Below are 57,671 nucleotides of genomic sequence, written 5' to 3'. Positions count from 1 at the left end.
CGAAATCGCGCTGCGTTTGCAGCTGGAAGACGCGCGCCAGTTCGTCTCGTCCTTCGACCGCCCGAACATCCGCTACCAGATCGTGGAAAAGGCGAATGGCCGCAAGCAGCTGCTCGACTTCATCAACACGGAACACGCGGGCGACTGCGGCATCGTCTACTGCCTGTCGCGTAAAAAAGTCGAGGAGACGGCGGAATTTCTGAACCAGAGCGGCATCCGCGCCCTGCCCTATCACGCCGGCATGGAGTACGCGAAGCGCAGCGCCAACCAGGCGCGCTTCCTGCGCGAAGAAAACATCGTCATGGTCGCCACCATCGCCTTCGGCATGGGCATCGACAAGCCCGACGTGCGTTTCGTCGCCCACCTGGATCTACCGAAAAGCATCGAGGGCTATTACCAGGAAACGGGGCGCGCGGGCCGCGACGGCATGGCCGCCAACGCGTGGATGGCGTACGGCTTGCAGGACGTGGTGCTGCAGCGGCGCATGATCGACGAATCGGAGGCGGACGACACCTTCAAGCGCGTGCTGGGCGTCAAACTCGACGCCATGCTGGGCCTGTGCGAAACGCTCAGCTGCCGCCGCATGCGATTGCTCGAATACTTCGGCGAACCGGCTTCGCCGTGCGGCAATTGCGACACCTGCCTGGTGCCGCCAATCTCGTTCGACGGCACCGTGCCCGTGCAAAAACTGCTGTCGGCCATCTACCGCGTCGACCAGCGCTTCGCCGGCGGCCACGTGATCGACGTGCTGCGCGGCGTGGAATCGGAGCGCATCAAGACCTGGCACCACGACTCGCTGTCCGTCTTCGGCATCGGCTCGGACCTGGGCGAAGCGGAATGGAAATCGATTCTGCGCCAGGCCATCGCGCTGGGCCTCGTCTCGGTCGACCATGAACAATACAGCTCGCTGAAACTGACGGATGCCTCGCGCCCCGTGCTCAAGGGCGGCCAGAAGGTGCAGCTGCGCCAGTACCAGAAACCGGTGAAAACCAGCAAACGCAGCACCAGTGTGGCGAAGGGTTATGTCGAGACGGATCTGTCCACCAGCGAGCAGGCGATTTTCGACAAGCTGCGCTGGTGGCGCGTGGAGACGGCGCGCACGCACAACGTGCCGGCCTACGTCATTTTTGTCGATGCCACCCTGCGCGAAATCGCCAAGGCCAAACCCACCTCGCTCGAGCAGATGCGCGGCGTGAGCGGCGTCGGCGAGAAAAAACTGGCCTCGTACGGCGACGAAATCGTCGCCATGATACTGGAGATGATTTGATGGAAGATTTGATGGAAGCACTCTCGTCCGACCTGATCTATCAGGCCGTGAAAATTCTCGGCGCCCAGCCCGACGCCGAAGACGAGGTGGAAGCGCAAGTACGGTTACTGGTGCAGGACGATCTCACCGTGCGCCGCCTGGCCGACGTGGTGCCGGAAGCCTTCGGCCTGGTGCTGGCGTCGCACCTTCCCGGCGCCGAAAACATGACCCTGCCCCATACGTTCTGCGCCCAGGACGAGGACGGCGAATGGGTGGAGTTTCCCATGCGCCGCGAGCCGATCTTTGTCGTCGCCGCGGATATCGCCCAGCACACCTTCCACAACGGCCCGCGCGCGCTGATACAAAACCTGGCCAACCGCAGCTCCTTGCTGTCGGCCATCAACAAGGGCTTGAATGCGGGCGGCTCGCTCGACGGCACGACCCTGGGTCCGCCATCCTTCTTCGGCCTGCCGGCATCGCTGTACCAGCCGGCGGCATCACCCGCTACGCCCTGAGCACTTCACTTTGCCCTTGTCCTTGATAAGAGAACGCTGCCGCGATGGAAACCAAATGGCTGGAAGACTTCATTTCGCTCGCTGAAACGCATAACTTCAGCCGTTCCGCGGCCCTGCGCCACGTCACTCAGCCGGCCTTCTCGCGGCGCATCCAGTCGCTGGAAAACTGGCTCGGCATCGACCTGGTCGACCGCACCTCCTACCCCACGCGCCTGACGCCGGCCGGCGCCGTGTTCTACGAGCAGGCACTGGAAATGCTGGGGCAGATCAACGGCGTGCGCGCGCTGTTGCGCGGCAAGCGGGCCGCCACGCAGACGAGCGTCGATTTCGCCGTGCCCCACACCCTCTCACTGACCTTCATGCCGAAGTGGCTGACGGCCCTGGAAGAAGGTTTTGCGCCGATCAACAGCCGCCTGATGGCCCTGAACGTGCACGACGCCGTGCTGCAGCTGGTCGACGGCGGCTGTGACCTGCTGCTGTGCTATCACCATCCGCGCCAGCCGGTGCAGCTGGACCCGGGCCGCTACGACATGCTGGTGATGGGCCGCGAAACCCTGCGCGCCTATGCGCGCTGCGGCCAGGACAAGGTGCCGGACTTCGTCCTGCCCGGCAGCGCCAAGGAGCCGCTGCCCTTCCTCTCCTACACCAGCAACGCCTACCTGGGACGCATGGTGGAATTGCTGGTGGCCGACGCCAAGGCACCGCTGTTCCTGGAAACCTGCTACGAAACGGACATGGCCGAAGGCTTGAAGATGATGACGCTGGAAGGCCGCGGCATCGCCTTCCTGCCCGAATCGGCCGTCATGCGCGACGTCAAGTACAAACACCTGGCGCGCGCCGACGGCGGCGCGCCAGGCTGGGAAATCGAGCTGGAAATCCGTTTGTACCGGGAACGCCCATCGAGCCTGCGTCCCGGCAAGCAGATCGTCGAAAGCCTGTGGCAATACCTGGTGCAGTCGCAGGATGGCAAGGCGCGCATGGGCAAGCGCCGCAAACGCGCCACCGAGGCCACCCAGTCCTGACTGGCAATCCTGGCAACACAACTATGCAATAAATGCATAACCGGATGCGCACAAAGCATTGGCCGGGGCATGAGGCTATCGCCTACGATGCGGTTCCGCTGCGCGCAGCTGCATATCGGCTGTGCCTCTAACGTATTCGTATTGTCCAGGAGCTTATCAAGCATGACCAGCAAGCACGCACTTCCTTCCTACCTGAATCCTGAAGACCTTGGCCCATGGGGCGTCTACCTCGAGCAGATCGACCGCGTTACGCCGTACCTGGGCAACCTGTCGCGCTGGGTGGAAACGCTGAAGCGTCCAAAGCGCATCCTGACGGTCGACGTGCCTATCGAGCGCGATGACGGCACCATTGCCCACTACGAAGGCTACCGCGTGCAGCACAACCTGTCGCGCGGCCCGGGCAAGGGCGGCGTGCGCTTCCACCAGGACGTGACGTTGTCGGAAGTGATGGCCCTGTCGGCCTGGATGACGGTCAAGAATGCCGCCGTCAACGTGCCATACGGCGGCGCCAAGGGCGGTATCCGTGTCGATCCGAAGACCCTGTCACGCAACGAACTGCAACGCCTGACCCGCCGCTACACGAGCGAGATCAGCATGATCATCGGACCGAACAAGGATATCCCGGCGCCGGACGTCAACACGAATGAACAAGTCATGGCGTGGATGATGGACAGCTACGCCATGATCGGCGGCAATATGTCGACCGGCGTGGTGACGGGCAAGCCAATCTCGCTGGGCGGCAGCCTGGGCCGCCGCGATGCGACGGGCCGCGGCGTGTTCGTCGTCGGTTGCGATGCGGCCGCCAAGGTCGGCATGTCGCTCGAAGGCGCGAAAGTCATCGTGCAAGGTTTCGGCAACGTGGGCGGCGTCGCTGCACGCATGTTCGCTGAAGCCGGCTCGAAAGTGGTGGCGGTACAAGACCACAAGACCACCGTCGTGCACGCTGGCGGCTTGAACATCCCGCAACTGCTGGCACACGTGGCCGAAGTGGGCAGCGTCGAAGGCTTCCCGGGCGCCGAGGCATTCGTGCCGCGCGAAGATTTCTGGGGCATCGATTGCGACATCCTGATCCCGGCCGCGCTGGAACAGCAAATCACGGCCGAACGCGCACAAGTCATCCGCGCCAAGATCATCCTGGAAGGCGCCAATGGCCCGACCCTGCCGGCAGCGGACGACATCCTGACCGACCGTGGCGTGCTGATCGTGCCGGACGTGCTGGCCAACGCCGGCGGCGTGACCGTCAGCTACTTCGAGTGGGCGCAGAACTTCTCGAGCTTCTTCTGGACGGAAGAAGAAATCAACAGCCGCCTGACCCGCATCATGCGCGAAGCGTTCGACGCAGTATGGCAAGTGTCGCAAGAGAAGAAAGTGTCGATGCGTACCGCGACCTTCATCCTGGCATGCACCCGCGTCCTGCAAGCTCGCGAAGTGCGCGGCCTGTATCCATAATGGCTGCCTGAGAAAATGCCTGGGGCGTTGTTGCTTCGCCTCGCCGTACTTGCGTACTGTCTTCGGCTTTGCGCCTAGCCCCAGACATTTTTCAGGCGCCATTGGGTTGATGGCGCTCTAAAAAAATCCCGCCACACTGACGTGTGAGCGGGATTTTTTGTATCTGGCGGATTTTTTTACGCCGCGTAGCCTTGCGGGTTCTGGTGCTGCCAGCGCCAGTGGTCGCGGCACATGTCGTCGATATTTTTCTGCGCCTGCCAGCCCAGCAATTCTTTCGCCTTGTCGGCCGAGGCGTAGCAGCTGGCGATGTCGCCGGGGCGGCGCGGCACGATGTCGTACGGGACCTTGCGACCGCTGGCCGCCTCGAAGGCGCGCACGGTGTCGAGCACGCTGTAGCCGTGGCCCGTGCCCAGGTTGACGGTAAAGCCGCCCTCGGTGGAAAACAGGCGGTTCAATGCGGCCACATGGCCCAGCGCCAGGTCGACCACGTGGATATAGTCGCGCACACCCGTGCCATCCGGCGTATCGTAGTCGTTACCGAACACGGCCAGGCGCTCCCGGCGGCCCACGGCCACCTGGGCGATGAAGGGCATCAGGTTGTTCGGAATGCCGGCTGGATCTTCGCCGATCAAGCCGCTGGCATGCGCGCCGACCGGATTAAAGTAACGCAGCACGCCGACTTGCCATTGTGCATCGGCATGCACGAGATCGGCCAGGATCTGCTCGACCATCAGCTTCGAGCGGCCGTAGGGGTTGGTGACGGACAGGCGCGACGCTTCCAGGATCGGCAAGGCTTCCGGGTCGCCATACACGGTGGCCGACGAGCTGAATACAAAACGCTTCACATTCGCCGCCGCCAGCACTTCCAGCAAGGCCACGGTGCCCGTTACATTGTTGTCCATATACATCAGCGGCTGCGCCACGGATTCGCCCACCGCCTTCAAGCCTGCGAAATGGATCACGGCATCGATGGCGTGCTCGCGCAGGACGGCGGCCATGGCCGCGCGGTCGCGCACGTCTGCTGCATAGAAGGGCACGCTTTTGCCGGAGATGCGCTCCACGCGCGCCATCGCTTCGCGCGCGCTATTGCACAAATTATCCACTGCAACGACATCAAAGCCGGCAGCCAGCAATTCGACACAGGTATGCGAACCGATGAAACCGGATGCGCCGGTCACGAGTATTTTCTTGGACATAATATCAATCAATGCAAAAAAGATAAGACTACCGTAATTCGCCCACCTTGCCTAGCCAGCGCACGATAGCGCGCGCATTAAAAAAAGCCTGCGGCGTCGCTGCGGCAGGCTTGTTCTCGTGCAAACGGCACAGGTGGGCAAACCGCCAGGTTATTTCTTGATGAACACCAGATCCCACACGCCATGGCCCAGCTTCAAGCCACGGTTTTCAAACTTGGTCAGGGGACGATACGCCGGTTGCGGCGCATAGCCGTCGGCGCTATTGTGCAACTGCGGCTCGGCGCCCAGCACTTCCAGCATTTGCACTGCGTAATCTTCCCAATCGGTGGCGCAATGCAGATAGCCGCCCGGCGCCAGGCGATCGGTCAATTGCTTGACGAATGGAGACTGGATCAGGCGGCGCTTGTTGTGGCGCGCCTTGTGCCATGGATCAGGGAAAAAGACGTGGATACCGGCCAGCGAATTGGCCGGAATCATGTGCGTCAGCACTTCCACCGCATCGTGCTGCAGCAGGCGCAGATTCGTCAGCGATTCTTCGCCGATCAGCTTCAACAGGCTGCCGACACCGGGCGTATGCACTTCAACACCAATGAAATCCTTCTCCGGCATGGCTTTGGCGATATGCGCAGTCGTCGCGCCCATGCCAAAACCGATTTCCAGGATCACGGGCGCCTTACGGCCAAACACCTGCTCGAAATCCATCGGTTCTTTGGCGAAAGGCAACAGAAACTGCGGGCCCAGTGTCTCGAGCGCGCGCGCCTGCGCCACGGAAAGCCGTCCCGCGCGGGTCACGAAACTGCGGATGCGGTGTTCGGTCGGATCGTACATCATAGGCCGCGCCGGGCCGTTTGCTGGGGTATCAGAAGACATGGGAATGGAGAAATAAGTGGCTGCGCCGCATCAAGCCAGGCGCCAGCGAAAAATGGAGCGGGTGAAGGGAATCGAACCCTCGTCGTAAGCTTGGGAAGCTTCTGCTCTACCATTGAGCTACACCCGCGAAGCCTGCATTTTACGCGGGATGACGAGGACTTGGCAAACTTGTGCGGCGCTTTCGGATTCCCCGGGAATTCTCGCCATGCTTTATAAAAAAACATGTGAAGATGCATCGGCATGGCATCATTTTTGTTGATGGAGAACAACAACGCGAACAGCCAGACGCGGTGAATGATCTGCTATGCGGCTAAAATACACCAAATTATTGTCGCCGTAGCCTGTACGGCGCAGACTAGCAAGAGAAATGTTGCTACAATCATGTGACAGTTTAGCATTCCCGCTGTTCAACCTAAAAGGATATCCCATGAAGAAAATTCTGATCGCTTCGGCAATCCTGTGCTTCGCTTCCGCACAAGCCATGGCTCAATCGGCTCCAGCTCCTGTACCAGTCGCAGCGGCACCAGCTGGTGGTGCTGCTGCTGGCGCCGCTGCCGGCGCCACTGTTGCCGGCCTGAGCACGAGCGCCCTGATCGCAATCGGCGCCGCAGTTGCCGTTGTGGCCGGTGCAGCTAGCTCGGACTCGACCACCGCGCACACGACCCCAAGCCACGCCAAATAATCTGTCGACGCCTTTGGCTGAAACAGACAAGACCAAGCCCGCGACCTGACGTCAAATCGCGAGACGCTGGCCTGGTCTCACGAGAAGCTGGCTTTGTCATACGCAGCGCCACTTCCTCGATAAAAGCCCTTTTTCATTTCTTGAAAACGGGCTTTTTATTTTTCTTCAATAATGCCCGCGCCAAGAGCCGCAGCCGTCAGGAACATGAAACGCCCTGACCAATCATGCATAGTTAATGAAAAACCAGCCTCTCCATAAACGCATGGAATTTGCCCTTCAAGGCTTGGGTGCCGCCTTCCGCATGGAATCGAGCTTTCGGCTGCAATGCCTTGCCGCCCTCTTGGTATTGCTTGTACTTGCCTGGTACCGGCCAGCGATGATCTGGTGGGCTTTGTTATTGCTCAACTGTGGCATGGTCCTCGCGGCGGAGCTCTTCAACACCGCTCTCGAAAATCTGATTGATCACATTCATCCGGCCCTCCATCCCAGCATCAAGATCGTCAAGGACTGCGCCGCAGGAGCCGTGCTCATTCTCAGTATCAGTGCCCTATGCGTGTTTGTTGCTTTTTTGCTTGAAAACGTTGCGTGCTAAGCAGAAATACCGGGGCAGCAAACTACAATACAGGACGCGCCAAAGTGCGTGTCTCTCAGGCTCCATGGAGTCCGGAGAAAATACAAAGATTCCTGTAATTTATTAAAAATATTGCTCTCATTGGCAATAATTACATTTACATTGAAGCATAAATGACTATTCCCCTCGTACCGGTAATTCTTTGTGGTGGTTCCGGCACACGTTTATGGCCGCTTTCGCGCGAGGTATTCCCGAAACAGTTTCTGCGCTTGTCCACTCAGGGCAGCATGCTGCAACAAACGCTGCAGCGCCTGGCAGGCATAGACACCGTGTCGCCAGCACTGCTGGTATGCAACGAATCCTCGCGTTTTGTTGTCGCAGAGCAAGTGCGTGAGATCGGTCTGGAAAATAGCCGCATGCTGCTTGAACCCATGCGCCGCAATACGGCTCCAGCAATCGCCTCGGCAGCCTTGCATGCGATGGACAGTGGTGAGGATCCGCTCCTGCTGGTGCTGCCTTCGGACCACGTCATTCTGGACGCCCCGGCCTTCCATCGCGCCGTCGCGCTGGCGCGTACTGCAGCAGAGGCAGGTCAGTTGCTGACGTTCGGCATCACGCCAACGGGACCAGAGACAGGATACGGCTATATTCGCGTCGAGGGCGCTGCAAGCGGGCAAGTCCAACGCGTGCTTGAATTCGTGGAAAAGCCGGCCCTGACGCTCGCGGAACAATATGTCGCCAGCGGCGACTACTTCTGGAACAGCGGTATGTTCCTGTTCCGCGCCAGCCGCTACCTGGAAGAGTTGGCGTGCTTCCAACCCGCTGTTCTGGCAGCTTGCCGCGCTGCCATCAGCGCCGCGAAAAGCGACCTCGACTTCATTCGCCTGGACAAGGATGCCTACGCCGCCAGTCCCGATATCGCCGTGGACTACGCCGTCATGGAGCGCACCAGCCATGCTTCGACCGTCGCCCTCGATGCAGGCTGGAATGATATCGGTTCCTGGAAAGCCGTACTCGGCGTGGCGGAAAAGGATGCCAGCCAGAATAGCACCCAGGGCGATGTACTGATCCAGGATTGCAACGATTGCCTGGTACACAGCACTAGCCGCCTGGTCACCGCCATTGGCATGCGCAATACCGTCATCGTGGAAACCGCCGATGCCGTGCTGGTCATGGATGCGGATCAGGCACAACAAACGAAAACCATGGTCGCGCAATTGGTCGACAGGCAGCGCCCCGAGGCCACCATGCACCGTGAAGTCTTCCGTCCGTGGGGTTCCTATGATTCCATCGGCAATGGCGAGCGCTTCCAGGTCAAGCGGATCACCGTCAAGCCTGGCGCCAAGCTGTCATTGCAAATGCATCACCACCGCGCCGAGCACTGGATCGTGGTCTCCGGCACTGCCCAGATCACGAATGGCGACAAGGAATATTTGCTGACCGAAAACCAGTCTACCTATATTCCCCTCGGCGTCGTCCACTCGCTGGCCAACCCGGGCAAGCTGCCGCTGGAATTGATTGAAATTCAATCGGGTAGCTACCTTGGGGAAGACGACATTGTCCGCTTTGAAGACCGCTACGGCCGCACTTGACCGAGCAGATACGTAAGCACCATGCATACGGCACCACAAGAATTTACACCGAAGTTTATAAGGTTTAGCAAGTCATCATGAAACCAATCGAAGGCATCTTTGTACAAGAAATAAAATGGTATTGCAGCAGCAGGGTAGAAAAATATTTCCTCACCTTTGCCGATGCGTTAGCCATGTTCACGGCATTCTGGCTCGCCGGCACATGGACCCTCGATGGCGGCGATTTGAACAACTGGGGCTTGGATAGCTCACGCCTGCTCAGTTACAGCCTGCTATCCGTGGTCACTGTGGCGATCTTCAAGCTGAAGGGCCATCATGCCAAACGCCGCCCGTACTCGAATGAAATCAAGGAACTGCTGAAGATCGCCATGGTCATGGGCCTGATCGACGCGGCCCTGGTCTTCCTCGACAAGCGCGACTCTTCGCGCGAGGCACTGTTGGCCACCTGGCTGCTGGTGCCATGCTGTGTCCTGCTGCTGCGCGGCATGGTCAAATACCTGCTGATGAAAGCTGGCGGCTGGATACGCCCCATGGTCATCATCGGATGGGGTGACAATGCCTTGCAAACAGCGCGGGCCTTCGATGAGGAAGCATTAATGGGCTATCGCCTGATTGCCTTCCTGATCCCCGAAGGCCAAGGCCGCCTGGAGCAACACTACGTGAACCGCAGCAAACAGGCGGTGCCGTGCATTCCGCTTGGTGTCAATCCTGAAGAAACGCTCAAGCTGCTGGGTGATCCGCATGCAGTTGTCGCTCTGGAGCAAGGCGGCATCGATGCCTATCAGGGCATGATCCAGCAAGTCAGCCGTTGCGTTGCCAATATGCAAGTGGTACCTGCCGTACGCGGCCTGCCCCTGTATGGCATGGAGGTCAACCATTTCTTTACACATGAGGTGCTGCTGCTGACCATGCGCAACAACCTGGCACGGCCAGGTTTACAAATGATCAAGCGCTGCTTTGATCTGACGACGGCGATCGCCGTGATGGTCGTCGGGGCGCCCATCCTGCTGTGGATCGCCGCCAAGGTCATGGCCTCTGGCCGCCCCATCTTCTACGGCCACAAACGTGTGGGGCAGAATGGCAAGCATTTTCTCTGCTACAAATTCCGTACCATGGCCGTCAATGCAGACGTCTTGCTGAAAGAATTGCTGGAGCGCGACCCTGAAGCCCGTGCCGAGTGGGACCGTGATTTCAAACTGAAGAACGACCCTCGCATCACCTCGATCGGCCACTTCCTGCGCCGGACCAGTCTTGATGAATTGCCGCAGCTATGGAACGTACTGAAAGGCGAAATGAGCCTGGTCGGGCCGCGCCCGGTTGTTGATGCGGAACTGGAGCGTTATGGCCCCCAAGTAGACTATTACCTGGAAGCGAAACCCGGCGTCACGGGTCTATGGCAAGTCAGCGGCAGGAACGACGTCAGCTATGATACGCGCGTTTATCTGGATGCATGGTATGTCAAGAACTGGTCTTTATTCAATGACATTGTTATTCTACTGAAAACGGTTAAAGTCATTTTCAAGAAAGATGGCGCGTATTAACTACATGATCAAATAAAATTTCAAATAATTTCATTTCGGAAATAGAAGAGTGAAGCATCGTGACGATGTTCAAGTAAAAAAGGATAACAACATGATTTTAGTGACTGGCGGCGCCGGCTTCATCGGCTCCAACTTTGTACGCGACTGGCTGGCGCTCAACGATGAGCCCGTGATCAATTTTGACAAACTGACCTATGCTGGCAATCTCAGCAATCTGGCCAGCCTGGAGCAAGACCCGCGGCATATCTTTGTGCGTGGCGATATTTGCGATACCGCTCACATCTCGCGCCTGCTGGCAGAACACCAGCCACGCGCCATCGTGCATTTTGCCGCAGAGAGCCATGTCGATCGCTCGATCCATAGCCCCGGCGAATTCATTTCGACCAACGTCAACGGTACCTTCAGCCTGCTGGAAGCGGCACGCGCCTATTGGAGCGGCTTGACGGGCGAAGCCAAGGACGGATTCCGCTTCCTGCACGTCTCGACCGACGAAGTGTATGGCACCCTGGGACCGAATGATCCGCCATTCACGGAAACGACGCCGTATGCGCCAAACAGCCCCTACTCGGCATCGAAAGCGGCGTCCGATCATCTGGTGCGTGCGTATTTCCATACGTATGGCATGCCCGTGCTGACGACCAACTGTTCGAACAACTATGGCTCCTTCCATTTCCCGGAAAAACTGATTCCGCTCATCATCAGCAACGCCCGCGCCGGCAAGGCCTTGCCTATCTATGGCGATGGCATGCAAGTGCGCGACTGGCTGTACGTGGGCGACCACTGCTCGGCGATTCGCCGCGTCCTGGAAGCAGGTCGTCTGGGCGAGGTGTACAACGTGGGCGGCTGGAATGAAATGGCCAATCTGGAAGTCGTGCATACCTTGTGCGACATCCTCGATACGCTCGATCCCAAGGCGTCCGGCAGCTATCGCGAACAAATCACCTATGTACAGGATCGCCCTGGGCACGACCGTCGCTATGCCATCGACGCACGCAAGATCGAGCGCGAACTGGGCTGGAAGCCAGCCGAAACCTTCGCCACCGGCATCCGCAAGACCGTTCAATGGTACCTGGACAACCAGGCCTGGGTACGCGATGTCCAGTCGGGTGACTACCTCAAGTGGGTAGAGAAAAACTACGCGGCACGCGACACGGCCAAGGAGCAGCAATAATGGCAACCCCCATCGAACGCAAGGGCATCATCCTGGCTGGCGGTTCCGGCACGCGCCTGTACCCTGTCACCATGGCCGTCTCGAAGCAACTGCTGCCCGTATACGACAAGCCGATGATCTACTATCCGCTGACCACCCTGATGCTGGCCGGCATACGCGATATCCTGATCATTTCCACGCCACAAGATACGCCGCGCTTCCAGGAGTTGCTGGGCGATGGCAGCCAGTGGGGTATCAGCCTGACCTATGCCGTGCAGCCCAGCCCGGATGGCCTGGCACAGGCGTTCATCATCGGCAAAGAGTTTGTCGGCGATGCACCATCGGCGCTGATTCTGGGTGACAACATCTATTACGGTCACGACTTTGAATCGCAGTTGCGCGAGGCCTCGGCGCGCACCAGCGGCTCGACCGTGTTTGCCTATCATGTCACCGATCCGGAACGCTATGGCGTCGTCGATTTCGATGCACAACGCCGGGCCATCAGCATTGAAGAAAAGCCGCTCAAGCCAAAATCGAACTACGCCGTCACCGGCCTGTATTTCTACGACAGCCAGGTGTGCGATATCGCCGCCGGCATCGCCCCGTCACCACGTGGCGAGTTGGAAATCACGGATGTCAACCGTACTTATCTGGAGCGCGGGCAGTTGAACGTAGAACTGATGGGCCGCGGCATGGCCTGGCTCGACACCGGCACGCATGAATCCCTGCTCGAAGCGGGCCAATTCATCGCCACCATCGAGAACCGTCAGGGCTTGAAAGTTGCTTGCCCTGAAGAAATCGCCTACCGCCGTGGCTACATCGATGCAGCCACGCTCGAAGCATTGGCACAACCCTTGAAAAAGAACGCTTACGGTCAATACCTGCTGCGCTTGCTCGAAGAAAAAATATACTAAAGCCTGAACGGCTCATTTCACACCATGCAAATTCAAACCACCGCCATACCGGACGTCCTGATCCTTGAACCCACCGTGTTCGGCGATGACCGGGGCTTTTTCTACGAAAGCTTCAATCAGAAGCGCTTTGCCGAACTGACCGGCGTCACGCGCGATTTCGTGCAGGACAATCATTCCAAGTCGGCCAAGGGCGTGTTGCGCGGCCTGCACTACCAGATCCAGCAACCGCAAGGCAAGCTGGTGCGTGTGACCGCTGGCGAAGTCTTCGACGTCGCCGTCGACCTGCGCAAAAGCTCGCCGACGTTTGGCCACTGGATAGGCGTGACCTTATCAGCGGCCAATAAACGCCAGTTGTGGATACCAGAAGGCTTTGCCCACGGTTTTGTGGTCACCAGCGACAGCGCCGAGTTCCTGTACAAGACGACCGACTACTGGGCACCGGAGTTCGAACGCAGCCTCCTGTGGAACGATCCAGCCATCGGTATCGACTGGCCGCTCGATGGCGAACCACTGCTGTCTGGCAAAGATAAAGTCGGTACCTTGCTGGCCAATGCCGACGTTTTTGCCTGACCGTTACCGACCAATCTGACACACTGGAACAAAACTATTTCATGAGCCGTATTTTAATCACAGGAAAAACCGGCCAGGTCGGTTACGAACTAGAACGCAGCCTGCAGGGCCTGGGCGAGATCATCGCGGTGGACCGCAGCCAGATGGACCTGGCTGACCTGGACCAGGTGCGCGACGTCATCCGCCGCATCAAGCCGACGCTGATCGTCAACCCGGCAGCCTATACGGCGGTCGACAAGGCTGAAAGTGAACCGGAACTGGCGCTGCGAATCAATGGCGAAGCGCCGGGTGTCATGGCGGAAGAAGCAAAGAAACTGGGCGCTGCGATGATCCATTACAGCACCGATTACGTCTTTGACGGGTCGAAAGACGGTGCCTACGTCGAAACCGATCCGACCTGCCCCGTGAATGTGTATGGCAGCAGCAAGCTGGCCGGCGAAAAGGCGATCCAGGCGACCGGCATCCCGCATCTGATCCTGCGCACCAGCTGGGTTTACAGTACGCACGGCAAGAACTTTCTGCTGACCATGCTCCGTCTGGCCCAGGAACGTGACGAACTGAGTATCGTTTCCGACCAGTTCGGCGCGCCGACATGGAGCCGCACCATTGCCGATACCACGGCGCATATCGTGGCGCAAAGCCTGGCCACGGCTGACCGACAAGGATGGTGGGAAGAACGTTCGGGCCTGTACCATTTGACGGCCCAAGGAAAGACAAGCTGGTTTGGCTTTACCGAAGCGATCATGGCACATACGTCGGTTCAGAAAAAACCCCGCGTGAAACCGATTCTGGCGCGCGACTATCCGGTACCGGCAAAGCGGCCGAACAATTCAGTACTATCGTCGCAGCGTCTTATCAATACCTTCTGTAGTTTGCCGCAGTGGCAAGATGCGCTGAAACTGTGCCAGGATTGAGCTCGAGCCAACTCCGTTTTGCATACTCAGTGCAAAGTCCGCGCGGCCCACGGAGGTAGCTCAAGCAGCGACGACATCTCGGAGCCACGTGCTCGGGATGTGTCTTAACACACGCTGACAGCAATCTTTTCACATTGAGCAATGCTAACGAGCACTACGGCGTAGTGCATGACTCAAATGAGTTTGCGCCAGAACGCGCGTCGGCAGCAACGATCTGGCGATACATGGGCGTAATCGCCAGGTCAGCCAATACAGAGGACCGTGAAGTTGCTATCTCCCCCGTATTGGCCCATTCATTTTTTTATCATCTCCCTCTCGTGATTTTTCCGTCTCAAAAATTAATAATTAACTTCATTTTCCATGATAAAAAAATCCCTAAGCAATGAACAATCTTTGAGACTACAACTATTGCGTTTCCCTTTGATTGTCGGCGTCGTTTTCATTCATGTGTATGGCGCCACATTGATGTTTTCCGGGATCGCCACTGGAGCAAGTGAGAAGAATCATATTAGCGATTTCATTCAATCTCTTATTTCACAGGAAATTGCACGTTGCGCCGTCCCCCTTTTTTTTCTCGTCTCAGGCTATTTATTCTTTCATGACACACAATGGTCAACCGAAAGCTACGTCAAGAAAATCATCTCCCGCACCCGTACACTATTGTTTCCATTTCTTTTCTGGAACATTTTGACGTTACTGATTTTTTTTCTCGCACAGTCAGTTCCGGCAACACTGTCATACTTCTCCGGCAATAAAATATTAATTGCCAATTATAGTTTCTTCGACTACCTCAATGCAATCTTCGGGCTTACCAGATATCCTATTTCCTATCAATTTTGGTTCATCCGAGATCTGATGATATTGGCTCTATTGACACCATTGATACATTTCTCCCTCAAATGGCTGCCAAAAACTGTGCTTGGAGCACTATTTGTTCTGTGGTTTTTGAATATTGGAGAAAACAGTTCTGAATCAGCATTCTTTTTCGTACTTGGCTGTTATTTCGGCATCTATTCACAAAGCATCTTCTTGCTTGACCAGCCAATCTCAAAATTTCTAACGCCAACGCTAATAATTTATACTCTTCTGATCATCGCCAATGCATTATTCCCGGAAGCACCAAGTTATCAATACATGCACAAGACCGGCATTATTCTCGGGATACCGATCATCTTGTATTTGACGCAACCGGCGTTGGCCCTTCCCCGTCTGAAAAAAATGCTTATTGCTCTTGGATCCACCAGTTTCTTTTTATATGCCATGCATGAACCGACACTTACTGTATTCAAAAAAATATCGTACAAACTAATCCAGCCAGAACATAACTCATCAATTATTTTTATCTATTTTTTCTCGGCAATCATTACCATCATCACATCCATAGCTCTACATAAAATACTAATAAAAACATTCCCAAAATTTACTGCCGCAATTACTGGCGGCAGGTAATTAATCATCATTCAAAAACAAACGACACAAACAGCACCGCAACAATGTAATTCTTCATTTTCCTATATTCATTGCAACAGCCCCTCACTCTTTTAATCTTACGTTTACTATATTGAATTCTCATGGAACGCGGAAATACAAAACTGAAATTTTTTGACAAATATCTCGGGCCTGTCCTATTACTCGCTCTGACCCCCTTGCGTTTATTTCGCACCAGGCAAGTGCCAAAGTTAATCAATTCGGTTGCATTGCTGAAAACAGCAGCCATTGGCGATACCGTGTTGCTATCCGCAGCCATCACCGATCTACGTGTCGCCAATCCAGATATGAAAATTGTTCTGTTCACCGGCGCCTCAAATTTTGAGTTTGCCAAGCTGTTATCGGGCGCCGACCAGATCGTCAAGCTACCGCTGACCAATCCTTTCGCCTGCGTCAAAATCATACGCTCCCATCAAATCGACATTTTTATTGACTTCGACTCGTGGCCACGTATCAGTGCTCTACTCGCAGCACTGTCGCGTGCAAAAATACGGATTGGCTTCAACACATCGCAGCAATATCGCCACTTCATGCAAGACATCCCCGTACTTCACCGTAATGACCAGCATGAACTGGAGAACTATCGCGACCTGCTTGGAGTGATTGGCCTGAATGCTGCAAATTTGCCGCAGCAATTACAGCACTCTTGGAAAGAAGGTGGAAACACCATCGTCTTCCATATGTGGCCAAGTGGCACCCAGAGTCATCTGAAAGAATGGCCGGCCGAAAAATGGCACACTCTTGCGAACGAATTGCTATTACTGGGAAATTACTCGTTCGTCTTGACTGGGGGACGAGAAGACATTTCCGGCTGCGAAGCTTTTCTAGCAACCCTGCCGGCGTCACTGCGCCCGCGATTTATCAGTCACGCGGGGACATCTTTCAGCAACACACTATCGTTGTTACAGCAAGCTGCGCTGTTGGTCAGCGTCAATACAGGCATCATGCATGTGGGGGCGGCAATGGGAGTGCCAACTGTTGGCCTGCACGGCCCGACGGACCCTAGACGTTGGGGGCCTGTCGGACCACGTACTCGCTCAGTCGTCAGCAAAAGCAAAGGTGCAGGGACCTTGAATCTGGGCTTTGAATACACTCTTGAAACCGATTACATGAGCGGCATCGACGACAGTGACGTCATAAATGCCAGCCGTGAACTGCTTTGCTGGACAGCAAGCAACTGATCAGGTCAACCATGTGCATGCCAGCGATGTGATGTGATGTGAAGTGAAGTGAAGTGAAGTGAAGTGAAGTGAAGTGAAGTGAAGTGAAGCACAGGTAGCAACACTTCACTTCCTGTCTTGAACACATAGGTCAGGCTTGCTGCCGTAAGAATAGCAGCCAGTAGCGCTGCAGCCGGCCCCTAGAATGCAAGGAAGGTGCGTCAATAGCGGAGAGTTACCAGACTCACGTCAATTTGGAACGGTCAAGTATCTTTGTCGTCGAATATCCATTATGGAATTCCAGCGCGATAACTTTGCCACCTGCATTTTTAACCGTATCATAGCCAACGATTTTTTCAGGAACATAATCACCGCCCTTGAGCAAGATGTCGGGCACCAACAGATTGATCAAACGCTCGGGTGTACTCTCCGAAAATTGGGCCACCCAGTCGACGCTTTTCAACCCCGCCAAGACTTGCATCCGGTCAGAGCAATGATTAACAGGGCGTGCGTCACCCTTCAGCGTTTAACCGATGCATCGTCATTGACAGCCACTACTAACAAGTCGCCCAACAACTTTGCAGCGGCCAGATAGCGGACATGCCCAACATGCAGAATATCGAAGCAGCCATTGGTAAATACAATGCGTTTTCCCGCCGCCTTTGCTTCGAGTACCCGTTGTAATAAGTCCCCTTCCCGCAACACCAACGAGGGCTCACCACCAGATAGATGCATGACACGCTCAAGTTCCAGTGACGTCACAGTCGCGGTACCGAACTTCCCTCACTGCAACATTGGCTGCACCGCCCGGACGCAAGTCGTCCTTGGCAATATTAACCAGTGGCACTGGCGCCTCTGATGATATGCGGCCCGTACTGCCAAACCAGTAACGATCCAGCATTAAATCGCCCCTTTACCAGCACCCGCGCACCATTCAATTGCAAACAAGCATTCCCATCATTCGACATAAATTCCCTAACAATCAGGACAAACCCAGCTTTTCCTCAATAAGTTCAATAATGATATGTAACATTTTAATATGCAGTTCTTGAACACGATCTGCAAACTGGCCGGCCTTCGTGCAAATACTGACGTCTGCCATGACGTCAAGAGCGCTACCAGCACGCCCTGTCAGGCCAACCACGATCATGCCCTTGTCTTGGGCGGCTTTGACCGCGTTCAAAATGCTCGGGCTGGTACCGCTGGTACTGATTGCCAACACGACGTCTCCTTTACGACCATGACCTTCGATAAAACGCGAGAACACGTAGTCATAGCCATAATCATTCGCCACACAAGTAATGTGGGCTGGATCACTGATGGACATAGCCGCCAGCGCCTTGCGGTTTTTCCTGTAGCGGCCGGATAGTTCTTCAGCAAAATGAATTGCATCGCACATCGATCCACCGTTACCACAGGAAAGCACCTTACCGTCATTGCGCAACGATTCAACGATCAGATTCGCCGCCCGGTCTACATTTGCAAGCACCACTTCATTGTTGAGCAAGTCACTGAGAGCTGACTGTGCTTCCAGCAAGGAATTTCTGATCAGGGCAATACTCATTAAACACCTTTAAATAAAGAAATTTCAAATAAGCCATTAACTTGCTCTAATTATTGACATGCAATCATTAACAGCCAAAGTTTTTCATACGCTAGCCAAGGCTGCCTGTACCTTGCGGATTGTTTCGTCCCAAGAAAATTTTCTGGCCTGGAGCAAGCCCTTGGTGCACAGGGCTCCACGCATGTCGGTATCATTACACAAGGTATAAATACCTTTGGCGATAGAATCGACCGAATCCGGATCTACCAGCAATGCGGCATCGCCCGCTACCTCCGGCAATGAAGTGGTATTCGACGTCAAAACCGGAATACCACATGACATGGCCTCAATCACAGGTAAACCAAATCCTTCGTAGAGAGACGGGAAAACCAGTCCTAGCGCTCCGCGATAAAGTCCAGGCAATTCGCTTTCCTCAATCCGTCCGGCAAATACCAGTCGTTCAGAAATTCCCAGCGTCTTCGCCTGAAGCAGTAATTCCTCAGTCGGCTTCCCCGTAAATACCAGGCGAATTGCTGGATCAATATTGGACAATGCAAATGCCTGCAATATGCGTGGCTCATTCTTATGTGGTTTTCGATTGCTTACACTCAACAGATAAGAAAAGCCAGGACTATACGGTGCAACATTAACGTTGTATGATGGATCGACTCCATTGCCGACATTAATTACCCGGGAAGGGTTAATGCCTGACCAATCGATAATTCGTTGCCGGGAAAAATCAGAGACGGTTAATACTGCCGAAGCATTATGGCAAGCGCGACGCATAATTATGGTGTAATACAATGTCTTCAGCCAACTGCTATTTTCTGTGCGATCAATATGATTTAGGTCATGAATCGTGAACACAAAGCGGCGCGAAAAAAACAGCGGTGCGTTATAACCTGGACTGAATAAACCGCTCCCTTTTGGAATACGCTTCAATGTTGCCAACCACAAACGCAACGCGTCAAACGGTGCTGAGGGCGAGCCCTCCACCTCCAGATGGGGAAATTTCAGCGCATTGTCCAATACGCGAGCAACCCGGCCAATGCCATGATCCCCAATCCAGCGGGCGTCATAGAAAAATTTCAAAATACTATACCTTCAAAGAATTTTGGTTATCAAGAATTATTACAGACAAGTTTTGGCGTTTGAATACTGCATAAACGGCTGCCATTACTGAGATATGTATCCATAAATATTGACGTAAAATGTTTTGATTAAATTGTAATATCAAAAACTCAAACAGCAGTGCCAGACCCAGACCTGTCAAAATCTGTGCCTGCTCAGGCGGCAATTTTCTGGCTAGGCGCATGGGTTCGACAACGATCATGAAGATATAAATCATGAAGGGAATGAATCCAAAAAATCCGCTGGCAGCTAAAACTTCTGCAAATACTGCATTACCCTCGTATAATTTGACAGTTTCAAAATCGAGACTGGTTACTCCGTGTAACTTGGCAATTCCAGGAGCAATCCCTCCCAAACTTGTGCCAATAATCGGATTATTAAGAAACAGCGTTAAAGTATCACGCAATCCATTCTCACGATCATTGACCGAGTGAGAAGATCCGCCAAATAACCCAACACCTTGAAACAAAAAAGCAATATTGTCGAGGCCAATCACATATACGATAGCTGACACCAGGCAAATCAATAGGGCGCTCATGAATAATACGATTTTCGCCAGTTTTCGATCCACTTTTCCGCATGCGAGTTTCACGAAGAAACGTACAGGGTGCTGTAAATACCAAAGAATTATCATCAGCAGTCCCATTCGCGAAGAACTTAGGACTATTGAAAGGGTAATTGTTAAGAAGCAAAATTTCAAAACTCTTCTGGAAAATAATGTATTCTTAACTTCCATAAAATATGCGCAAACAACCCAGCCCATTAACAGATAAGTGGCATAGAAAGATGGTTCATATGAGAATCCATTGATCCTAGCCAAAACACCAGGAATCCACCATTGTTGAACCAGTAAAAAACTACCAAGGCCAATCAATGGAGAAATAAACTGCAGCACCCCATATAATGCAATGGCAACAAAAGAATAAATATACCATCTCATCAGCAGCCTCACCTTTTCCTTACTGGAAAAAATCTGGACGCATGCGAAAATAGTGGCAATATTGATAATTAGCCAGGCAAAATATCCAATACTCCGCTCAGGGAAACTTCCATTGGGAATAAACAATAAAATAAATACTGCCCATAAACACAGCCACTTCAGTCCCAATGGCACAGTAAATTTCTTCTCAAGCATGCTCGCCATCACTATACAAATAGGAAATAGCAAAAATATTTGTGAAATTCTGAAATTTAGACCAAGATTTATAATTAAAAAAATATCGAATGAGGATGTAAAAGCTGCTGCAATAAACAGACCCTGCATCAACCCCATTTGATTATTTTTCTCAAGCAAAAAATAATTTTTCATCTATTTTGCCAAATGCTAATACAACTAAAAATAAATCTGAAAGAAGTGCTGTTGACAATGTCGCCGACTATCATGAGATACATCACAGTCATTTTGGCATGACAATGCTCTCAGTGAATTCTTCAGTAGTGGCATATTGCAATACAGCATATCTTTAAATGGCACTGCTTCTACCACGCAGTGGAAGATATTACATCTTGAAACCATCAAAAATACCTGAGATTAACTTCTTACGTAAATCCAACCTATATAGCTTAAATTTCAAAAACCTTGTCAAAATAAAAAAAGTCAAAGCAACTAACGCTACGAATGCAGGGTAATTTTTCTTTATAAAATATATACGATTTCTCGATCCGAAATAAACCGAAAAAGGTGTCATATCCCCTCCGGTACTGCTACTTACTTTGTGCCATACCTGACCTTCGGGCCAATAATAAACATGAATATTATTCTGGTTACAACGCAGTACAAAATCGGTATCATCGTAGTATACGAAATACCGCTCATCCATGATTCCTACCTTTTCAAATACCGATGCGTGGATCAACATGAAACATGTTGGAGCATAAGCTGTATATTCGGCCATATCATATTGCCCAATATCAGCATCACCTTCGCCTCGATGAATCGTGCTGCCGCGCCACTTCTTAATCTCTCCACCCGCACACCAGATCAATCCAGAGTCGTGGAAGTAGATTTTTGGAACAACTATTTTCTCATCACGTTTTTTCGCCAATGCAAGCATGCGACTCAATAAATCGGCATCTTTAAACTCAATATCGTTGTTAAGAAGCAAGACATGTTCACACTGCATTTTCAGTGAAAGTGCAATACCTTGATTATTCGCTTTTGCTACACCGACATTCTGATCATTTTTTATCAACGTAACATTCTGCATGCCAGTCTTTTTTATCAACTCTTGCGACTTTAAAAAAGATAGATCATCTAAACTATTATCAATGATGAATAGCCAATAATCCAAGAATTTTTGACGTGTTAAACTTTCAAAAAAACCAGGCAAGACATCAGCACTGTTGAATAAAACAGTTACCAAACCAACTTGAGGGGTCATTTATACAATCCCCGTTTTTTCATTTCTTCGATGCTTGACTCGTAGTTATCCGTCTGTACTTCCTGTTCGTTTACCCAAGCTGTGAAACTAGCAATGCCTTCGCTAAACGGCACTTTAGGTTGAAATCCAAGTAAACGTTTCGCTTTGGCTATATCAGCATAATTGTGACGAATGTCACCGAGACGATAAGCACCGGTCACCTCGATGGGTACTTCCTTGCCAAACAGACCGACCAATGACTTGGCAACAGTGAGTACATCCGTCGCAACGCCAGCTCCGATACCAAATACTTCTCCATTCGCCGCGTCACTCGTCAATGCGAGGGTCGTTGCAGCAACGACATCTTCAATGAATACAAAATCACGGCTCTCCTTGCCATCTTCAAAAATACTCAGACCATTTCCATTTTTAATCCGGGTTGAAAAAATCGACAAAATACCGGTATAAGGATTACTCAGGGACTGGCCAGGGCCATAGACATTCTGATAGCGCAAAGCTGTGGCGCCAATTCCGATTGAAGCGCAGACCGTCATTACCATCTGTTCCTGATTTTGTTTGGTAATACCATAAACTGACGATGGATGAATTTTTGAGTCTTCATCGGTAGCAAGCAGCATCAACGGTTCTCCCGTCTTTGGACATAAAGGTTCGAATCGACCTGCTTGCATATCTTCATCCTTGCGTGCACCGGGATAGATAATACCCAATGCAGAAGAATGATACTTCCCTTCGCCATAAATCGAGCGCGACGACGCTATTACAATTTTTTTGATTTGATATGAACCATTTGCCAATAAATCCAGCATCAAACCCGTACCACCAATATTAACATCTACGTAACGGCGTATTTCATACATGGATTGCCCAGTGCCAGTTTCCGCAGCAAGATGCACAATCGCATCTTGACCAGGTAAAACAGATTCCCAAGCGGCGCGGTCCGTAACAGACCCAAGTACAAAATTTGTTTTGTCTTTGATACTGCGATACAGCATTGATGTTACGGCTGGATTCGGGCCATGAATTTGTGGGGATAAATTATCCAGAATCGTAACTACATGTCCTTCTTTTATTAATTGCAAAGCAAGATTTGATCCGATAAAACCTGCACCACCTGTTATCAATATATTCATTGCATCTTTACCCACTCGTTTAACTCAAAATTATATTTTTTTATAATCCGCATCGGATTCCCACCAACTATGCAGTAACTTGGTACGTCAGAATTAACTACCGTATGAGCACCAATGATAGAATTTTTTCCGATCCTGGTATTTGGTAGAATTATCGAACCATAGCCGATAAAAACACCATCGCCGATTTCAACATAATTACCTTCACATTGAACTCTGTCTCCAACCTTTATTGGATTATAAATATCATTATAAGGATGATTCACATCAACAATAGCAACATGCCCCGTTATCGAAACATTATTCCCTATCGATATTCTCGAACCACAAACAATGTGTACATTTTGCTCTATATTTACATTATCGCCAATTAACAATTCTGGCTCCCATGCATTATTCTCTCCAACAACTTCAAGTCGAGCCCCCGAACGTATCATCGTATTATTCCCAATTTCTATACATTGAGGATTTCCGATGTAAAGTGGCTTAAATAATAAAGATCGCTTGCCAATTTTCTTAAAAACAAAATTATAATAAATTTTTGTTTTTAAAATAGCCAATATTAGAAAGCATCTATTAACTTTCTCATGGAATGGCAAATGGAGAAATTTAACAATTTTCAAAATCATCACTTATCATCCAATGGAATTGGATATTTTCATCCGTAAAAATTTCATTTTTAAACCAAGATAAAAAGGCAATGCCCTTCCAAAATAACGACATAAAAATAATTTTATTTTGAAAGCCGGCTCTTCAATAAATAAATTTGTCAAACCATGATTTTTTTCAAGCAAATATTTTTTGCACAGGATGTATTGATCCAAACCAATAGCTGCAGATTTCAACAAGCATGATTGGACTCCATTTTTTGCATTCACATTCTCAAGAAATTTATTAATCTGACTTGCACTTAATTTATCTTTTGCAAAATCATGCACATTAAAAATAAAATCAAGATTTCCCAATCTTAATGATGGAGAAGATGAAATTGTATTAACTAAGTTGCTTGAATGAAACCGATAGACAGAATTGTTTCCCTTGACAATACCAACATTTCCAAGCAATGCACATTTTAGATACAATTCAGAGTCGCAGGATAAATTATCCGGATTGGAGAATGCATTCAACTCCATCGCTAATCTTCGATTGAATGCCATATTACATAAAGTTGCATCTTGGGGTTTCACTGTACCCCGCGACATAAAAATATCTATACCTGAGACAACATCGGGAAATGGCAAAGAAAGAAATGTACTTTCTTTCTTTGTTTCATCAAAAATAGTACCTTCACCGTACACAAGTACAATGTTTTCGTTTTTCTCTATGCAGCTTAGTACGCTTCTCAAGTAATCATCATTAACAAAATAATCATCATCCGATAAAATAATAAACCACTCCGCGCTAGAGCGATTAAACACTGCCTCTTTCCAATTATTTACCATCCCAATATTTGTTGTATTTTTAAAATACTTAACACGTGGATTCATTAAATATTTCTCGACCACCTCAGAAGTATTATCAATTGAGCAATTATCAGAAATTATTATTTCGAAATCGGCATTCTTTTGGCAGATTACACTACCTATTGTTTGATCAAGATATTTAGCACGATTATAAGTAGGGATAACCACACTAATTTTTGGCAAATGCATAATTTATCTTTATGGAAAATGTTTATTGGTTAATCGCCATGCAAAGGCAGCGTAAAAAATAAAGTTTATGCACTGGGTTAGCAGTCCAGCAATGGCAAGCCACCATACAGAAAAATTATTTGGAATAAATTTTACCGTAACAAAAAAGCTGATAATAAATAATCCATTGACCATCCATAGAATCATGCTGCGCTTTGCGATAACGACGACTCCCGCGAATATTGTTTCTATCGAAATAATTCCTTGCCATGCAGCCAAAGCAAGAAATACAAATTTAATCCCGATAACGCTGTCGGCATCACGTCCTTGAGATAGAATCTCCAGAAGCCATGGCATAATAAACCAAACTAAAAATACTCCCACCATATAAATCGGGAGGGTATTTTTCAAATAAACTTTTACATTGACATAAAATAGTTTTTTATCACGCTCAACCCATGCTTTGGCCTGCCTGGCATGATATATATTGGCTTGCGGTCCTATTGCAACGCCCGCCAAACCGTCCGAAAACTTCTTGGCATATTGGAAAATGGATATCATTCCTGGCGCCAGATATGAAAGTGCATTGTTTAATATCATTCCGACAAAGAAATTATGAAAGGAATGTCCAATACGCATCGTAAAACTATTTTTTATGAACGAAATGAAAAATTTTGCATCTATATTTTTGGGGAAACTTGCCCACTTGATCAAAATTAATGGATACAACACCAACTGCACCAATATCGAAAAGCTGCTCCATTTAGCAAGTTCAATAACATCATGCTCATCAAGAAAAATAAAAACAAGTAAACTTAATAATTGACCTAAAGGCAATATCAAGGATAGGCAATAAGATGCACCATAATAGTGATGCACATTCAAGGTGCAGCGCACTACATGAAGCAGCGGCGAAAAAGCTACCTGGATTAGTAATATTAAAAATACGGGGATGGCAAGTTCCTTGGCTTGCCTTCCAAATCCTCCTGCAAATCCATCCATTATTGCATCAACAATTACAAAGCAAACTACGCTAAATACTAAGCCACTGACTATTGCCCATACAAATGCACCTCCCAAGAAATCAGCAGCATCCTCTTTATTTCTTAGATATATCTCGGTATAAAATACCTGGAACTGCTCTACTCCAATCAGTACCAACAAGCTTAGTATCGCTATAACTCCAACATTCAATAACCAGATATCAGAGTTAATATCCGTACCAAACAATTTCCATACCAGCACCGAGTTCATCAGGCCAATTCCGGCGCCGAGAACCGCGAGCATGTTGTACTTGAGAAGCATACTAAACGTCGTCTTTCAACTCAAAATCGATATCGAGCGCGGGCAATAATTTTTCATTGCAGGTTTTTACAAAAAAGCTCCGCATTTCATCGAAGCGATCTGGTTGCAACAAAAGAGTGCCCTGCAAAAGTTCAGCGACGATATGCATACTCAGATGTATTAGAAATTCACGCCAAAGAATTCTTCGATCTTGCTGATCGAGAAGTCCATCATTTCGCGGGTCAGGCCCGGGAAGACGCCGATCCACAGCGTGTCGTGCATGATGCGGTCGGTATTCGTCAGCTCGCCCGAGACACGGTAGTTACGCCCGATCATGTACGGCTGGCGCGTCAGGTTGCCGGCAAACAGCAGACGCGTACCGATCTTGTGTTGATCCAGGAAAGTCAGCAGGCTGACACGGTCCACGTTCGCTTCCGGACGCAGGGTGATCGGGAAACCGAACCACGAGGGATCCGAGTTCGGCGTCGCTTCCGGCAGGATCAGGAACTCCGCACAGCTCTGCAGGCCATTTTTCATGTAGTTGAAATTGTCCTTGCGCGCCTGCACGAAACCGGCCGTGCGGTCCATCTGCGCCAGGCCGCAGGCGGCCTGCATGTCGGTAATCTTCAGGTTGTAGCCCAGGTGGCTGTAGGTGTACTTGTGGTCATAGCCGTCCGGCAACGTGCCCAGCTTGCAGCAGAAGCGCTGGCCGCAGGTGTTGTCCTTGCCTGGCGCGCAATAGCAGTCGCGGCCCCAGTCGCGGAACGATTCGGCAATCGCTTTCAGTTCCGGATTGTTGGTGAACACCGCGCCGCCTTCACCCATGGTGATATGGTGCGCAGGGTAGAAACTCATGGTGCCGATATCGCCGAAGGTGCCGCACATCTGGCCGTTGTACGTGGCGCCCAGGGCGTCGCAGCAATCTTCCACCAGCCACAGATTGTACTTTTTGCACAGCGCGACGATGACTTCCAGGTTGAACGGATTGCCCAGGGTATGGGCCAGCATGATGGCCTTGGTCTTGTCCGTGATGGCCGCTTCGATTTTGCTGGCGTCAATATTGTAGGTGCCCAGCTCCACGTCGACGAAGACGGGTACCGCACCATATTGCAAAATCGGATTGACGGTGGTCGGGAAACCGGCCGCCACGCCGATGACTTCGTCACCGGGCTGGATGGCGCGCGCGCCGAGTTTCGGCGACGTCAGCGCCGAGAAGGCCACCAGGTTGGCCGACGAGCCGGAGTTCACCGTGATCAGGAATTCGACGCCGATGAACTTGGCCAGACGCTGTTCGAATTCGTCATTGAAACGCCCCGTGGTCAGCCAGGCGTCGAGCGAGGCTTCGACCATCAGGCCCATCTCGGGGGCGCCGACGACTTTGCCGGCCGGTGGAATCACCGTCACGCCCGGCTCGAAGGGTTTCGGCACGCTGGCCAGTGCGCCGTATTGCGCCACCAGGGCAGCGATCTGCTCGCGGATTTGTTGTTGGGTCAGTTGTTCGCTCATGATACAGCCTTCAATTTATTAGGTAATTAATCAGGTATTTTGATAGGTGGCGATTTGCGCCAGCGTCATTGCCCGCATGTCCGCGCCCTGGTCGCAGGCCTTATGCCATTCGACGATCTTGGCGATGGTCTGGCCGATGTCCCAGCGCGGATGCCAGCCCAGCTGGCCGCGTGCCTTGGAACAATCGAGCTTCAGATAGGTCGCTTCATGCGGATGGTCCTGGCCATCGAGCGACCAGGAGGCACCCGCGCCCCATTCTTGCGTCATGCGCTCGATGATCCATTCGACGGGCTTGGCGTCGGTATCGTGCGGACCGAAGTTCCAGCCTTCGGCATGCACGGGGCCTGCCGTATACAGCTTTTCCGCCAGGGTCAGATAGCCGCTGAGCGGCTCGAGCACATGCTGCCACGGGCGGATCGCATGGGGATTGCGGATCATTACCGGCTCGCCGGCGCCGATCGCGCGCAGCATATCCGGGATCAGGCGATCCAGCGCCCAGTCGCCGCCGCCGATGACGTTGCCGGCGCGGCCGCTGCCCAGAGCCACGCCGTGTTCGGCGTATTTGTCGGCATGGAAGAAGGAACTGCGGTAGCCGGCTGTCACCAGTTCGGCGCAGCCCTTGCTGTTGCTGTAGGGATCGTAGCCGCCCATGGCCTCGTTTTCGCGGTAGCCCCACGGCCATTCGCGGTTTTCATAGCACTTGTCGCTGGTGACGTTCACCACCGCACGCACGCCAGGCGTGGCGCGCACGGCTTCGAGCACATGCACCACGCCCATGACGTTGGTGGAATACGTTTCCACCGGATTGGCGTATGAGTAGCGCACCAGCGGCTGGGCGGCCATGTGAATGACGATGTCCGGGCGCGCAGCGGCCATGGCGCGCTTGACTGCGTCGCCATCGCGCACGTCGCCGATGATCGACTGCATGCCACTGGCCACGTCGGCGACCTCAAACAGGCTGGGGGTGGTCGGTGCCGCCAGCGCATAGCCGGTCACGTCGGCGCCAAGCTGCTGCAGCCACAGGCTCAGCCAGCCACCCTTGAAGCCGGTATGGCCGGTGAGGAAAACACGTTTTCCTTGCCAGAATGCGGGATTCATCAAGCCGCCTTCCAGGGGGCCTTGCCCGATTGCCACAGTTCTTCCAGATGTACCTTGTCGCGCAGGGTATCCATCGGTTGCCAGAAGCCATGATGGAAGAAGGCATGCATTTCGCCTTCCCGCGCCAGGCGCTCCATCGGCGCCTTTTCCCACACGGTACTGTCTTCGGCGATATAGTCGATGACTTGCGGCGACAGCACGAAATAGCCGCCGTTGATCCAGGCGCCATCGCCTTGCGGTTTTTCCTGGAAACTGTTGATCTTGTTGCCATCCAGATTCAGCGCGCCAAAGCGGCCGGGCGGCTGGGTCGCGGTCAGGGTGGCGAGCTTGCCGTGCGCCTTGTGGAAGGCGATCGATTCAGTAATGTTGACATCGCTCACGCCATCGCCGTAGGTGAAACAGAATGCCTCTTCGCCTTCCAGGTAGGGCTGGACACGCTTCAGACGCCCGCCGGTCATGGTCTCGTCGCCCGTGTCGACCAGCGTCACTTTCCACGGCTCGGCATTGCGCGCATGCACTTCCATCTGATTATTCTGCATATCGAACGTCACGTCCGACGTGTGCAGGAAATAATTCGCGAAATATTCCTTGATGACATAGCCCTTGTAGCCGCAACAGATGATGAAATCATTAACACCATGTGCAGAATAGGACTTCATGATATGCCAGAGGATCGGTTTGCCACCAATTTCCACCATCGGCTTGGGCTTTGTTGATGTTTCCTCACTAATACGGGTTCCCAATCCTCCCGCCAGAATAACAGCTTTCATTTAATTCCCTTACTCTTCAATTTACTACCCGCAGGCAGGCCCAGGCATACCCGCTATTCAATTATTTTTTCCCGCCCAAGCATTTTTCAGAGCGCTCCAACGATATTTGCTGCCCTCATCATGAGCAGACCGCAAATATGCATCACGCATCAATGCCAAAAACAATGCCAAGAATCCACCACCGACAAATCCCAAAATAATAATAATCATTTTTTTCGGTTTTGATTTTTTTTCTGCCGGTACTGCACTATCGAGAATTTGTATGTTCGACGATTCTTTGGCCTCGTCTATTTTTGCCAACTCATACTGTTTTGACAGCAATTCAAATATGGTTTCCTGATATTTAACATTACGCAAGCTTCGTATATATTCAACCCCCACCTCAGGAATCTTTCCGGTTGGCACCATCAAATCGCCGTCCTTGGATGATTTCCCTGTTTTCAATCTACCAAGTTGAGCTTGATATCCTTGTATTTCCCCCTGCAAACGCATAAGATCTGGATTGTTATTTGTTGCAAAGCTCCGCATTGCATTCAGTTGCACTTCTTTGGCTGCAATCGTTCCTTCCAACTGGGCAACGTTACGGATAATGCCCTCGACTTGTCCATCCAATTGCAGCATGCCAGTACTTTCCTGTGTCTTGCGCAAAGCAATTTCGGCATTCGCCAAGTCGTCTTTAACCGCGACTAACTGTTTTTCAAAAAACAGGCGGCGCTGCGCAGCATCGGTTATCGCAAGGCCCTTGGTCAAATTCGACAGCTCAATGACAAAGGCATTGGCTATTTGGGCCGCAAATTTCGGATCTTTATCTTCGACAAGCACAGAAATAGTTCCGGCTTTATCATTAACGACAGTCGCCATGCCGTCCAATTTCTTGCGCGCCTCGTCTAATGTTTCCACATCAAAGCGTGTTTTCAAATCAAATTGACTTATCAGTTTGTCTGCGATGGTTCGACTTTGCAACATGGCAACATACAAATCATTAGGATTTTTCAACCCTGCAATGCCGCCGGCGGCTCCAGCCAGCCCGCCAAGCTGTCCCAACATGGCAGAGACTCCCGAGCTTTGCTGCTGAGGAGGTAAAATGACTGCTGTCGATAAAAAAGTCGGCTTAATCAGGAATGCAACAGCGATTGCCAATACTCCCGTTACCAACGGCACCATAAACAATATTTTTTTTTGCCGGGCAAGTGCAGTCAATATATCCAATAAGTGAATTTCATCATTATTTTCATTCATCGGTACGCTCTGCTCTCTATTTTTTAATTGCTCAGACATCTTTTTCTCTCGGTTGATAACCCGTCATATTTTCAGCGTCACCAAGGTTCGTTTGTCTTACGCATATCGCATAACTATCAAGATACCCTGGCATCTACTTGGCATTAGTCTTTCAGTACCTTCAAACCAGCCGCACCCAAACCGAACTGATAAAAAATAGCTGTCCATTCCTTCAAGCTCTGCATGAACGTGCTGCGTTCGATTTTTTCAGGCACCACGACGGTATCACCCGGATTCAACGCCGTGCCGCCGAGGCCACCGAACCAGCCGGTGCCTTGGCCGCTTTTCGCCGTGCCATCCGCACGAATCACGTACATTTCGGATTTATCCGCATTCGCGGTGATGCCACCAGCTTGCTGTACATAGTCGTTGACCGTGCGCTGTGAGCGATAAACGAACGCGTTTTGCTGGAAGACAGAACCCAGCACATCCACGGTGCCGGGGCGGCGCGGGATCAGGATCGAGTCGCCGTCCTGCAAGGGCAAATCGGGCAGGTTTTTCACTTGCGTATCGACGCCAGGCAAATCGAGCACAATACGGCCTTCGGCCTTGACGGTGCGCAGTTTTTGCACGATGCGGCGCTGCTGCTCGACTTCAGCAGCCGTTTTTGCCGCATTCTCCTTGTCGCCACTCGAGGAGATGCGCTGGGTGGCATTCGATTCCAGGTCGCGCTCAAAGCGGTCGGCCACCTGGTTCAATTTGATTTGCTGGGCGCGGCGTACGGATTCGCGGTTCAATTGGGTGGCGTACAGGTAGCCGTTTTCATTGGCACCACCGACACGGGCGATCAGTTCGCGCAAGGTTTCACCTTTTTTCAGCAAGAAAATACCGCTCTGCTTTGCTTCGCCAGCCACGCGCACGTATTCATTCTGGATTTGTGCCTGGACGGGTACAGCGCCTGGTGCGAACACGCGCAGAATATCGGTAGGCTTGACGGCAATGCCGGCCAACTGGCTGCTGGAAACGCCTTTGTCGGCTACCAGTTCCAGCACGGTTTTATATTGATTGTCGATGTTCTTTTCGACCACGATCTGCTTGGTTTCCGCCGCCGAATCAAAACCGCCGGCCCAGCTCAGTACATCAGCCAGTGTCGCGTTGCCTTTCAACTCGAAGATGGCCGGTTGCTTCACGCTGCCCGTCAAGGCCACCAGCGGGCCCACCTCAGGAATATAGATCACGTCGCCGTCGCGCAAGGTGACGTCACGGCTCTTGTCACCGTTGACCAGCATGTCATACAGGTCGAACGTGGTGACGGTATCCTTGCCGCGCTTGAGCTGAATACTGCGCATGCTGCCGGTAGCGTCCGGACCGCCCGAGGTAAACAGGGCGTTGAGCAGGGTGCTCATGGAATTGAGGGTATACGTACCGGGACGAACGGCATGGCCAACCACGTAGACCTGCACGGCACGCGTTTGCGCAATGCTCGCAGTCAAGTCGAAATTGGTGTATATCTTGCCGATGGCCTTTTTCAAATAGCCCTGCAAATCCTTGTACTGCACGCCGCTGACCTTGATGGAGCCGACGCGTGGGATGAAAATCGCACCGCTGCGGTCAACCGTGGCGCTGACGTCAATGTCAACCATGCCCCAGCCGCGTACCTGCAACTCGTCACCCGTGCCAATCACGTATTCCTGGTTCACCTGGACACCATCGAGCGGCGCAAAGGTGGACGGCACGTCGCCGAACAGATCCTGGCCAAAGATCCTCAATTTCTTACCGGTCACGCCATCGACATACTCTTCGAAAGCCCCGACTGGCGCATCAACATCAGTACCAGTACCCACAATGCTCCGTTTGCCGTTACTGTTGACGGGGACTTTTTTTGCCTGACGCTGCTCACCGCGTCCGCTGCGAATACTGGGCAAACTGCTGCCGCCCATTTCATTCGCCTGTGCACGAGAAATATCCGTGCGGGGCATGTCAGTTGGGCCAAGTTCCTGTTCGACGGCATAGGCCGAAGTTGCACCCAGCAGGAAAGCCGAGAAAATCATGTGTTTCACGAAAGGCGGGGGAGTACGAAATTGCTTTTTCATGCTGGTCTTTGTCTGGATGAATGTTGTATGAGTAAAGGGAGCGCCATGTGCGCTTAATACTTGCCCTGCCAGGTCACGCTGATTTCTTTCGGGCCGGGATTGATCGACAAACCCGATTTGCTCTGGTCGCGCTGCGCGTGCCACAGCCAGCTGCCCATGGCGTAGCCGACGATGCCGCCGGCGACCGTGTCGGACACCCAGTGCTTGCGGCCGAACACGCGGCCGGCGGAACCCACGGCGGCCACGCTGTACAACCATGGCGCATCGTATTCCTTGGCAAATGGCGTCACGGCAGCAAAGCCGATCGCGGCATGCGCGGAAGGGAACGACGAGTTCGAACGGGAACTGCCGCTGCCGACGCGGCTCCACGTCCCGAGGTCTTCCTCGGGACGGGCGCGGCCAAACGCATATTTGCCGGCCACGGCCAGGCCCGTTGCCGCGGCAACCGATTGCAGGGAAATGAGTCCCGTATTTTGCATGCGGTCATCGCCCAGGGCGAAAGCAGCGGCAGCGGCGCCCACTGCCGCATACGGCATGGCCTTGCCCAGCTTGTCCCAGTTGCGGTAGACCTTGGAGTCCTCGTGTTTCTTCACGAAACGGTCGACGGGCTTGTCGCTCAAGGCGGAGGCCACCACCACGCCGCCGATCAGGGCCGTGGCCTTGACCCACTCGGCCGGTTGCGGCAAGGCGGAAGACGATTGCTCCAGGCGCGCTCGCATGGCGGGCCATGGACTGACAAACGGCCGGTCTGGCGGATTGACGGCAGGCAGGTGCTGTTCGTCCGGGCGCTCGGCAAAGTTGCCCAGGCCATCGTAGCTGTGCATGTCGGCACGCGGGCGCTCGAACATGTCGTACAGGTCGCCAGGCGAGGCCACCATCTGCCCCACGTCGCGCGTCCATGGCGCAATGGCAAAGCCGGCCGTTGATTGCGTATCCATCGGCAACATACTGTTCAGCGGCACGGACAGGAAGATGCCACGGTCCTGATACGGCTTCGACGGCGTGCCAGGGCTGGTGATGTCGTTGCCGTTCGTATGCGTGTACCACGCGCCGACTTCGATGCCGGACTGGAAGCGGCGCTTGAACTCCACGCGCACGCCCGTGTCTTTGGCCAGGAAGCGGCCGGCGCGCGCCGTCACGGTAATATCGTGCGGCAAGCGGTAATGCAGGGAACCGATCGCCGTCACCGTCTTGTAGTCGCGCGAATCGAGCAAGCCCTTGTAGCCACGCTGCTGCAAGGCATCGACAGCCACGTCGGCCGCCCAGCGGCTATCCTTCGGCAGGTACAGCACCTGGCCGCCCACGCCGCGGAACATGTCTTCATACAGGCCGGCCGACATGCGGGTATACACGCGCTCGGCGGGATTGTTGTATTTGTTCAGCAAGACGCGGCTCAGCGAGAACCGCCCGCCGCGCAAATACTCCGCGATATCGGTACGCACGTGCGGCAAATTGCTGTTCGATGGCTGCTTGACGCCCGATACGGTTTCCAGCAACTGCAGGCTGGCGGCGCTATTCAGGTACAGGCCGTCGCCGAGGCGGCGGTCGTAGTTGGCCACGGCCGAGATCGAATAACGGAAGGCACCGCTCGGGTCATTGAAGAAGAAGCCCACCTTGGGAGCGACCTTGAAACGGTTCGCTTCCCGGTCCAGCGATTTGATTTGCACCACGTCGCCATCAACGCCAACGCCGACGGCCAGCTTGCCATCGTCCTGCAGGACATTGGCGGCGTTGGCGGGAGCCGGTGCGGAAACGGCAGCGGTAGCTGCCGCTGGCGCAACGCCAGCAGGCGCGCTGGCAGGAGCCGCAGCAAGTACCGGTGCCGGTGCAGGTGCGGCGGCCACGACGGGCGCTGGCTTGTCGAGGAATTCCTGCAGCCAGCTTTGCTGATCATCGCGGATGACGTCGCTTTTTTCAGGGTAGCGCAGCAGCACGACGTCGAGGAAGGCCTTGCGGTCGATCTTGCCGGCCAGATAGTCGTTCAGTTTTGGCAGGTCAAAGAATTCGTAAGTGGCGATTGGCTGGTCCAGCTTGGTGTACGTGATGCGCAAGGTCGTCACGCCCTTTGGCGCGAAGGCGACAGCCGTGCGCGCGGCACGGCCAACGGCGCGACCCATGTTCGAAATCCGGCTGTTGGTCAGACTCAGGCTCAGGACATTGCCTTCCTGGTCGACACGGATGTTCTTGTAGTCCTGCTTCACCAGGGCATTGACCAGGTCGGCGCCATACACGGCGTCGCGGTGCCATTCTTCCTTGCTTGGCAGCGGTGGCGGATTCTTGTCATCCACGAAATACGGCGGTTCGTACACCTTGGGGACAAACTCGCGTTCGCCAAACGGAATGCTGATATAGGCGTTCACGCTGAACTGGTCGCGGTTACGGGCCGCTTGCAAGGCAAGCCAGCCCCAGCGGTACTCCAAGCCCACGGACGCGCCTTTGCGGCGCTTGCCGGCGTCCGTTTCGCTGGCACGGAAGTCGCGCAAGTAATTCGTTGTATCGTATTCGGCCACCACCGACCAGCGTGGCAGCGCGGCCGGCGTCCAGCGCGCGCCGGCGAACACCCCGTCCGGGCGTTTATGAGCATAGCCGAGGCTCGCTTCGATATTCTTGCTGACGCCAAATGTCTTGGTGGCAACCACATATTGGCCCTTGAACAGCTCGGTACCGAACAAATCCGTCATGCCGACGGCAACGGACGGCATCCACTCCGTTTCTGTCCACAGGCGCAATTTGCCGTCGACGACTTTATCCTTGTAGCGGCCATAGCCACTGCCATATTCACCGGGCACATTGGTAAAACCAGGTATGCCCGTGATCGACACATAACGTCCCGTCATTTGCAGGAAAGGCAGGATATTGGCCGTCGCCCATAACTGGCCATACGGGCTGTCGTAGCTGTAGCCGACGCTGAAGGTGCCATCCGTTTCCACCACGGCGCTGGGCATATTGATATACCCGGACTGGCCACCATGATTCGGGGTCGCGGCCATCACCGAAGGCGCGCCAAGCACCAGACAGCCACACCAGGTATATTTGATTGATTTTCTGAGTACGCTTAACAAATCCGGCTACCTAAAGATCCTGCACCTGGAATTCCTGACAATGTCTTCAGAAAATCAATGAGCTTGGGGAAAAGTGAATGAAACGAAAAAAGGCCAACCCACGGGCATCTTGCAATGCCACGTATCAGTTCGCCACTAAAACTAGGCACTCCCGGGCAACAGATCGTTGCTTAATCATGCCTCAGGAATATATGTCGCAGAATTTTAACATTGTTTTCTTGTAGCAAATGCTTAACTTGTTTCCCTAGCGCCACACCTGCCCCTGCACCGCAAACGCCGCCTGCGGCGCTGCGGCAGGCGGGAAAGGTCACTTCAAACTGCCAAATACTTTGCCGATAATCTTGCTGCCATATGCGAGCGGATTGCTTCGGATGGCTTTTTCTTCCTCGCCGATCATCAGGTACAGGCCGTCAAGCGCACGGTCCGTGACATAGCCTTCCACCGTCGATTGCTGCTGCGGCACCAGTCCCGTCTTGCCGATCTGGCTCATGGTGCTGTTGTACTTGCTAGCCAGGCCGGAACGGTCGGTAACGGATTTCACGATGGGCAGGAATTTGACGGCCAGGGGTGCCGATGTCTTCTGGCGGAAGAAATCCGTGACGGAGGTATCGCCACCGGACAGGATATTTTTTGCATCGCTCACGCTCATCGATTTGACAGCGTCGAGCAACAATGGCTTGGCCATGGGTACGGCCGATTCGGCGGCACGGTTCATCGACACCACCAGATCGTCCAGTTGCTGGCCGCGGCCCGTCATTTTCAGCAAGGGCTTGGCTTGTTCCAGGATGCCGGGCAACTTGATCTTCACCTTGTCGTTATTGAGAAAACCATTTTCGATGCCCAACTTGGCAACGGCGGCGGCCGATCCGGCTTCCAGCGCCGCCTTCAAGCCATTGCTCGCATCCTGGTTACTGAGGGCATCCAGGGGACCGGCGGCGCCTGCGCCGGACGACAGCAACACCAACGCGCACAGGAGGACGGCCGAACGACCAGGGAAAGGGTTCAGGCGCATAGTTTTCCTTTTCTAAAGAATAGACAGACTACCTTCTGCTGGAACCTTAGCACATCAAAACTGCAAATACTGCAGCAATTTTTTGCGTGTTGGGGGAAACAAGGGGTGCCACAGATGGCGAAGGGAAAGGACTATACAACACCGGCTGTTGTATCCGCGCACGCTAACGCCGGCGGCATAGTTTAGAACCTATCCCAGCAGATGAATACATCTCCTACTGGCGCGCCTCGGAAGCGGGGACTGCGTTGATCGTCGTCGCGTGGCTCGCCACGCATCCTCCTCACGCCTTGTCCGCGCTCCCGAATACGCTGCCAGCAGAAGACGCTCCCTACCGGGATAGGTTCAGCCTGCTATCGCCGCCAGCTGTTCGCGCACCCGCGCCAGATCCGTCTCGCGCATGCGCGCCGCCGTCTGGCGCAGGGATTTTTCCGCGCCCGCCACGCCGGCCGCCGCCGCCATCGACAGCCAGATATACGCCTGCTGCAAATCGAGCGGGCCACCCTGGCCGCTGGCCGCCATCAAGCCCAGATTCATTTGCGCCCGCGCATGGCCCTGACGCGCGGCCAGCGCATACCAGTCCCAGGCCGCGGCATAATCCTGCGGCACATCCTGGCCATTGTCATGCCTCAGGCCCAGTGCAAACTGGGCCAGGCTGTGGCCCTGCGCGGCCGCGCGGCAGTAACAAGCGCAGGCCAGCTGGCTATCGGGTGCCGGACCATCGTCGCGGTCGTGCAGCACGCCCTGCATGTATTGCGCCGGCGCGTAATCCTGCTCGGCGGCGCGGCAGTACCACTCCAGCGCCAGCGACAGATCCTGCGGCACGCCCTGGCCATGTTCATAGCGCAGGCCCAGGTCGAACTGCGCCCGCACATGTCCCTGGTCGGCCGCCTTGCGGTACCAGAAGATGGCTTCCTGCGCATCGGCAGGCACGCCCTGCCCATGCTCATACAGGAGTCCCAGCTGATACTGGGCTGCGGGAAAACCCTGCCCGGCCGCCTGGCGGTAGAACACTTGTGCCTGAGTATAGTCCTGCGCACCATGCTCATGGTGCAGGCCCAGGTTATGCTGGGCCGCCGCGTGCCCCTGGCCCGCTGCCTTCACGTACCACGCGAGTGCCGCCTGCTTATCGCAGGGCACGCCCTGGCCATTATCGTAGATCAAGCCCAGGTTGAATTGCGAACTGGCGTGGCCCTGCTCGGCCGCGCGCCGGTACCAGGTGATCGCCTGCCCGCTGTCCTGCGGCAGCACGTCGCCATTTTCATAGCGCAGCGCCAGGTTGAACTGGGCCGGCGCATAGCCCTGTTCGGCCGCCTTGCGCATCCAGGCCGTCGCCTGCTGGCGGTCCTGGCGCACGCCTTGGCCATTATCGTAGCGCAGACCCAGGTTGAACTGCGCCCGTGCATAGCCCTGTTCGGCCGCCTTGCGGTACCAGGCGATGGCTTGCACGAAGTCCTGCGGCACGCCCTTGCCATTGTCATACATCATGCCCAGATTGTTTTGCGCACCCGCGTCGCCCTGTTCCGCCGCGCGGCTGAACCACAGCATGGCTTGCCCGCTATCTTGCGCGAGTCCCTGGCCCTTTGCATACAGCCAGCCCAGGTTGTACTGGGCCGCCGCGTACCCCTGCTCGGCCGCCTGCTGGTACCAGTGCGCCGCCTGCGCAAAATCCTGCGCCACGCCCTGTCCCTTCTGGCACATCACACCCAGGTTGTACTGCGCATGCTCCAGGCCCTGCGCGGCGGCCAGGCTGTACCAGTGCAGCGCCAGCGCATAGCTTTGCTCAGTGCCCTGGCCATTGAAATGCATGAAGCCCAGGCTGTGCTGGGCGTTCGCATTGCCCTTCTCGGCCAGCCCTTTCAGGCGCAGGTAGTCAGCCGTGTAATGAGCAGCCGTGTAGCGGGGGGCGGCAAGCGGCATGGTCAAGCTTCGATGGCCAGCGTCTGCGACAGCGCGGGAGCGGCATCGGCGATCAGGCGGTTCTGCTCCTGCAGCACGCCGATGAAGCTGCCCAGCGAGATGGGCCGGTGGTACAGATAGCCCTGCATCGTGGTGCAGCCCTTGTCCTGCAGATAGCGCGCCTGGCCTTCCGTTTCCACGCCCTCGGCGATCAGGTGCAGGCCCAGTCCCCGCGCAATCGAGATGATGGCCAGGATGACGGGATAGTGTCCATGCTCGTCGTGGATTTCCTTCACAAACGACTGGTCGATCTTAATGGTGTGGATGGGGAAGCGGTGCAGGTACGACAGCGAGGAATAACCGGTGCCGAAATCGTCGATGGCCACCGACACGCCCAGCTGGCACAGCTTGTTCAACTGCTCGATCGCATACTGCGGATTGCGGATGCAGATGTTTTCCGTGATCTCCACTTCGATCTTTTCCGGCGCGATGCCATAGCGCGTCAGCGCGCCGCGCATCTTCTCGAAAAAGTCGCCCCGGTCCAGGTACTGCGGCGACAGATTGAGCGACAGGCGCACGGCTTCGCCGCCGGCCGCATTCCACTGCACCAGGTCACGGCACAGGGCGCCCAGCATCCAGTCCGAGATCGGCAGCATCAAGCCGTTTTCCTCGGCGAACGGCAGGAATTCTCCGGCCGTCAGCAAGCCCCGTTGCGGATGGTTCCAGCGCATCAGGCCTTCGGCGCCGACGATGCGGCCCGTCATCACATCGACTTGCGGCTGGTAATACATCTCCAGCTGGTTCAGCTCCAGCGCCTTGCGCAGGCTTTGTTCGAGCGCGATCTTCTGGTGCGACACGTCGAGCATGGACTCGTGATAAAAACTGTGGCCGTTCTTGCCCAGCGCCTTGACCTGGTACATGGCGATGTCGGCATGGCGCAGCAGTTCGTCGATGGTCTCGCCGTCGCCCGGATAGATGGCGATGCCGATGGAAGCCGAAATATGCACCTGGTTGCCATCGAGGTCAAAGGGTTGGTGCAGGCATTCGAGGAACTTGTCGGCAATCAGGCGCGCATCCTGGCGGTCGCGCAGTTCCGGCAGCACGATGGTGAATTCATCGCCGCCCTGGCGCGCCAGGGTATCGCCGCGGCGCAGGCAATCCTTCAGGCGCAGCGCCACCTGCTGCAGCAGCTCGTCGCCCTTCACGTGGCCCAGGGTATCGTTGACCAGCTTGAAGCGATCGAGGTCGATGAACATCACGGCCAGCTCCGTCAGCTTGCGCCGCGCCTGGATCACGGCCAGCCCCAGGCGGTCCTTGAACAGCATGCGATTCGGCAGGTCCGTCAGGATGTCGTGATAGGCCTGGTAGGAAATGACTTCTTCGGCGCGCTTGCGGTCGGTGATGTCGCGCGCCACGCCGTAGGTGCCGAAGTATTCCTGCTTCCGGGCTTCGTGATCGTGGCTGTGCATGCCGATCGAATTGAGCGGAACCGTCATCAGGGTGTTGTTGAAGGTACGGTCACTGCCGCTGCCGCTATGGCACTTCAGGCGCAGTTCCACATTGCGCGACGCGCGCTCGTCGATGCGGCGCTCATTGAAGGCATAGCGCGCCCGCTCCTGGTCTTCATCGTGCACGAGGATCGAATAATGGCTGCCGATCAGCTCTTCGCGGCTAAAGCCCAGCAACTGGTGCACCCGATCGTTGATGAAGGTGATGCGGCCTTCGTGGTTCAGGGTGTAGATGATGTCGGGCGAGCTGTCGACCAGGTAGCGGTACATCTTTTCCGAATTTTCCAGCTGCAGCGCGATGCGCTCGTTTTCCAGCGCCAGCTTGCGCTTCTGCAGCGCATTCTCCACCGTCTTGAGCAGCTCTTCGCGGCTGTAGGGCTTGCGCAGATAATCGTAAGCGCCGCGTTTCAGGGCGCCGATGGCCGCCTCGATGCCGACGTCGCCGCTCATGACGATCACGTCGCCCTCGATGCCGCGCCGGTTGATGTGGTCCATGATTTCATGGCCGCTCATGTCGGGCAGGCGCAAGTCGAGCAGGATCAGGTCGAAGCGCAGTTTCGACAACTGCGCCAGCGCCTCGCTGCCGCAGGTGGCCGTGTACAGCTGGTAGCCGCGGTCCTTCAGCAATTCGTGAAGGGAGGCGAGCAAACGGGGCTCGTCGTCGACCAGCAGGATGCGCGGGCTGTTTTCCAGGTCAAACGGAATGGCGGAGGAGTTCATGGACGTTACGAAGACAAAGCGGTATTGCCGGGCGCGGGCAGCGCGGCTGCAGCACTCGCCGGCAAGGGAATGGGCAGCAGAATTTCAAACGAGGTGCCGGACTTGCTGCTGCGGCAGCCGATCACGCCATGCAGGCGGGTGACCAGGTCATGCACGATGGACAGGCCCAGGCCGTGATGCGCCCCTTCCTTGCTGCTGCGCACAGGGGAAAACAGATTGGCCAGCACTTCCGGCGCCAGGCCGGCGCCATTGTCGCTGACGCACAATTCCAGGTACAGGCGACGGTCGCGGTTGACGTGGCCACGGTTCGCCACTTCGATGCGCCCGCCATCGGGCAAGGCTTCGACGGCGTTTTTCAGCAGGTTGAGCAGGATTTGCTTGAGCATGTCGGCATCGGCCTCCACTTCGCATGGTGCATCCTGCATGCGCGTGACCACCTCGATCTTCGGCGGCAGGAAGTCGGTGGCGCGGAACAGCCGCAGCACATCGTCGACCACGCGCGCGCAATCGGTCACGCCGCTGGCCGCCACCGGCTGCAGGTCGGCCAGGCCGCTGATCAACTGGCCGACCCTGTCGATTTCCTCGTTCAGGATCGACATCTCGCCCGTGACCGGCTCCTGCTTCTCCAGCTTGTGATCGAGCACGCTCAGGTAGTTCTTGATGATGGACAGCGGGTTATTCACTTCATGCACGACGCGACGCGACGCGGCGCGGTATTCCTCGGCCACGTGATCGAGCTGGCGCCGTGCCAGGCCGCGCGCGCTGATGGCCGTTTCCAGCGCCGTGGCGGCCTGGTTGGCATAGGCGCGCAGAAAACCCTCACGCTTCTGGCAGGCGGGAATCTGCCACGCCGCCACGCCGCCGATCAGCACACCCAGGCTGCGCTGGCCCGCCACGAGCGGCACGCAAACCAGGCTGTCGGTACCGAGAATGCGGAACAACTGCTCTTCGACGATGCCCAGCGCCGGCATGTCGCGCTTCAGGAACGCCAGTTGGCACTCCAGCGCCGAAGCGGCCAGGAGCCCGCCCTTGGCCAGCGGGATCGAGAAGCCGGCCAGACGCTGCTGATGTTCGCCCGCCGCAACGCCGACGAGCGCATGGCCGGTGGGGTTTTGCAGCAGGATGACGGCCGTGTCGAAATCGAACAGGATGCGCGCCGAGCGCGTGATGGCTTCGAGCAGGCTGCTTTCTCCCTGCTGGCGGGCGAAGGTCTGGCCCACTTCGGACACCAGCACCATATTGCGCACTTCATCGGACAGGCGCTGCTGCACCGGATCGACGGATGGCGGCGCATACGCGGGTGGCGTGGCGATATCATCCGCACCGGCCAGGTCGATGCCCAGGTGCTGCGCGGCCTGCGCCACCTGGCGCGCGACGCTGCCGGCCAGGTCTTGCAGTACGTCGACATCCAGCGCGCACAGGCTTGCCGCCTGCGTGATCGATTCCGCATCATCGGCATGGCAGCACAGCAGGTGCGCCAGGCGCACGATGCGAATCAGGGGATGGCTCGCTTCCAGGCGCGCCAGCGGTTCGTGGTGATACAGCACGCTGTCGGCCAGGAAGGAATCGAGATGCCAGCGCTCGATCAGCCAGGCGCCCGCTTCAGCATGCGTAATCTGCAAGGTGCGCTGCTCCACCGCGCACAGGGCGGCATCGTCGCGCGCCGTGAAATTGAACGCGTATTCCTTCGGCGCCGTGGCCAGCAAGGCCAGGCGGCCCACGTTGTGCAGCAAGCCGGCCAGATACGCTTCCTCGACGTGCGGATAGGCCATGGCCTTGGCCAGCGCGCGCGCCATGACGGCGGCCGACAGCGAACTTTTCCAGAAGGCGCGCAAATCCGTGCTGCCGGAATGGGGAAAGCTGTTGAAGGTCTGAAAGACGGATTCGCTGATGACCAGGGTCTTGATCATGTCCGTACCCAGCGACACGAGCGATTGCTCCAGGCTGACGACCTTGCCCTGGCGATGGTAGGCCGAGCTGTTGGCCACGCCGAGGATCTTGCTGGTCATGCCCGCATCCTTGGCGATCAGGGCGGCCAGCTCCGGCATGCCGGCATCGTCGGCCTGCAGGTGGGCGATCAGCTTGATGAGTATCTGCGGCATGGCCGGCAGGCGGGCAATCAGCAGGCGATTGCGAATATCTTGATCAGATTGATGCATCGTATCAGGCATTGCCGGTTCGAAAAGGATGAGCGCTTAGCAGCGAAGCGCGGCCACGTCAGAGGAATCCTCTACTCCTGTAACCCAAAAAATGTCGCCTGAGAGGATGCCGGGAAAAGAAGTCATCTTATCATAAGCGCCGAATATTACTTGCAATATAGAAAATTAAGTTGAAATAAATCTAGCGTTCTGCAGTGGAAACTTATGCCTTGAAGGAACCCAGCAAACGGTGACGAAAGCGCCGCGATATCAGCCACAGCGCCAGCGCCAGGCCCGTAAACGCCAACTGGCCCGAGGCCAGCCACAGCACGGAACCGGACAGCAGCGGCGAGATCACGCCGGCCACCACGGCGCCCAGCAAGGTGCTGGCAAACGACTGACACGAAGCCACCGTGCCGCGGATATGCGGGAACAGATCGAGCGCCAGCAGGGTCGCGCCCGGCCCCACCAGCGACATGCCGAAGGTGTAGAAGAACAGCGGCAGCACCGACCAGGGCAAGGAGGGCGGCAGGAACAGGTGATACACGACATTGACGCTGGCGGCGCACAGCAGAAAAGCAAAGCCGATGCCGATCTGGCGCGCGAACGTCACCTTGCCGGCGATGCGGTTGGCCGCCGCGGCACCCATGAAGATGCCGCTCACGCAGGGAATGAACAGCCAGCCGAATTGCGATGGCCCCAGGCCCAGCTGCTTGGGCAGCATTTCCGGCGCGGCCGTGATGAACAGGAACAGGCCCGCGAAATTGAGGGCGACGATGCCAGCCTTGATGTGGAACAGGGGCGAGCGCAGGATCTGGCCATAGCTCGAGGCGAGGAAGCGGGGATTGAACGGCTGGCGCTTTTCCATCGGCAGGGTCTCGGGCAGGCGCCAGTAGCAGAACGCCAGCAGCACCAGCGTGTAAAAGGCGAGGAACAGGAAGATCGAGCGCCAGTCGAACCAGATGACGATCCAGCCACCGAGAATCGGCGCCACCGCCGGGGCGATGGAAAAGATCATCGTCACCAGCGACAGCAGCCGCGCCGCCGCCGCATCGGCATACAGGTCGCGGATGATGGCGCGGCTGATCACCACGCCGGCGCCGGCCGAGACGCCCTGCATGATGCGGAAGAACCACAGGTAGTGCACCGTGTGCGCGGAAGCGCAGCCGAGCGAGCCGATGGCAAACATCAGCAGTGACACAAGAATGACGTTGCGCCGGCCAAAAGTATCCGAGATCGCGCCATGCCACAGCACCATGCCGGCAAAGGCCAGCATGTAGAACGTCAGCGACTGCTGTACTTCCAGCGGCGACGCTTGCAGCGAACCCTGGATCGCGCCAAACGCGGGCAGGTACGTGTCGATCGACAGGGGCCCCAGCATCGACAGCCCGGCGAGCATCATGGCCAGCGCACCACGGCTCAACGGCGCCATGTGGCTCGGCGTGGGAGGAGGAACGGGGGTAACCGGGTCGGGCGGCACATCGGCCGGAGGGGTGGGAAACATGGCGGATCCAAAGTGGCGCGCGGACCGGTTACGGTCCGCGCGCGTGATACTGCATTTTTTAGCGCGTAAAACACCTGAGAAAACCGTAGCGAGCGGCCGCCAATTGTGGCCGAGAAGCGCAACCGTACAAAAGTACGGTGAGCATCGCAAGCCGCAAGTGGCAACGCGCAGTAGGTTTAATCAGATGTTTTTCGGTTTGGCTTCTTCTCTACGGTTGTAGCCGGCGACCATATCAAAGCGGAACAGACGGCATTCCAGCGCGCCGTTGAAGAATGGCGTCTTACGTGCTTCCTTCAAACGCAGCAGCTTGGGCAGGCCCAGGTCGGCCGTGAACAGGAACACGGTCCAGCCGGCGAAACGCTGCTTCAGGGTCGTGCCCATGGCCGAATAGAAGGACGTCGACAGTTCGTCTTCCGGGATGGTGCTGTCGCCGCGCACACCGATACGCTCGCCGTACGGCGGGTTGGTCAGCATGATGCCCGGCACGTCGCTTGGCGGCTTGACTTCCTGCGCCTCGATCTGTTTCAAGGGCACGTCGAAGCGCACACCGGCGCAACGCAGGTTATGGCGTGTCATGGCGACCATGTCGCCCGAGATGTCGCTGCCGAAAATGGTCGGTTCGGCGGGCAGCGGATTGACCTTGATGGCGTTTTTCATGGCATTCCACGGCGCCGGATCGAAGTCATGGAAGTTTTCAAACGCGAACTGGCGCGAGGCGCCCGGCGGAATCCCCTGCAGCATCTGCGCCGCTTCGGCCAGGATGGTGCCGGAACCGCACATCGGGTCGAACAGCACCATGCCAGGCTTCCAGCCCGACACGCGCAGCAGGCCGGCGGCCAGGTTTTCGCGCAGCGGCGCGTCGCCCGTCTCTTCGCGCCAGCCGCGCTTGAACAGGGCTTCGCCCGAGGTGTCGAGGTACACGGTAAACGTATGCGCGTCGAGGAAGCCGACGATGCGCATGTCCGGCGTCTTGGTATTGACCGACGGACGCTCGTTGAACTGGTCGCGGAAGCGGTCGCAGATCGCATCCTTGATTTTCAGGGTCGTGAACTCCAGGCTGCGCAGCGGCGATTTGACGGCCGTGACGTCGACGCGGATCGTGTGGTGCACGCCGAACCAGTCTTCCCAGGATTGCGCCAGGGTCAGGTCATAAATATCGTTTTCCGTCTTGTAGCCGGAATGGGCCATGCGCATCAGCACGCGCGAAGCGATGCGCGAATGCAGGTTGATGCGGTAGGAGTCCAGCAGGTCGCCCGAGCAATGTACGCCGCCCGGCACCTGATTGTGGACCTTCATGGTCGAACTATCCTGGGCAATCTCGCCCAGTTCCTCGGCCAGCGCCGCTTCCATGCCGCGCGGGCATGGGCAAAAATATGAAGCCATGGTTGGTGTACCCTTATTCCATTGTGTTGAACGCCCGCTAAATTACAGGCGCTGCTTACTACGTTTAAAAAACTGCTTTTGCTTGACTACCCTGCCAGCGCCCGTTCGACAAAATCGAGGCGGTCCTGGCCCCAGTACCCTTCGCCATCGACGATGTACCACGGCGAGCCGAACACGGAAGCGGCGGTCGCTGCCTCCGTGTTGGCGTCGTATTCGGCCTGCACGCTGGCCGTTTCCGACGTTTTCAGCAACTGGCGGCCATCGAAACCGGCGTCGAGCGCGATCTGCACCAGTGTTTCCTCGTCGCCGATGTTGCGCTCTTCCGCCCACAAGCCGCGCATGATGGCGTGCGCCAGGTTCAGCGATGCCTCCACGCCGTGCGCCAGGCGCGTGGCGATGATCAGCTTGGCCGACGCTTCCGGCGACACGGGAAAAAACTTGGGCTGCAAGGTCAGGGGAACTTGCAAAAAGGCCGACCAGCGTGCCAGTTCGGCCAGGCGATACGCCTGGCGCTGCGGTGCGCGCTTGGCCAGCGGCAGGCCGCCCGAGACGCTGAAAACCTTGCCCAGGTCGAAGGGTCGCACGTCGATCTGTGCGCCCGTCTTCGCGGCGATGGCCATCAGGCGTGCGTGCCCCAGGTAAGTCCATGGAGAGTGGGGCGCGAAGAAATACTGCACGACTTTGCTCTGACTTGCACTCATCTCGACTCCCTTAGAAAGGCTTGACCACGACCAGCACGACGACGGCCAGCAGCATCACCACCGGCACTTCATTAAACCAGCGGAACCAGGTGTGGCTGCGCTTGTTGAGACCTTTTTCAAACTTGCGCAGGATGGCGCCGCAGGCATGGTGATAACCGAGCAGCAGCACCACGAACGTCAGCTTGGCGTGCATCCAGCCCGGCATCTTCATGCGGCCTTCGCCCCCGCCGTACAGCATCCACATCAACGCCAGCCCCAGCACCATGGCCGGCAGTGCCAGCAGGGACATGAAGCGGTACAGCTTGCGCGCCATCAGCAGCAGGCGCTCGGTGGCCACCGTTTCCGTCTCCATCGCCAAATTCACGAAGATGCGCGGCAAATAAAACAGGCCGGCAAACCAGGACATGACGAAGATGATGTGAAAGGCTTTGGTCCAGAGAAAGAGCATGGGGTTCCCAATGTCAGAAGTGGAGAGAAACGAGAGCACGGGCCACCTTGTGGGCAGCCCGCGAAAGAGACTATTTACGTACTTCGCCGTGGCCAAAGACCACGTACTTGAGCGAGGTCAGGCCTTCCAGTCCCACCGGGCCGCGTGCATGCAGCTTGTCGTTCGAGATGCCGATCTCGGCGCCCAGGCCATATTCGAAGCCGTCGGCGAAACGCGTCGACGCGTTCACCATCACCGAGGCGGAATCGACTTCGCGCAGGAAGCGCAGCGCATCGCTGTAGTCTTCCGTGATGATCGATTCCGTATGCTTGGACGAATACTGGTTAATGTGGTCCATCGCTTCGTCGATGCCGTCGACCACTTTCACCGACAGGATCGCCGCCAGGTATTCGGTGGACCAGTCTTCCTCGGTGGCGGGCACCAGGTACGGATAAGCGGCGGCGGCCAGGATCGCATGGCTTTCCGGATCGGCGCGCAGTTCCACCTGCTTGGTCAGGTACAGTTCGGCCAGCTGGGGCAGCACGGTCGCGGCGACGGCGCGCGACACCAGCAGCGTTTCCATGGTGTTGCAGGTGCCGTAGCGGTGGCACTTCGCGTTGAAGCCGATATCGACCGCCTTCTGGATATCGGCCTTGGCGTCGATATAGACGTGGCAAATGCCATCGAGGTGCTTGATCATCGGCACGGTGGCCTCATCCATCAGGCGCGCGATCAGGCTCTTGCCGCCGCGCGGCACGATGACGTCCACGTACTGCGGCATGGTGATCAGGGCACCGACGGCGGCGCGGTCGGTGGTGTCGATGACTTGCACGGCATCGGCCGGCAAGCCGGCTCCCTGCAAGCCCTCGGCCACCAGCTTGGCCAGCGCGCGGTTGCAGTGAATCGCTTCCGAGCCGCCGCGCAAGATCGTCGCGTTGCCGCTCTTGATGCACAGGCCGGCCGCATCCACCGTCACGTTCGGACGCGCTTCATAGATGATGCCGATGACGCCCAGCGGCACGCGCATCTGGCCCACCTGGATGCCCGTCGGGCGGAACTTCATGTTCGAGATTTCGCCGATCGGATCGGCCAGCGACACGATCTGCGTCAAGCCTTCGACCATGGTGGCAATGGCAGCGTCGGATAGCGTCAGGCGGTCGAGCATGGCCGGCGCCAGGCCGGCGGCGGCGGCCGCATCGAGGTCGCGCTGGTTCGCCGCGCGCAGCAGGTCGGCATCGCGCACGATGGCGGCGGCAATCAGGCTCAAGGCGCGGTTACGCGTGGCGCTGTCGGCACGCGCCATGGCGCGCGAGGCGGCGCGCGCGCGCGTGCCCACGTCCTGCATATATTCTGTGATGTCCATGCTCGTATCCATATAGTAAAAAACTAGCCTCGGGCGATCTTCAGGCCCAACTGCAGCATGGCATCCCAGGCATCGCCCGCGTAGCCCTTGGCGCGCAAGCCCTTGATCATCTTGTCCACCTGCGCCGCCTGCTGCAGCGCCGCTTCCAGCACGGGTAGCGAAATGCGCCGCAGGGCCGGTTCCATCATCCGCTCGCGCGGCCCCCAGATGCGGTATTCCTTCAGCAGCGCGCCCAATGGACGCCCTTGCGCCATGCCCGCCTTCAATTTTAACAGCGTGCGGATTTCTTCGGATACGGCCCACAAGACCAGCGGCAGCGCCTCGCCCTCGCCTTTCAAGCCTTCGAGCATGCGCACCAGGCGCGCCGGATCGCCGGCCAGCATGGCTTCGGACAGCTTGAAGACATCATAGCGGGCCACGTTCAACACCGCGTCCTGCACTTGTTCATACGTCAGCTTACCCGCGGCATGCAGCAAGCCCAGTTTCTGGATTTCCTGGTGCGCCGCCAGCAAGTTACCTTCCACCCGTTCGGCGATGAAGTCGATGCTGGCCCGTTCGGCGCTTTGTCCCTGCGCGGCCAGGCGCTGGCCTATCCACGCCGGCAACTGCGCCCGCTCCACGTTCGGAATCTCGATATATACGGCCGCCTGCTGCAGGCTGGCGACCCAGGCCGCCTTCTGCGTGGCCCAATCCAGCTTGGGCAAGGTGATCAGGGTCAGGTTGTCGGGACTGAGGTTTTTCGCGTAGCTTTGCAGCGCCGCGCCGCCATCCTTGCCCGGCTTGCCGGTGGGGATGCGCAACTCGATCATTTTCTTGTCACCGAACAGCGACAGCTCCTGGTTCGCCGCCAGCAGCTCGCCCCACTTGAAGCTGCGCTCCACCGTCAGCACGTCGCGCTCGGAGTATCCCTGCGCACGCGCCGCGCGGCGGATCTTGTCGGCCGCTTCCAGCGCCAGCAGGTGTTCGTCGCTGGTGATCACATACAGCTGCGCCAGCGGCTTGGCCACATGCCCATCGAGCGCGTCTATCCGCAATTGCATGGCGTCCCCGTCACTGCTGCGGGGCTGCCGGCGCGACAGGCGTCACGGGCGCCACTGGCGCCACCGACATGGCCGGCAGCACCGGCTTGATGGCGGCCAGGCGGCGCATGATCTGCTGCACCAGGTCGTTGCGCATGTCGCGGTACAGCGCCGCTTCTTCCGTTTCCTTGGCCAGTACCTGCGAGTCGTCGAAGGTGATCGGACGCACCAGGCTGATGGTCGTCGGCGCCAGCAACTGGTTGCCGGCCTTGTCCACCACGCGGAAATTGATCGAGTAGCCGAGTTGATACTCTTGTACCCGGCCATTTTTGTTCAGCGACAAAATGGTCTTGGTCTGATTCCTCTCCGGGTCGCTGAGCACTTCAAGGACGGCGTCGGCGCCATCCCTGGTGTTGACCACTTCCGTGCTGCCAATGGCGCGGATATAGCGCTTCAGGCCGATCGCCAGCGGCGACGTGTCGGGCAAGCCGATGTACATCGTCGCGAACGGCAGCATGAAACTGCCGTTCGAACCGCGCAAATGGAAGCCGCAGGCCGACAGCAAAACAGTCAGGCCCAAGGCCAGCACGGCGCGGCGGCCCAACAGCGATACGGAAGAGGAAGTCGTCATGATTACACCACGATGCTGATTAACTTGCCTGGCACGACGATGATCTTCTTCGGCGTGGTCTCGACGTACTTCTGCACACTTTCGCACGCCAGCGCAGCCGCTTCGATGCTGGCCTTGTCCGCATCCTTGGACACGGTGATCGAGCCGCGCAGCTTGCCGTTCACCTGGATCATCATCTCGATCTCGGACTGCTCCAATGCAGCCGGGTCGACTTGCGGCCAGGCGACGTTGAGCAGGTCGCCGTGCACGCCCGCGTAGCCCAGTTCCTGCCACAGCACGTGGGTGATGTGCGGCGCGACGGGGTTGAGCAGGCGCAGGAAGATGGAGAAGCCTTCGGCGATCAGCGCCTTCGACTGCGCGCTATCGTCCAGCTTGGCCGATTCCAGCGTGTTGAGCATCTTCATGCAGGCCGATACCACGGTGTTGTACTGGATGCGCTTCAAGTCGTAATCGGCTTGCTGCAGCAGCTTGTGCAATTCGCGGCGCAGGTTTTTCTGCGCGTCGCCCGTGGCCGGTGCGGCGCCGCCGGCCAGCGCGGCTTGAATCGTCGCCGACTGGGCGTAGCCGAAGTTCCACACGCGGCGCAGGAAGCGGTTCGCGCCTTCGACGCCGCTGCCCGACCATTCCAGCGTCTGTTCCGGCGGCGAAGCGAACATGGTGAACAGGCGGGCCGTGTCGGCGCCGTACTGCTCGATCTGCGCTTGCGGGTCGATGCCGTTGTTCTTCGACTTCGACATTTTTTCCGTGCCGCCGATTTCTACCGGCTGGCCGTCGGCCACCAGGACGGCGCTTTGCGGACGGCCCTTGTCATCGAGCGACAGGCGCACGTCGTCCGGGTTGAACCAGGTGGTCTTGCCCACCGCGTCCTTGCGATAATATGTTTCGTTGAGCACCATGCCTTGCGTCAGCAGGTTGACGAATGGCTCGTCGAACTTGACCAGGCCGAAGTCGCGCATGATCTTGGTCCAGAAGCGCGCGTACAGCAAGTGCATGACGGCGTGTTCGATGCCGCCGATGTACTGGTCCATCGGCATCCAGTAATCGTTGCGCGCGTCGACCATCGCGTCGTTCGAGCCTGGCGAGGTATAGCGCATGTAATACCACGACGAATCGACGAAGGTATCCATGGTGTCCGTCTCGCGGCGCGCCGGCTTGCCGCACTGCGGGCAGTCGCACTGCAGGAAGGCTTCGTATTTGTTCAGCGGATTGCCCGTGCCGTCCGGCACGCAGTCTTCCGGCAGCACCACCGGCAAGTCTTTTTCCGGCACCGGCACCACGCCGCAATCGGCGCAATGGATCATCGGGATCGGCGTACCCCAGTAGCGCTGACGCGAAATGCCCCAGTCGCGCAGGCGGAACGTGGTTTTCTTTTCACCCAGGCCCAGTTCGGCCAGGTCGGCGGCCACCGCATCGACGGCGGACGCGAAATGCAGGCCGTCGTATTTGCCGGAAGCGACGCAAACGCCGTCCTTGCTGCCATACGATTCCTGCCAGGCGTCCGTCGAGAATTCCTGGCCCTTGACTTCGATGACTTGCTTGATCGGCAGGTCGTATTTCTTGGCAAAGCCGAAATCGCGTTCGTCGTGCGCCGGCACACCCATCACGGCGCCATCGCCGTAGGTGATCAGCACGTAGTTGCCGACCCAGACTTCCACTTGCGCGCCCGTCAGCGGATGGGTGACGAACAGGCCGGTCGGCATGCCCTTCTTCTCCATCGTTGCCATGTCCGCTTCGATCACGGAACCGAGCTTGCATTCGGCGTTGAAGGCGGCCAGCGCAGGATTGCTTTGCGCAGCGTGGATGGCCAGCGGGTGCTCGGCGGCCACGGCGCAGAAGGTCACGCCCATGACGGTGTCCGGACGGGTGGTAAACACATACAGCTTGCCGTCGCCGATCAGGGCGCCATTCGCGTCCTTGATGTCATGCGGGAAGGCGAAGCGCACGCCCGTCGACTTGCCGATCCAGTTGGTCTGCATGGTGCGCACGCGCTCGGGCCAGCCCGGCAGCTTGTCATCCACATATGCCAGCAACTCTTCCGCGTAATCGGTGATGCGCGCGTAGTACATGGGGATTTCGCGCTTTTCGATCAGCGCGCCCGAACGCCAGCCGCGGCCATCGACGACTTGTTCGTTGGCCAGCACGGTCTGGTCGATCGGGTCCCAGTTCACGGTACCGGTTTTCTTGTAGATGATGCCTTTTTCCAGCATCTTCAGGAACATCCACTGGTTCCATTTGTAGTATTCAGGCTTGCAGGCGGTCATTTCGCGCGACCAGTCGATGGCCAGGCCCATCGATTCCATCTGCTGCTTCATGTGGGCGATGTTCGAATACGTCCATTGCGCGGGCGGCACGTTGTTGGCCATGGCCGCGTTTTCCGCCGGCATGCCGAACGCATCCCAGCCCATCGGCATGAGCACGTTGTAGCCATTCATGCGCAGGTAGCGGTACATCACGTCATTGATCGTATAGTTGCGCACGTGACCCATGTGCAGCTTGCCCGAAGGGTAAGGCAGCATCGAGCAGGCAAAATACTTGCCTTTTGGGAAACGCGGGTCGTGTTCGACGGCTTTATAGGCGTCGATCGCCTTCCAGTGCGATTGGGCGGCTTGTTCGACGTCGGCGGGACTATATTTATCTTGCATGATGTGCGGCCAATAGTGGATATGAACCGAGCATTATACTGGTTGTCGCCGCCCGATAGCGCGGCGCGCCGGCGGCCCGGTCTCGCATATTTCGGCCGGCGCACAATTATGCTATGCCGTATGCAACAATACATATGCCACAATCTTGTTCTTTGCATCAACGCCGACCATGATCGTCTACCAGGAATATCCGCCCATCCCCGCCCTGTGGCCATGGCTGGACTGCGTCTGGACGTGTCGCGTGCAAACGGGCGCCACGCCCCTGACGCACCAGGTCTTGCCAGACAATTGCATCGACATCCTGTGCCAGGACCAGCAGGACGCCAGCTTTGCCGTAGGCATGATGACGGCGCCGATTGCCGTCCTCAGCCAGGGTCTCGTGCAGACGGTGGCTGCCCGCTTCAAGCCGGGCGCGGCGGCACACTTTTTCCAGCTTCCCTTGTGTGAACTCAGCGATGGCCGCACGGGCTTGCAGCAACTGTGGGGCCGCGAGCTGGCGGCGCGCCTCGGTGACGCGTTGTGGAGCGAGCCCTTGTCCAATGCGCAAAGAATTTCTATTTTGCAAGATTATCTGCTGCTGCGCCTGCGCACCGCGCCGCCACGGCGCCAGGCCGGCGCGGCCGAACATGCCATCGCGGCCATCGAGCGCGCATCCGGCCAGGTGCGCGTGGAGGGTCTGGCGCAGCAACTGGGCGTGTCGCGCCAGCACCTGGCGCTGCAATTTCGCCAGCAAGTCGGCATCAGCCCGAAGCTGTTTGCCCGCATCTGCCGCTTCCGTGCCGCCAGCCAGGGCCTGACAAGCCTGGCGGGACAGCCGGACTGGGCGCAAGTGGCCTTGCAATATGGTTATTTCGACCAGTCGCACCTGATCCACGACTTCCAGGATTTCGCCCGCAGCTCACCCGAGGCGTGGCTGACGGGCCGGCGCGCGTGACCACCTTCCATTTTTCCAATCGCGCGGCGCGCGCCGGTGGCATCATGGCGTCATGCATTTCAACCAACAGGAGCAGAACATGATCAAGGGCTTGCGCACCGTCACCTATCCCGTCCCCGACCTGGACAAAGCCAAGGCCTGGTACAGCCAGGTATTTGGCACGGCGCCGTATTTCGACCAGCCGTTCTATGTTGGCTTTGCCATCGGCGGCTTCGAGCTGGGCTTGCTGCCGGGCGGCGAAGCGGGCACGCAGGGCAGCGTGACGTATTGGGGCGTGGACGGCATCGAGCAGGAAGTCGAGCGCATCGTTGCGCTGGGCGGCACCCTGCACCACCCGATCACGGACGTGGGCGACGGCATCCGCACGGTGGAATTGCTCGACCCGTACGGCAACCAGATCGGCCTGATCGACAATCCGCATTTCGATACGGCCAAGGTGCTCTAGGCCGCTTCGCCCTGCAGCCATAGCCGGAACTGCTGCAAGGCCGTCTTTTCATGCGCCGTTTCGGGCGTGATCAGGTAATACGCGCGCTGACCGCGCAGTGGGCGCTCGCATGCGATCTGCAATTCGCCACGCGCCAGTTCCGCTTCGACCAGCATGCGTGGCAGCAAGACCACGCCCTGCCCTTGCACGGCCGCCATGGCCAGCATGGAAAACAGTTCGTAGCGGGCGCCGTAGTGCGCCCCGTCGCGCCCCTCGCCCTCGATCTGCATGGCGTCAAACCACTGGCGCCAGGCGCCCGGGCGCGTACTCTGTTGCAACAAGGTCAATTCCAATAAATCCTGCGGCTGCCAGTCGCTGCGCGCCGCCAGCAGGCGGGGGCTGGCGACGGGCACGATTTCTTCGTGCATGAGCAAGGTGGCGCGCGTGCCGGGCCAACGCGCCAGCTGCTCGGGCGTGCCCGCGTACAGGGCGCCGTCGTATTCCGTATCGGCAAACATGAACGGTTTTGTATACGCGTCGATATGCACGACGATGTCCGGATGCAAGTCCGCCAGCGAAGACAGCCGCGGCATCAGCCAGCGCGTGGCAAACGTGGGCACGGAAGCGAGCTGCAAGGCCCCGCCGCCGCCCTGGCGCGCCATGGTGTCGAGCGTGTCGCGCTCCAAGCCATCGAGGCGGGCGGCGATCTGCCGTGCATACGCGGCGCCGGCGCTGGTCAGCAGCACGCCATGGCGCGTGCGCTGAAACAGTTGCACCCCAAGAAAAGTTTCCAGGGACGAAATCTGGCGCGACACGGCGCTTTGCGTCAGCGACAGTTCGCGCGCCGCATGCGTGTAGCTCTGGTGGCGCGCGGCCGCCTCGAAGCAGTTCAGCGCTTGCAGCATGGGGATTTTGCGTGACATGGGAATATCCGGCCGGTAAAAGACCCCTAGTATGCCGCAAGATATGCGCAATACGCATGTCTGGGTGCGAAAAAATCGTTTGCGCAAGGCTAGGCAAAAATCTACCATGAGTCATATTCAATCTTGCGCCGATCACCGGCGCTCACCTGCGAGGCCTGTGATGAGCAAAACCGTATTCGACTGGAATTCCCCCCTGCTGCTGGAAGAACAACTGACGGGCGACGAACGCGCCGTGCTGGAAGCGGCCCGCGACTATTGCCAGGGCAGCCTGGTGCCGCGCGTGCTCGAATCGTTCCGCCATGGCCGCACGGACGCCGCCATCTTCCGCGAAATGGGAGAGCTGGGCTTGCTGGGCACCACCATTCCCGAAGAATACGGCGGCGCCGGCCTGAACTACGTCTGCTACGGCCTGGCCGCGCGCGAAGTCGAGCGCGTCGATTCGGGCTACCGCTCGATGATGAGCGTGCAATCCTCCTTGGTGATGGTGCCGATCAACGCTTTCGGCAACGAAGAAACCAAACAGAAATACCTGCCGAAACTGGCCACGGGCGAATACATCGGCTGCTTCGGCCTGACGGAACCGAACCACGGCTCCGACCCAGGCAGCATGGTCACGCGCGCGCGCAAGGTGCCGGGCGGCTACAGTCTCTCCGGCGCGAAGATGTGGATCACCAACAGCCCGATTGCCGACGTGTTCGTCGTCTGGGCCAAGGACGATGAAGGCGCGATCCGCGGCTTCGTACTGGAAAAAGGCTGGAAAGGCCTGTCGGCGCCGGAAATCCACGGCAAGGTCGGCTTGCGCACCAGCATCACGGGCGAAATCGTCATGGATGAAGTATTTTGCCCGGAAGAAAACGCCTTCCCGGACGTGCGCGGCTTGAAAGGCCCGTTCACTTGCCTGAACAGCGCCCGCTACGGCATCGCCTGGGGCGCACTGGGCGCGGCAGAAGACTGCTACCTGAAAGCACGCCAGTACACGATGGACCGCCAGCAATTCGGCCGCCCTCTTGCTGCAAATCAACTGGTGCAAAAGAAACTGGCCGACATGTTGACGGAAATCACCATGGGCTTGCAAGGCTGTTTGCGCCTCGGTCGCATGAAGGATGAAGGCTCGCCCGCCGTGGAAATCACCTCCATCATGAAACGCAACAGCTGCGGCAAGGCGCTGGACATCGCCCGCGTGGCGCGCGACATGATGGGTGGCAATGGCATTTCCGACGAGTTCGGCGTCATCCGCCACCTGGTCAACCTGGAAGTGGTCAACACCTACGAAGGCACGCACGATGTGCACGCGCTGATCATCGGCCGCGCCATCACCGGCATCGCCGCGTTCAACTAATGGACGCCTTGGCTTCCACCCTGCGGCCCGCGCCTTTGAGCGGCTTGCGCGTGCTCGACCTGTCGCGCGTGCTGGCCGGCCCGTGGGCCGGGCAAATGCTGGCCGACCTGGGCGCCGACGTGGTCAAGGTTGAACAGCCGGGCCGCGGCGACGACACGCGCTCCTGGGGGCCGCCGTATCTGAAAGACGAGGATGGCCGCGACACCGCCGAGGCCGCCTATTTCCAGTGCGCCAACCGCAACAAGCGCTCCCTGTGCATCGACCTGGCCGCCCCGGAAGGGCAAGCCCTGGTGCGCCGGCTGGCGGCCGAGGCGGATGTCTTGCTGGAAAATTTCAAGCTGGATGGCTTGAAGCAATACGGCCTGGATGCGGCCAGCTTGCTGGAACTCAACCCGCGCCTCGTCTACTGCTCCATCACAGGTTTCGGCCAGGATGGGCCGTACGCGGCGCGCGCCGGCTATGACTTTTTGATCCAGGGCATGGGCGGCTTGATGAGCATCACGGGCGTGCCCGACGGCCAGCCGGGCGCCGGGCCGCAAAAAGTGGGCGTGGCGCAGACGGACATCCTGACGGGCCTGTACGCCACCATCGCCGTGCAGGCGGCGCTGGCCGAACGCGAACGCTCGGGCCTGGGCCAGCATATCGACCTGGCCTTGCTCGACGTGCAAGTGGCGGCGCTAGGCAACCAGGCCGCCAATTACCTGTGCGGTGGCAAGGTGCCCCAGCGCATGGGCAATGCGCATCCGAACATTGTTCCATATCAAGACTTTCCCACGGCCGATGGCGACATGATTCTGGCGATCGGCAACGATGGGCAATTCTCGCGCTTTTGCGCCGTCGCCGGCCACCCGGAATGGGCGCAGGACGAACGTTTCGCCACCAATCCGCAGCGCGTGGCGCACCGCGCGATCCTGATTCCGCTGATGCGCCAGGCCACGGTCATGCGCACGACGGCCGAGTGGATCAGCGCCTTCGAGGCGCAAGCCGTGCCCTGCGGCCCCGTCAACCGCATCGACCAGGTCTTTGCCGACCCGCAAGTGGTGGCGCGCGGCTTGAAAGTGGAGATGCCGCATCCGACGGCGGGCACGGTGGCGCTGGTGGCCAATCCCGTGCGCCTGTCGGGCTCGCCGGTGCAGTACCGCTTGCCACCGCCATTGCTGGGACAGCATACCCAGGAGGTGCTGCAGCAATGGCTGGGCCTCGATGGCGGCCAGATCGACGGTTTGCGCGAACGCAAGGTCGTCTAAAGAAAAAGGTTCTGTCATCGGCAAGTAGGGGAAATGCCGGAATCTTCCGTTGGCTGCGCTGTCTGACTCTGCATATTCACCACGCGGGGAGCAGATCATGCAGCCAGCCGAATGGATCAGCTTTATCGCACAG

Annotated in this window: 49 protein-coding genes, 1 tRNA gene and 1 pseudogene (1 of these 51 running past the window's edge); 18 read left to right on the top strand and 33 right to left on the bottom strand. The window is 56.7% G+C overall.

All coding sequences use genetic code 11. The annotated features are described in order from the left end of the window. The 4 genes from recQ to OX460_RS23560 all read left to right on the top strand — a co-directional run. Window positions 1–1,267 carry the 3' portion of a DNA helicase RecQ gene (gene recQ / locus OX460_RS23575; RefSeq protein ID WP_287775263.1) on the top strand. 557 nt of this gene lie to the left of the window's left edge, so 1,267 of the gene's 1,824 nt are visible here — the last part of the coding sequence; its start codon lies off the left edge, out of view; the stop codon is at window positions 1,265–1,267. Then, the gene (locus OX460_RS23570) at window positions 1,267–1,761 is read left to right on the top strand and encodes a hypothetical protein (RefSeq protein WP_289900108.1); all 495 of its coding nucleotides are present in this window, start codon (window positions 1,267–1,269) and stop codon (window positions 1,759–1,761) included. The genes recQ and OX460_RS23570 overlap by 1 nt, the downstream gene beginning before the upstream one ends. Window positions 1,762–1,805: 44 nt before the next feature. Then, a complete protein-coding gene (locus OX460_RS23565; protein WP_289900107.1) occupies window positions 1,806–2,783 on the top strand; it encodes a LysR family transcriptional regulator in 978 nt (325 codons plus the stop codon). Between the two features lie 162 nt (window positions 2,784–2,945). Further along, window positions 2,946–4,232 (top strand): Glu/Leu/Phe/Val dehydrogenase, encoded by a 1,287-nt coding sequence (locus OX460_RS23560; protein WP_034785857.1) that lies wholly within the window; start codon window positions 2,946–2,948, stop codon window positions 4,230–4,232. Window positions 4,233–4,408: 176 nt separating this feature from the next. On the opposite strand, the gene galE is transcribed toward OX460_RS23560, so the two are convergent. The 3 genes from galE to OX460_RS23545 all read right to left on the bottom strand — a co-directional run bounded on the left by galE (window position 4,409) and on the right by OX460_RS23545 (window position 6,425). Further along, a complete protein-coding gene (gene galE / locus OX460_RS23555; protein ID WP_289900106.1) occupies window positions 4,409–5,428 on the bottom strand; it encodes a UDP-glucose 4-epimerase GalE in 1,020 nt (339 codons plus the stop codon). A gap of 150 nt (window positions 5,429–5,578) precedes the next feature. Further along, window positions 5,579–6,259, bottom strand: a complete 681-nt coding sequence (trmB, locus tag OX460_RS23550; RefSeq protein ID WP_099394995.1) for a tRNA (guanosine(46)-N7)-methyltransferase TrmB — start codon at window positions 6,257–6,259, stop codon at window positions 5,579–5,581. A gap of 92 nt (window positions 6,260–6,351) precedes the next feature. Next, window positions 6,352–6,425: transfer RNA gene (locus OX460_RS23545), tRNA-Gly, on the bottom strand. Between the two features lie 300 nt (window positions 6,426–6,725). On the opposite strand from OX460_RS23545, the gene OX460_RS23540 reads away from it, so the two are divergent. From OX460_RS23540 to OX460_RS23495, 10 genes are all read left to right on the top strand, one after another. Beyond that, complete coding sequence (locus tag OX460_RS23540) at window positions 6,726–6,980, top strand: hypothetical protein (RefSeq protein ID WP_251350084.1); 255 nt, start codon at window positions 6,726–6,728, stop codon at window positions 6,978–6,980. A 235-nt stretch (window positions 6,981–7,215) separates the two neighbouring features. After that, entirely contained in the window at window positions 7,216–7,572 is a 357-nt protein-coding gene (locus tag OX460_RS23535) for a diacylglycerol kinase (protein ID WP_289900105.1), read from the top strand. A gap of 152 nt (window positions 7,573–7,724) precedes the next feature. Further along, on the top strand, window positions 7,725–9,143 hold the full coding sequence (locus OX460_RS23530; protein WP_289900104.1) for a mannose-1-phosphate guanylyltransferase/mannose-6-phosphate isomerase: 1,419 nt from the start codon (window positions 7,725–7,727) through the stop codon (window positions 9,141–9,143). 77 nt (window positions 9,144–9,220) lie between these two features. Continuing rightward, entirely contained in the window at window positions 9,221–10,684 is a 1,464-nt protein-coding gene (wbaP, locus tag OX460_RS23525) for an undecaprenyl-phosphate galactose phosphotransferase WbaP (RefSeq protein ID WP_099666304.1), read from the top strand. A gap of 91 nt (window positions 10,685–10,775) precedes the next feature. Next, complete coding sequence (gene rfbB, locus OX460_RS23520; RefSeq protein ID WP_099666303.1) at window positions 10,776–11,855, top strand: dTDP-glucose 4,6-dehydratase; 1,080 nt, start codon at window positions 10,776–10,778, stop codon at window positions 11,853–11,855. Further along, the gene (gene rfbA, locus OX460_RS23515; protein WP_251350080.1) at window positions 11,855–12,748 is read left to right on the top strand and encodes a glucose-1-phosphate thymidylyltransferase RfbA; all 894 of its coding nucleotides are present in this window, start codon (window positions 11,855–11,857) and stop codon (window positions 12,746–12,748) included. The genes rfbB and rfbA overlap by 1 nt, the downstream gene beginning before the upstream one ends. A gap of 24 nt (window positions 12,749–12,772) precedes the next feature. Next, entirely contained in the window at window positions 12,773–13,318 is a 546-nt protein-coding gene (gene rfbC, locus OX460_RS23510; protein WP_099666301.1) for a dTDP-4-dehydrorhamnose 3,5-epimerase, read from the top strand. Window positions 13,319–13,359: 41 nt separating this feature from the next. Beyond that, on the top strand, window positions 13,360–14,232 hold the full coding sequence (gene rfbD, locus OX460_RS23505; protein ID WP_251350079.1) for a dTDP-4-dehydrorhamnose reductase: 873 nt from the start codon (window positions 13,360–13,362) through the stop codon (window positions 14,230–14,232). 360 nt (window positions 14,233–14,592) lie between these two features. Further along, window positions 14,593–15,681 carry an acyltransferase gene (locus OX460_RS23500; RefSeq protein ID WP_251350078.1) on the top strand — a complete coding sequence of 363 codons (1,089 nt, stop codon included), beginning with the start codon at window positions 14,593–14,595 and terminating at the stop codon, window positions 15,679–15,681. 122 nt (window positions 15,682–15,803) lie between these two features. Further along, complete coding sequence (locus OX460_RS23495; RefSeq protein ID WP_251350077.1) at window positions 15,804–16,901, top strand: glycosyltransferase family 9 protein; 1,098 nt, start codon at window positions 15,804–15,806, stop codon at window positions 16,899–16,901. Between the two features lie 223 nt (window positions 16,902–17,124). On the opposite strand, the gene OX460_RS23490 is transcribed toward OX460_RS23495, so the two are convergent. The 29 genes and pseudogenes from OX460_RS23490 to leuS form a co-directional block, all read right to left on the bottom strand. Continuing rightward, complete coding sequence (locus OX460_RS23490; RefSeq protein ID WP_289900103.1) at window positions 17,125–17,352, bottom strand: hypothetical protein; 228 nt, start codon at window positions 17,350–17,352, stop codon at window positions 17,125–17,127. A 47-nt stretch (window positions 17,353–17,399) separates the two neighbouring features. Further along, window positions 17,400–17,615 carry an adenylyltransferase/cytidyltransferase family protein gene (locus tag OX460_RS23485; protein WP_289900102.1) on the bottom strand — a complete coding sequence of 72 codons (216 nt, stop codon included), beginning with the start codon at window positions 17,613–17,615 and terminating at the stop codon, window positions 17,400–17,402. Window positions 17,616–17,667: 52 nt separating this feature from the next. Beyond that, window positions 17,668–17,848 (bottom strand): annotated as a pseudogene (locus OX460_RS23480) (D-glycero-beta-D-manno-heptose-7-phosphate kinase); the annotation flags it as partial. A 14-nt stretch (window positions 17,849–17,862) separates the two neighbouring features. Next, window positions 17,863–18,444, bottom strand: a complete 582-nt coding sequence (locus OX460_RS23475) for an SIS domain-containing protein (protein WP_077408748.1) — start codon at window positions 18,442–18,444, stop codon at window positions 17,863–17,865. Window positions 18,445–18,528: 84 nt separating this feature from the next. After that, complete coding sequence (locus OX460_RS23470; RefSeq protein ID WP_289900101.1) at window positions 18,529–19,515, bottom strand: glycosyltransferase family 1 protein; 987 nt, start codon at window positions 19,513–19,515, stop codon at window positions 18,529–18,531. A 4-nt stretch (window positions 19,516–19,519) separates the two neighbouring features. Beyond that, entirely contained in the window at window positions 19,520–20,863 is a 1,344-nt protein-coding gene (locus OX460_RS23465) for a hypothetical protein (protein ID WP_289900100.1), read from the bottom strand. 190 nt (window positions 20,864–21,053) lie between these two features. Then, on the bottom strand, window positions 21,054–21,935 hold the full coding sequence (locus tag OX460_RS23460; RefSeq protein WP_289900099.1) for a glycosyltransferase family 2 protein: 882 nt from the start codon (window positions 21,933–21,935) through the stop codon (window positions 21,054–21,056). Next, window positions 21,932–23,065, bottom strand: a complete 1,134-nt coding sequence (locus tag OX460_RS23455; RefSeq protein ID WP_289900098.1) for an NAD-dependent epimerase/dehydratase family protein — start codon at window positions 23,063–23,065, stop codon at window positions 21,932–21,934. Before OX460_RS23455 ends, OX460_RS23460 begins: the two co-directional genes overlap by 4 nt. Further along, a complete protein-coding gene (locus tag OX460_RS23450) occupies window positions 23,062–23,694 on the bottom strand; it encodes an acyltransferase (protein WP_289900339.1) in 633 nt (210 codons plus the stop codon). Before OX460_RS23450 ends, OX460_RS23455 begins: the two co-directional genes overlap by 4 nt. Window positions 23,695–23,700: 6 nt before the next feature. After that, entirely contained in the window at window positions 23,701–24,717 is a 1,017-nt protein-coding gene (locus OX460_RS23445) for a glycosyltransferase (protein ID WP_289900097.1), read from the bottom strand. A gap of 9 nt (window positions 24,718–24,726) precedes the next feature. Further along, window positions 24,727–25,983: a lipid II flippase MurJ gene (locus OX460_RS23440; RefSeq protein ID WP_289900096.1), complete on the bottom strand. Its 1,257-nt coding sequence runs from the start codon at window positions 25,981–25,983 to the stop codon at window positions 24,727–24,729. 177 nt (window positions 25,984–26,160) lie between these two features. Continuing rightward, entirely contained in the window at window positions 26,161–27,486 is a 1,326-nt protein-coding gene (gene rfbH / locus OX460_RS23435; protein WP_289900095.1) for a lipopolysaccharide biosynthesis protein RfbH, read from the bottom strand. Between the two features lie 30 nt (window positions 27,487–27,516). Next, window positions 27,517–28,584 carry a CDP-glucose 4,6-dehydratase gene (gene rfbG, locus OX460_RS23430; protein WP_099666290.1) on the bottom strand — a complete coding sequence of 356 codons (1,068 nt, stop codon included), beginning with the start codon at window positions 28,582–28,584 and terminating at the stop codon, window positions 27,517–27,519. Continuing rightward, window positions 28,584–29,354 (bottom strand): glucose-1-phosphate cytidylyltransferase, encoded by a 771-nt coding sequence (gene rfbF, locus OX460_RS23425; protein ID WP_099666289.1) that lies wholly within the window; start codon window positions 29,352–29,354, stop codon window positions 28,584–28,586. Before rfbF ends, rfbG begins: the two co-directional genes overlap by 1 nt. Window positions 29,355–29,411: 57 nt before the next feature. Beyond that, on the bottom strand, window positions 29,412–30,632 hold the full coding sequence (locus OX460_RS23420; protein ID WP_099666288.1) for a GNVR domain-containing protein: 1,221 nt from the start codon (window positions 30,630–30,632) through the stop codon (window positions 29,412–29,414). A 104-nt stretch (window positions 30,633–30,736) separates the two neighbouring features. After that, window positions 30,737–32,665 (bottom strand): SLBB domain-containing protein, encoded by a 1,929-nt coding sequence (locus OX460_RS23415; RefSeq protein ID WP_289900094.1) that lies wholly within the window; start codon window positions 32,663–32,665, stop codon window positions 30,737–30,739. A gap of 53 nt (window positions 32,666–32,718) precedes the next feature. Then, on the bottom strand, window positions 32,719–35,655 hold the full coding sequence (locus tag OX460_RS23410; protein ID WP_289900093.1) for a YjbH domain-containing protein: 2,937 nt from the start codon (window positions 35,653–35,655) through the stop codon (window positions 32,719–32,721). A 379-nt stretch (window positions 35,656–36,034) separates the two neighbouring features. Next, on the bottom strand, window positions 36,035–36,739 hold the full coding sequence (locus OX460_RS23405) for a DUF4197 domain-containing protein (RefSeq protein WP_289900092.1): 705 nt from the start codon (window positions 36,737–36,739) through the stop codon (window positions 36,035–36,037). A gap of 342 nt (window positions 36,740–37,081) precedes the next feature. Next, entirely contained in the window at window positions 37,082–38,656 is a 1,575-nt protein-coding gene (locus tag OX460_RS23400) for an SEL1-like repeat protein (RefSeq protein ID WP_289900091.1), read from the bottom strand. Window positions 38,657–38,658: 2 nt separating this feature from the next. Next, window positions 38,659–40,863 carry an EAL domain-containing protein gene (locus tag OX460_RS23395; protein WP_099666283.1) on the bottom strand — a complete coding sequence of 735 codons (2,205 nt, stop codon included), beginning with the start codon at window positions 40,861–40,863 and terminating at the stop codon, window positions 38,659–38,661. Window positions 40,864–40,868: 5 nt separating this feature from the next. Next, window positions 40,869–43,022, bottom strand: coding sequence for an HDOD domain-containing protein (locus tag OX460_RS23390; protein WP_257218830.1), 2,154 nt, complete (start codon window positions 43,020–43,022; stop codon window positions 40,869–40,871). Between the two features lie 202 nt (window positions 43,023–43,224). Next, window positions 43,225–44,505 (bottom strand): multidrug effflux MFS transporter, encoded by a 1,281-nt coding sequence (locus OX460_RS23385; protein ID WP_218965298.1) that lies wholly within the window; start codon window positions 44,503–44,505, stop codon window positions 43,225–43,227. Window positions 44,506–44,685: 180 nt separating this feature from the next. Next, window positions 44,686–45,855, bottom strand: a complete 1,170-nt coding sequence (locus OX460_RS23380) for a class I SAM-dependent RNA methyltransferase (protein WP_289900338.1) — start codon at window positions 45,853–45,855, stop codon at window positions 44,686–44,688. A gap of 119 nt (window positions 45,856–45,974) precedes the next feature. Further along, window positions 45,975–46,589 carry a 2-hydroxychromene-2-carboxylate isomerase gene (locus OX460_RS23375; protein WP_251351286.1) on the bottom strand — a complete coding sequence of 205 codons (615 nt, stop codon included), beginning with the start codon at window positions 46,587–46,589 and terminating at the stop codon, window positions 45,975–45,977. Window positions 46,590–46,599: 10 nt separating this feature from the next. After that, complete coding sequence (locus OX460_RS23370) at window positions 46,600–47,037, bottom strand: CopD family protein (RefSeq protein ID WP_099666278.1); 438 nt, start codon at window positions 47,035–47,037, stop codon at window positions 46,600–46,602. Window positions 47,038–47,107: 70 nt separating this feature from the next. Further along, entirely contained in the window at window positions 47,108–48,379 is a 1,272-nt protein-coding gene (locus OX460_RS23365; RefSeq protein WP_289900090.1) for a glutamate-5-semialdehyde dehydrogenase, read from the bottom strand. A 23-nt stretch (window positions 48,380–48,402) separates the two neighbouring features. Beyond that, window positions 48,403–49,419, bottom strand: coding sequence for a DNA polymerase III subunit delta (gene holA / locus OX460_RS23360; RefSeq protein ID WP_152250703.1), 1,017 nt, complete (start codon window positions 49,417–49,419; stop codon window positions 48,403–48,405). Between the two features lie 10 nt (window positions 49,420–49,429). Continuing rightward, window positions 49,430–50,029 (bottom strand): LPS assembly lipoprotein LptE, encoded by a 600-nt coding sequence (gene lptE / locus OX460_RS23355; RefSeq protein WP_099666275.1) that lies wholly within the window; start codon window positions 50,027–50,029, stop codon window positions 49,430–49,432. A 2-nt stretch (window positions 50,030–50,031) separates the two neighbouring features. Then, entirely contained in the window at window positions 50,032–52,671 is a 2,640-nt protein-coding gene (leuS, locus tag OX460_RS23350; protein WP_099666274.1) for a leucine--tRNA ligase, read from the bottom strand. A gap of 145 nt (window positions 52,672–52,816) precedes the next feature. Here leuS and OX460_RS23345 point away from each other — a divergent pair, with 145 nt between their 5' ends. Together OX460_RS23345 and OX460_RS23340 are read left to right on the top strand one after the other, a co-directional pair. Continuing rightward, window positions 52,817–53,605, top strand: coding sequence for a helix-turn-helix domain-containing protein (locus OX460_RS23345; RefSeq protein WP_289900089.1), 789 nt, complete (start codon window positions 52,817–52,819; stop codon window positions 53,603–53,605). A gap of 52 nt (window positions 53,606–53,657) precedes the next feature. Continuing rightward, window positions 53,658–54,050, top strand: coding sequence for a VOC family protein (locus OX460_RS23340; RefSeq protein WP_289900088.1), 393 nt, complete (start codon window positions 53,658–53,660; stop codon window positions 54,048–54,050). Here the strand turns inward: OX460_RS23340 and OX460_RS23335 are convergent. Continuing rightward, window positions 54,047–54,952, bottom strand: a complete 906-nt coding sequence (locus OX460_RS23335) for a LysR substrate-binding domain-containing protein (protein ID WP_289900087.1) — start codon at window positions 54,950–54,952, stop codon at window positions 54,047–54,049. The two genes, OX460_RS23340 and OX460_RS23335, sit on opposite strands and share 4 nt — an antisense overlap. A gap of 160 nt (window positions 54,953–55,112) precedes the next feature. Here OX460_RS23335 and OX460_RS23330 point away from each other — a divergent pair, with 160 nt between their 5' ends. Further along, window positions 55,113–56,291: an acyl-CoA dehydrogenase gene (locus OX460_RS23330; protein WP_034745726.1), complete on the top strand. Its 1,179-nt coding sequence runs from the start codon at window positions 55,113–55,115 to the stop codon at window positions 56,289–56,291. Beyond that, window positions 56,291–57,538, top strand: coding sequence for a CaiB/BaiF CoA-transferase family protein (locus tag OX460_RS23325; RefSeq protein ID WP_251351293.1), 1,248 nt, complete (start codon window positions 56,291–56,293; stop codon window positions 57,536–57,538). The genes OX460_RS23330 and OX460_RS23325 overlap by 1 nt, the downstream gene beginning before the upstream one ends. Window positions 57,539–57,671 lie beyond the last annotated feature (133 nt).

This window comes from Janthinobacterium sp. SUN033, from assembly GCF_030397595.1.
In the GTDB taxonomy this organism is placed as follows: Bacteria; Pseudomonadota; Gammaproteobacteria; order Burkholderiales; family Burkholderiaceae_D; genus Janthinobacterium; species Janthinobacterium kumbetense.
The sequence above is the reverse complement of the archived record's forward strand: the minus strand, read 5'-3'. Positions and strand labels throughout refer to the sequence as shown.

Coding starts and splice junctions, on each gene's coding strand:
- OX460_RS23570 (WP_289900108.1), top strand. CDS start 1,267: ATGGAAGATTTGATGGAAGCACTCTCGTCCGACCTGATCTATCAGGCC.
- OX460_RS23565 (WP_289900107.1), top strand. CDS start 1,806: ATGGAAACCAAATGGCTGGAAGACTTCATTTCGCTCGCTGAAACGCAT.
- OX460_RS23560 (WP_034785857.1), top strand. CDS start 2,946: ATGACCAGCAAGCACGCACTTCCTTCCTACCTGAATCCTGAAGACCTT.
- galE (WP_289900106.1), bottom strand. CDS start 5,428: ATGTCCAAGAAAATACTCGTGACCGGCGCATCCGGTTTCATCGGTTCG.
- trmB (WP_099394995.1), bottom strand. CDS start 6,259: ATGATGTACGATCCGACCGAACACCGCATCCGCAGTTTCGTGACCCGC.
- OX460_RS23540 (WP_251350084.1), top strand. CDS start 6,726: ATGAAGAAAATTCTGATCGCTTCGGCAATCCTGTGCTTCGCTTCCGCA.
- OX460_RS23535 (WP_289900105.1), top strand. CDS start 7,216: ATGAAAAACCAGCCTCTCCATAAACGCATGGAATTTGCCCTTCAAGGC.
- OX460_RS23530 (WP_289900104.1), top strand. CDS start 7,725: ATGACTATTCCCCTCGTACCGGTAATTCTTTGTGGTGGTTCCGGCACA.
- wbaP (WP_099666304.1), top strand. CDS start 9,221: ATGAAACCAATCGAAGGCATCTTTGTACAAGAAATAAAATGGTATTGC.
- rfbB (WP_099666303.1), top strand. CDS start 10,776: ATGATTTTAGTGACTGGCGGCGCCGGCTTCATCGGCTCCAACTTTGTA.
- rfbA (WP_251350080.1), top strand. CDS start 11,855: ATGGCAACCCCCATCGAACGCAAGGGCATCATCCTGGCTGGCGGTTCC.
- rfbC (WP_099666301.1), top strand. CDS start 12,773: ATGCAAATTCAAACCACCGCCATACCGGACGTCCTGATCCTTGAACCC.
- rfbD (WP_251350079.1), top strand. CDS start 13,360: ATGAGCCGTATTTTAATCACAGGAAAAACCGGCCAGGTCGGTTACGAA.
- OX460_RS23500 (WP_251350078.1), top strand. CDS start 14,593: ATGATAAAAAAATCCCTAAGCAATGAACAATCTTTGAGACTACAACTA.
- OX460_RS23495 (WP_251350077.1), top strand. CDS start 15,804: ATGGAACGCGGAAATACAAAACTGAAATTTTTTGACAAATATCTCGGG.
- OX460_RS23485 (WP_289900102.1), bottom strand. CDS start 17,615: ATGCATCTATCTGGTGGTGAGCCCTCGTTGGTGTTGCGGGAAGGGGAC.
- OX460_RS23475 (WP_077408748.1), bottom strand. CDS start 18,444: ATGAGTATTGCCCTGATCAGAAATTCCTTGCTGGAAGCACAGTCAGCT.
- OX460_RS23465 (WP_289900100.1), bottom strand. CDS start 20,863: ATGAAAAATTATTTTTTGCTTGAGAAAAATAATCAAATGGGGTTGATG.
- OX460_RS23460 (WP_289900099.1), bottom strand. CDS start 21,935: ATGACCCCTCAAGTTGGTTTGGTAACTGTTTTATTCAACAGTGCTGAT.
- OX460_RS23455 (WP_289900098.1), bottom strand. CDS start 23,065: ATGAATATATTGATAACAGGTGGTGCAGGTTTTATCGGATCAAATCTT.
- OX460_RS23450 (WP_289900339.1), bottom strand. CDS start 23,694: ATGATTTTGAAAATTGTTAAATTTCTCCATTTGCCATTCCATGAGAAA.
- OX460_RS23445 (WP_289900097.1), bottom strand. CDS start 24,717: ATGCATTTGCCAAAAATTAGTGTGGTTATCCCTACTTATAATCGTGCT.
- OX460_RS23440 (WP_289900096.1), bottom strand. CDS start 25,983: ATGCTCGCGGTTCTCGGCGCCGGAATTGGCCTGATGAACTCGGTGCTG.
- rfbH (WP_289900095.1), bottom strand. CDS start 27,486: ATGAGCGAACAACTGACCCAACAACAAATCCGCGAGCAGATCGCTGCC.
- rfbG (WP_099666290.1), bottom strand. CDS start 28,584: ATGAATCCCGCATTCTGGCAAGGAAAACGTGTTTTCCTCACCGGCCAT.
- rfbF (WP_099666289.1), bottom strand. CDS start 29,354: ATGAAAGCTGTTATTCTGGCGGGAGGATTGGGAACCCGTATTAGTGAG.
- OX460_RS23420 (WP_099666288.1), bottom strand. CDS start 30,632: ATGTCTGAGCAATTAAAAAATAGAGAGCAGAGCGTACCGATGAATGAA.
- OX460_RS23415 (WP_289900094.1), bottom strand. CDS start 32,665: ATGAAAAAGCAATTTCGTACTCCCCCGCCTTTCGTGAAACACATGATT.
- OX460_RS23410 (WP_289900093.1), bottom strand. CDS start 35,655: ATGGCCGCGACCCCGAATCATGGTGGCCAGTCCGGGTATATCAATATG.
- OX460_RS23405 (WP_289900092.1), bottom strand. CDS start 36,739: ATGCGCCTGAACCCTTTCCCTGGTCGTTCGGCCGTCCTCCTGTGCGCG.
- OX460_RS23400 (WP_289900091.1), bottom strand. CDS start 38,656: ATGCCGCTTGCCGCCCCCCGCTACACGGCTGCTCATTACACGGCTGAC.
- OX460_RS23395 (WP_099666283.1), bottom strand. CDS start 40,863: ATGAACTCCTCCGCCATTCCGTTTGACCTGGAAAACAGCCCGCGCATC.
- OX460_RS23390 (WP_257218830.1), bottom strand. CDS start 43,022: ATGCATCAATCTGATCAAGATATTCGCAATCGCCTGCTGATTGCCCGC.
- OX460_RS23385 (WP_218965298.1), bottom strand. CDS start 44,505: ATGTTTCCCACCCCTCCGGCCGATGTGCCGCCCGACCCGGTTACCCCC.
- OX460_RS23380 (WP_289900338.1), bottom strand. CDS start 45,855: ATGGAAGCGGCGCTGGCCGAGGAACTGGGCGAGATTGCCCAGGATAGT.
- OX460_RS23375 (WP_251351286.1), bottom strand. CDS start 46,589: ATGAGTGCAAGTCAGAGCAAAGTCGTGCAGTATTTCTTCGCGCCCCAC.
- OX460_RS23370 (WP_099666278.1), bottom strand. CDS start 47,037: ATGCTCTTTCTCTGGACCAAAGCCTTTCACATCATCTTCGTCATGTCC.
- OX460_RS23365 (WP_289900090.1), bottom strand. CDS start 48,379: ATGGACATCACAGAATATATGCAGGACGTGGGCACGCGCGCGCGCGCC.
- holA (WP_152250703.1), bottom strand. CDS start 49,419: ATGCAATTGCGGATAGACGCGCTCGATGGGCATGTGGCCAAGCCGCTG.
- lptE (WP_099666275.1), bottom strand. CDS start 50,029: ATGACGACTTCCTCTTCCGTATCGCTGTTGGGCCGCCGCGCCGTGCTG.
- leuS (WP_099666274.1), bottom strand. CDS start 52,671: ATGCAAGATAAATATAGTCCCGCCGACGTCGAACAAGCCGCCCAATCG.
- OX460_RS23340 (WP_289900088.1), top strand. CDS start 53,658: ATGCATTTCAACCAACAGGAGCAGAACATGATCAAGGGCTTGCGCACC.
- OX460_RS23335 (WP_289900087.1), bottom strand. CDS start 54,952: ATGTCACGCAAAATCCCCATGCTGCAAGCGCTGAACTGCTTCGAGGCG.
- OX460_RS23330 (WP_034745726.1), top strand. CDS start 55,113: ATGAGCAAAACCGTATTCGACTGGAATTCCCCCCTGCTGCTGGAAGAA.
- OX460_RS23325 (WP_251351293.1), top strand. CDS start 56,291: ATGGACGCCTTGGCTTCCACCCTGCGGCCCGCGCCTTTGAGCGGCTTG.